General features: G+C 72.4%; 52 protein-coding genes (2 of these 52 only partly in view). 21 read left to right on the top strand and 31 right to left on the bottom strand.

All coding sequences use genetic code 11. The features are described 5' to 3' along the window. From ACFYMU_RS04775 to ACFYMU_RS04750, 6 genes are all read left to right on the top strand, one after another. Positions 1–1,408, top strand: partial view of a sugar ABC transporter ATP-binding protein gene (locus tag ACFYMU_RS04775; RefSeq protein WP_388367779.1) — the 3' portion only. 155 nt of this gene lie to the left of the window's left edge; only the last 1,408 of its 1,563 coding nucleotides appear in the window; the start codon falls outside the window, past its left edge; its stop codon occupies positions 1,406–1,408. Between the two features lie 10 nt (positions 1,409–1,418). Then, entirely contained in the window at positions 1,419–2,480 is a 1,062-nt protein-coding gene (locus ACFYMU_RS04770; RefSeq protein ID WP_388367776.1) for an ABC transporter permease, read from the top strand. Positions 2,481–2,940: 460 nt separating this feature from the next. Then, the gene (locus ACFYMU_RS04765; protein WP_388367774.1) at positions 2,941–3,381 is read left to right on the top strand and encodes a response regulator; all 441 of its coding nucleotides are present in this window, start codon (positions 2,941–2,943) and stop codon (positions 3,379–3,381) included. Further along, entirely contained in the window at positions 3,378–4,256 is an 879-nt protein-coding gene (locus ACFYMU_RS04760; protein ID WP_388367771.1) for an SMP-30/gluconolactonase/LRE family protein, read from the top strand. The genes ACFYMU_RS04765 and ACFYMU_RS04760 overlap by 4 nt, the downstream gene beginning before the upstream one ends. A 72-nt stretch (positions 4,257–4,328) precedes the next feature. Beyond that, the gene (gene hisD, locus ACFYMU_RS04755) at positions 4,329–5,651 is read left to right on the top strand and encodes a histidinol dehydrogenase (RefSeq protein ID WP_388367768.1); all 1,323 of its coding nucleotides are present in this window, start codon (positions 4,329–4,331) and stop codon (positions 5,649–5,651) included. Next, a complete protein-coding gene (locus ACFYMU_RS04750) occupies positions 5,648–6,418 on the top strand; it encodes an SDR family NAD(P)-dependent oxidoreductase (protein ID WP_388367765.1) in 771 nt (256 codons plus the stop codon). The genes hisD and ACFYMU_RS04750 overlap by 4 nt, the downstream gene beginning before the upstream one ends. 72 nt (positions 6,419–6,490) lie before the next feature. Here ACFYMU_RS04750 and ACFYMU_RS04745 read toward each other — a convergent pair whose 3' ends face one another. Further along, positions 6,491–7,162, bottom strand: coding sequence for a response regulator (locus ACFYMU_RS04745; RefSeq protein WP_388367763.1), 672 nt, complete (start codon positions 7,160–7,162; stop codon positions 6,491–6,493). Next, positions 7,159–8,685: a histidine kinase gene (locus ACFYMU_RS04740; protein ID WP_388367761.1), complete on the bottom strand. Its 1,527-nt coding sequence runs from the start codon at positions 8,683–8,685 to the stop codon at positions 7,159–7,161. The genes ACFYMU_RS04745 and ACFYMU_RS04740 overlap by 4 nt, the downstream gene beginning before the upstream one ends. A 220-nt stretch (positions 8,686–8,905) precedes the next feature. On the opposite strand from ACFYMU_RS04740, the gene ACFYMU_RS04735 reads away from it, so the two are divergent. From ACFYMU_RS04735 to ACFYMU_RS04725, 3 genes are read left to right on the top strand one after another with little or no spacing between them, the layout of a single operon-like run. After that, positions 8,906–9,754, top strand: a complete 849-nt coding sequence (locus ACFYMU_RS04735; RefSeq protein ID WP_388367758.1) for a fumarylacetoacetate hydrolase family protein — start codon at positions 8,906–8,908, stop codon at positions 9,752–9,754. Next, positions 9,754–11,466, top strand: a complete 1,713-nt coding sequence (locus ACFYMU_RS04730; protein ID WP_388367756.1) for a bifunctional 3-(3-hydroxy-phenyl)propionate/3-hydroxycinnamic acid hydroxylase — start codon at positions 9,754–9,756, stop codon at positions 11,464–11,466. Before ACFYMU_RS04735 ends, ACFYMU_RS04730 begins: the two co-directional genes overlap by 1 nt. Positions 11,467–11,518: 52 nt before the next feature. Beyond that, entirely contained in the window at positions 11,519–12,481 is a 963-nt protein-coding gene (locus ACFYMU_RS04725; protein WP_388367753.1) for a VOC family protein, read from the top strand. 146 nt (positions 12,482–12,627) lie between these two features. Here the strand turns inward: ACFYMU_RS04725 and ACFYMU_RS04720 are convergent, their stop codons facing one another. The 3 genes from ACFYMU_RS04720 to ACFYMU_RS04710 form a co-directional block, all read right to left on the bottom strand. Then, the gene (locus ACFYMU_RS04720) at positions 12,628–13,527 is read right to left on the bottom strand and encodes an SDR family oxidoreductase (protein WP_388367751.1); all 900 of its coding nucleotides are present in this window, start codon (positions 13,525–13,527) and stop codon (positions 12,628–12,630) included. A gap of 83 nt (positions 13,528–13,610) precedes the next feature. After that, positions 13,611–14,348 carry an SDR family oxidoreductase gene (locus tag ACFYMU_RS04715; RefSeq protein ID WP_388367750.1) on the bottom strand — a complete coding sequence of 246 codons (738 nt, stop codon included), beginning with the start codon at positions 14,346–14,348 and terminating at the stop codon, positions 13,611–13,613. A gap of 52 nt (positions 14,349–14,400) precedes the next feature. Continuing rightward, positions 14,401–15,099, bottom strand: a complete 699-nt coding sequence (locus ACFYMU_RS04710) for a TetR/AcrR family transcriptional regulator (RefSeq protein WP_388367747.1) — start codon at positions 15,097–15,099, stop codon at positions 14,401–14,403. A 203-nt stretch (positions 15,100–15,302) separates the two neighbouring features. Here ACFYMU_RS04710 and ACFYMU_RS04705 point away from each other — a divergent pair, with 203 nt between their 5' ends. Next, positions 15,303–16,301 carry a hypothetical protein gene (locus ACFYMU_RS04705; RefSeq protein WP_388367744.1) on the top strand — a complete coding sequence of 333 codons (999 nt, stop codon included), beginning with the start codon at positions 15,303–15,305 and terminating at the stop codon, positions 16,299–16,301. Between the two features lie 54 nt (positions 16,302–16,355). Here ACFYMU_RS04705 and ACFYMU_RS04700 read toward each other — a convergent pair whose 3' ends face one another. After that, positions 16,356–16,934, bottom strand: a complete 579-nt coding sequence (locus tag ACFYMU_RS04700) for a hypothetical protein (RefSeq protein ID WP_388367743.1) — start codon at positions 16,932–16,934, stop codon at positions 16,356–16,358. A gap of 265 nt (positions 16,935–17,199) precedes the next feature. Between ACFYMU_RS04700 and ACFYMU_RS04695 the strand changes: the two genes are divergently transcribed. Genes ACFYMU_RS04695 through ACFYMU_RS04685 form a run of 3 tightly spaced genes read left to right on the top strand, consistent with a single transcriptional unit; the run spans position 17,200 to position 20,750 of the window. Then, on the top strand, positions 17,200–19,611 hold the full coding sequence (locus tag ACFYMU_RS04695) for a nitric-oxide reductase large subunit (protein WP_388367740.1): 2,412 nt from the start codon (positions 17,200–17,202) through the stop codon (positions 19,609–19,611). Further along, a complete protein-coding gene (locus ACFYMU_RS04690) occupies positions 19,608–19,991 on the top strand; it encodes a hypothetical protein (RefSeq protein ID WP_388367738.1) in 384 nt (127 codons plus the stop codon). Before ACFYMU_RS04695 ends, ACFYMU_RS04690 begins: the two co-directional genes overlap by 4 nt. Positions 19,992–20,036: 45 nt before the next feature. Further along, entirely contained in the window at positions 20,037–20,750 is a 714-nt protein-coding gene (locus ACFYMU_RS04685) for a helix-turn-helix transcriptional regulator (protein ID WP_388367735.1), read from the top strand. A 2-nt stretch (positions 20,751–20,752) separates the two neighbouring features. Here ACFYMU_RS04685 and ACFYMU_RS04680 read toward each other — a convergent pair whose 3' ends face one another. From ACFYMU_RS04680 to ACFYMU_RS04585, 20 genes are all read right to left on the bottom strand, one after another. Beyond that, positions 20,753–21,073, bottom strand: coding sequence for a putative quinol monooxygenase (locus tag ACFYMU_RS04680; protein WP_388367733.1), 321 nt, complete (start codon positions 21,071–21,073; stop codon positions 20,753–20,755). Beyond that, positions 21,070–22,023 (bottom strand): sugar kinase, encoded by a 954-nt coding sequence (locus ACFYMU_RS04675; RefSeq protein ID WP_388367730.1) that lies wholly within the window; start codon positions 22,021–22,023, stop codon positions 21,070–21,072. The genes ACFYMU_RS04680 and ACFYMU_RS04675 overlap by 4 nt, the downstream gene beginning before the upstream one ends. Further along, a complete protein-coding gene (locus ACFYMU_RS04670) occupies positions 22,020–22,688 on the bottom strand; it encodes a bifunctional 4-hydroxy-2-oxoglutarate aldolase/2-dehydro-3-deoxy-phosphogluconate aldolase (protein ID WP_388367729.1) in 669 nt (222 codons plus the stop codon). The genes ACFYMU_RS04675 and ACFYMU_RS04670 overlap by 4 nt, the downstream gene beginning before the upstream one ends. After that, positions 22,685–24,250 (bottom strand): GMC oxidoreductase, encoded by a 1,566-nt coding sequence (locus ACFYMU_RS04665; protein WP_388367727.1) that lies wholly within the window; start codon positions 24,248–24,250, stop codon positions 22,685–22,687. Before ACFYMU_RS04665 ends, ACFYMU_RS04670 begins: the two co-directional genes overlap by 4 nt. After that, complete coding sequence (locus ACFYMU_RS04660; RefSeq protein WP_388367725.1) at positions 24,247–25,161, bottom strand: carbohydrate ABC transporter permease; 915 nt, start codon at positions 25,159–25,161, stop codon at positions 24,247–24,249. Before ACFYMU_RS04660 ends, ACFYMU_RS04665 begins: the two co-directional genes overlap by 4 nt. 1 nt (position 25,162) lies before the next feature. Further along, positions 25,163–26,221, bottom strand: a complete 1,059-nt coding sequence (locus tag ACFYMU_RS04655; protein ID WP_388367723.1) for a carbohydrate ABC transporter permease — start codon at positions 26,219–26,221, stop codon at positions 25,163–25,165. Between the two features lie 100 nt (positions 26,222–26,321). Then, positions 26,322–27,584 (bottom strand): ABC transporter substrate-binding protein, encoded by a 1,263-nt coding sequence (locus tag ACFYMU_RS04650; RefSeq protein WP_388367721.1) that lies wholly within the window; start codon positions 27,582–27,584, stop codon positions 26,322–26,324. A 221-nt stretch (positions 27,585–27,805) separates the two neighbouring features. After that, positions 27,806–28,975 carry a glycoside hydrolase family 88 protein gene (locus ACFYMU_RS04645; protein ID WP_388367718.1) on the bottom strand — a complete coding sequence of 390 codons (1,170 nt, stop codon included), beginning with the start codon at positions 28,973–28,975 and terminating at the stop codon, positions 27,806–27,808. Continuing rightward, positions 28,972–30,477: an aldehyde dehydrogenase family protein gene (locus ACFYMU_RS04640; RefSeq protein WP_388367715.1), complete on the bottom strand. Its 1,506-nt coding sequence runs from the start codon at positions 30,475–30,477 to the stop codon at positions 28,972–28,974. The genes ACFYMU_RS04645 and ACFYMU_RS04640 overlap by 4 nt, the downstream gene beginning before the upstream one ends. A gap of 19 nt (positions 30,478–30,496) precedes the next feature. Then, the gene (locus ACFYMU_RS04635) at positions 30,497–31,294 is read right to left on the bottom strand and encodes an enoyl-CoA hydratase/isomerase family protein (RefSeq protein WP_388367712.1); all 798 of its coding nucleotides are present in this window, start codon (positions 31,292–31,294) and stop codon (positions 30,497–30,499) included. Continuing rightward, positions 31,287–32,882: an acyl CoA:acetate/3-ketoacid CoA transferase gene (locus tag ACFYMU_RS04630; RefSeq protein WP_388367709.1), complete on the bottom strand. Its 1,596-nt coding sequence runs from the start codon at positions 32,880–32,882 to the stop codon at positions 31,287–31,289. Before ACFYMU_RS04630 ends, ACFYMU_RS04635 begins: the two co-directional genes overlap by 8 nt. Further along, positions 32,879–33,937, bottom strand: a complete 1,059-nt coding sequence (locus tag ACFYMU_RS04625) for a Gfo/Idh/MocA family protein (protein WP_388367706.1) — start codon at positions 33,935–33,937, stop codon at positions 32,879–32,881. The genes ACFYMU_RS04630 and ACFYMU_RS04625 overlap by 4 nt, the downstream gene beginning before the upstream one ends. Further along, positions 33,934–34,977: a LacI family DNA-binding transcriptional regulator gene (locus tag ACFYMU_RS04620; protein ID WP_388367703.1), complete on the bottom strand. Its 1,044-nt coding sequence runs from the start codon at positions 34,975–34,977 to the stop codon at positions 33,934–33,936. Before ACFYMU_RS04620 ends, ACFYMU_RS04625 begins: the two co-directional genes overlap by 4 nt. Positions 34,978–35,016: 39 nt before the next feature. Beyond that, a complete protein-coding gene (locus ACFYMU_RS04615) occupies positions 35,017–36,603 on the bottom strand; it encodes a GMC family oxidoreductase (RefSeq protein WP_388367700.1) in 1,587 nt (528 codons plus the stop codon). A 430-nt stretch (positions 36,604–37,033) separates the two neighbouring features. Continuing rightward, positions 37,034–37,267, bottom strand: a complete 234-nt coding sequence (locus ACFYMU_RS04610; protein ID WP_388367687.1) for a hypothetical protein — start codon at positions 37,265–37,267, stop codon at positions 37,034–37,036. Between the two features lie 368 nt (positions 37,268–37,635). Further along, positions 37,636–38,793 carry a serine/threonine-protein kinase gene (locus tag ACFYMU_RS04605; protein WP_388367684.1) on the bottom strand — a complete coding sequence of 386 codons (1,158 nt, stop codon included), beginning with the start codon at positions 38,791–38,793 and terminating at the stop codon, positions 37,636–37,638. Between the two features lie 336 nt (positions 38,794–39,129). Next, positions 39,130–40,350: a VWA-like domain-containing protein gene (locus ACFYMU_RS04600; protein WP_388367681.1), complete on the bottom strand. Its 1,221-nt coding sequence runs from the start codon at positions 40,348–40,350 to the stop codon at positions 39,130–39,132. A gap of 9 nt (positions 40,351–40,359) precedes the next feature. Next, the gene (locus ACFYMU_RS04595; protein WP_388367678.1) at positions 40,360–41,589 is read right to left on the bottom strand and encodes an AAA family ATPase; all 1,230 of its coding nucleotides are present in this window, start codon (positions 41,587–41,589) and stop codon (positions 40,360–40,362) included. Beyond that, positions 41,586–43,274, bottom strand: a complete 1,689-nt coding sequence (locus tag ACFYMU_RS04590; protein ID WP_388367675.1) for an ankyrin repeat domain-containing protein — start codon at positions 43,272–43,274, stop codon at positions 41,586–41,588. The genes ACFYMU_RS04595 and ACFYMU_RS04590 overlap by 4 nt, the downstream gene beginning before the upstream one ends. Then, a complete protein-coding gene (locus ACFYMU_RS04585) occupies positions 43,271–44,404 on the bottom strand; it encodes a gala protein (RefSeq protein WP_388367672.1) in 1,134 nt (377 codons plus the stop codon). The genes ACFYMU_RS04590 and ACFYMU_RS04585 overlap by 4 nt, the downstream gene beginning before the upstream one ends. Before the next feature lie 319 nt (positions 44,405–44,723). On the opposite strand from ACFYMU_RS04585, the gene ACFYMU_RS04580 reads away from it, so the two are divergent. Then, a complete protein-coding gene (locus tag ACFYMU_RS04580; protein WP_388367670.1) occupies positions 44,724–45,374 on the top strand; it encodes a class I SAM-dependent methyltransferase in 651 nt (216 codons plus the stop codon). A gap of 79 nt (positions 45,375–45,453) precedes the next feature. On the opposite strand, the gene ACFYMU_RS04575 is transcribed toward ACFYMU_RS04580, so the two are convergent. Then, a complete protein-coding gene (locus tag ACFYMU_RS04575; RefSeq protein ID WP_388368002.1) occupies positions 45,454–46,785 on the bottom strand; it encodes a glycoside hydrolase family 3 N-terminal domain-containing protein in 1,332 nt (443 codons plus the stop codon). Positions 46,786–47,281: 496 nt separating this feature from the next. Here ACFYMU_RS04575 and ACFYMU_RS04570 point away from each other — a divergent pair, with 496 nt between their 5' ends. Genes ACFYMU_RS04570 through ACFYMU_RS04560 form a run of 3 tightly spaced genes read left to right on the top strand, consistent with a single transcriptional unit; the run spans position 47,282 to position 50,748 of the window. Continuing rightward, complete coding sequence (locus tag ACFYMU_RS04570) at positions 47,282–47,887, top strand: hypothetical protein (protein ID WP_388367668.1); 606 nt, start codon at positions 47,282–47,284, stop codon at positions 47,885–47,887. 54 nt (positions 47,888–47,941) lie between these two features. After that, positions 47,942–48,859 (top strand): hypothetical protein, encoded by a 918-nt coding sequence (locus tag ACFYMU_RS04565; RefSeq protein WP_388367666.1) that lies wholly within the window; start codon positions 47,942–47,944, stop codon positions 48,857–48,859. Then, positions 48,856–50,748: a hypothetical protein gene (locus tag ACFYMU_RS04560; protein ID WP_388367663.1), complete on the top strand. Its 1,893-nt coding sequence runs from the start codon at positions 48,856–48,858 to the stop codon at positions 50,746–50,748. Before ACFYMU_RS04565 ends, ACFYMU_RS04560 begins: the two co-directional genes overlap by 4 nt. A gap of 57 nt (positions 50,749–50,805) precedes the next feature. Here ACFYMU_RS04560 and ACFYMU_RS04555 read toward each other — a convergent pair whose 3' ends face one another. Beyond that, complete coding sequence (locus tag ACFYMU_RS04555) at positions 50,806–51,075, bottom strand: hypothetical protein (protein ID WP_388367660.1); 270 nt, start codon at positions 51,073–51,075, stop codon at positions 50,806–50,808. 220 nt (positions 51,076–51,295) lie between these two features. Between ACFYMU_RS04555 and ACFYMU_RS04550 the strand changes: the two genes are divergently transcribed. Then, positions 51,296–52,036, top strand: a complete 741-nt coding sequence (locus ACFYMU_RS04550; protein WP_388367657.1) for an SDR family NAD(P)-dependent oxidoreductase — start codon at positions 51,296–51,298, stop codon at positions 52,034–52,036. Positions 52,037–52,350: 314 nt separating this feature from the next. Here ACFYMU_RS04550 and ACFYMU_RS04545 read toward each other — a convergent pair whose 3' ends face one another. Continuing rightward, a complete protein-coding gene (locus tag ACFYMU_RS04545; protein ID WP_388367654.1) occupies positions 52,351–52,905 on the bottom strand; it encodes a hypothetical protein in 555 nt (184 codons plus the stop codon). Between the two features lie 375 nt (positions 52,906–53,280). Here ACFYMU_RS04545 and ACFYMU_RS04540 point away from each other — a divergent pair, with 375 nt between their 5' ends. The 3 genes from ACFYMU_RS04540 to ACFYMU_RS04530 are packed head-to-tail and all read left to right on the top strand — an operon-like array spanning position 53,281 to position 55,783. Further along, positions 53,281–54,411: an ABC transporter ATP-binding protein gene (locus tag ACFYMU_RS04540; RefSeq protein WP_388367651.1), complete on the top strand. Its 1,131-nt coding sequence runs from the start codon at positions 53,281–53,283 to the stop codon at positions 54,409–54,411. After that, the gene (locus tag ACFYMU_RS04535; RefSeq protein ID WP_388367648.1) at positions 54,408–55,118 is read left to right on the top strand and encodes an ABC transporter permease; all 711 of its coding nucleotides are present in this window, start codon (positions 54,408–54,410) and stop codon (positions 55,116–55,118) included. The genes ACFYMU_RS04540 and ACFYMU_RS04535 overlap by 4 nt, the downstream gene beginning before the upstream one ends. Next, a complete protein-coding gene (locus tag ACFYMU_RS04530; RefSeq protein ID WP_388367646.1) occupies positions 55,115–55,783 on the top strand; it encodes an ABC transporter permease in 669 nt (222 codons plus the stop codon). The genes ACFYMU_RS04535 and ACFYMU_RS04530 overlap by 4 nt, the downstream gene beginning before the upstream one ends. A gap of 36 nt (positions 55,784–55,819) precedes the next feature. Here ACFYMU_RS04530 and ACFYMU_RS04525 read toward each other — a convergent pair whose 3' ends face one another. Together ACFYMU_RS04525 and ACFYMU_RS04520 are read right to left on the bottom strand one after the other, a co-directional pair. After that, entirely contained in the window at positions 55,820–56,419 is a 600-nt protein-coding gene (locus tag ACFYMU_RS04525) for an ATP/GTP-binding protein (RefSeq protein ID WP_388367644.1), read from the bottom strand. Next, positions 56,406–56,679 carry the 3' portion of a DUF742 domain-containing protein gene (locus ACFYMU_RS04520; RefSeq protein ID WP_388367641.1) on the bottom strand. It continues 176 nt past the right edge of the window, so only the last 274 of its 450 coding nucleotides appear in the window; the start codon falls outside the window, past its right edge — the gene reads right to left on this strand; the stop codon is at positions 56,406–56,408. Before ACFYMU_RS04520 ends, ACFYMU_RS04525 begins: the two co-directional genes overlap by 14 nt.

Here is a 56,679-nt window from a genome sequence, read left to right as displayed (position 1 = left end):
GAACGCCGGTGAGGTCGTGTCGGTCGTCGGGCAGAACGGTTCGGGAAAGTCCACGCTGGTCAAGATCCTGGCGGGCATTCATGTGCCCGACCCGGGCGCCGAGATCGAGCACCGGGACATACGGTTCATCCACCAGGACCTCGGCCTGGTGCCCGGTCTGTCGACGATCGAGAACCTCGACATCGCCCGTCCGCTCGGGCGGCGGGGCCTTCGGCCGGTCAAGGCGCGCGAGGAGCGCCGGGCCGCGGAACGGATGATCCGGCGGTTCGGCGGCGATTTCGACGTCACGGAGCCCATCACCCGGATCACGGCTGCCGAGCGGACCATCGTGGCCATCGCTCGCGCGATGAGCGACTGGTCACCGACGGGCAACGTACTGGTGCTCGACGAACCGACCGCGGCACTCGGCGCGGCCGAGGCCGATCTGCTCTTCGACGCGGTGCGCCGGGTGGCCGCCGAAGGCGCGGGAGTCGTCTTCATCTCCCACCGCCTCGACGAGGTTCTCGGGCTGTCCGACCGCGTCGTCGCCCTCCGGGACGGCAGGCTCGTGGCCGACGTCCCGGCGGACGAGGTCGACCACGACCGGCTGGTGGCCCTGATCGCGGGAAGCGAACTGGCCGAGTTCCGCAGGGAACACGCCGCCCGGCGGGGCCCCGGCACGCTGCGGGCGCGCGGCCTGGTCACCGACGTTCTGCAGGGCGTGGATCTCGATGTCCACGAGGGCGAGATCGTCGGAGTCTGCGGACTGCTCGGCTCAGGTCGCGAGCATCTGGCGGCCGCCCTCTTCGGTGCCATCGACCGTCACGCCGGTTCGGTGACCGTGGCCGGACGCCCTTTGAAGGCCGCCGACCCCGCCGGCGGTATCCGGCAGGGACTGGCCTACGTCCCCGCCGACCGGTTGCGGCACGGAGCCGTCATGACGATGACGGCGAGGGAGAATCTGACCCTTCCGTGGCTGCGTCCGCTGCGCGGCGTGTTCGGACACCTGGACCGGGCCGCCGAACGTGAGGAGACCCGGGTCTGGACGGACCGTGTCGCGCTGCGTCCGCCCCAGCCGGACCGGCCGCTGCGCCTGTTCTCCGGGGGCAACCAGCAGAAGATCGTGATGGCCAGATGGCTGCGCATGGCGCCGGCGGTCCTGCTCCTGGACGAGCCCACCCAGGGCGTCGACATCGCCGCCAAGGCCGCGATCCACGAGCTGATCGCCGAAGCCCGCGCAGCGGGCACGGGCGTCCTCGTCTCCTCCACGGACACGGGGGAGATCCTCGATCTCTGCGACCGGGTCCTCATCTTCCGCGACGGCAGGGTGAGTGCCGAACTCGGTCGCCACGAACTCAGCGAGGCCCGCCTGATCAGCGAATGTCTCGGGCTGTCCATGACGTCCGCGTCCAGCGACCCACTTGATTGAGATGAGCCACATGACCGTGATCGACCACACCGAGACGCGCACCGAGAACCCGTCACCCGTGCACGGGGGCCCGGCCCGCACACTCCGTCATGCCCTGTCCTTCCGCAGCATCAGCGCCCTCTGGATCTTCGTCGCGCTGTTCCTCCTCTTCTCCCTGTGGGTGCCGAACACCTTCCTCGACGGGGACACCTGGAAGGCGATGCTGGACGACCAGGCCATCACGGCACTGACCGCGATCAGTCTGGTCGTCCCCCTGTCGGCCGGCGTCTTCAACCTGGCCATCGGGTCCCAGGTCGCGGTGGGTTCGACGCTGTCGGCATGGCTGCTGTCCCAGCACCTGCCGATCCCCGCCACCGTCACGCTCACACTGGCAGCGGGCGCCGCCATCGGGCTGGCGGCCGGACTGCTGATCGTGCGCGCCCGGATCGACTCGTTCATCGCGACCCTGGGCGTGTCCTCGGTGCTGCTGGCGCTCACGAGCTGGATCTCCGACGGCCAGCAGATCCTCGACCTCGGGGCCCCCTACCAGGAACTCGCCACCGGCCAGTTGTTCGGCATCACCTACCCCGTCTACTTCCTGGTGCTGGTGGCACTGGCCGTCTGGTACGTCCTGGAGCGCACTCCCGCGGGCCGCCGGGTCTACGCCACCGGGGGCAACCTCGACGCCGCGCGGCTGGCCGGCGTGCGCACCTCCACCACGATCGTGCTGTCGCTGATCGCGTGCGGTGTGATCGCCTCCGCCGCGGGCACTCTGGTCTCCTCCCGGCTGGCCACGGGGGACCCGAGCATCGGGCCCGGGTATCTGCTGCCCGCGTTCGCCGCGGCGTTCCTCGGATCGACGCAGTTCAGCGGCGGCCGCTACAACGTGTGGGGCACCGCCATCGCCGTCTACGTCCTGGCGACCGGGGTCAAGGGACTGCAACTGGCCGGGGCGCCCGTGTGGATTCCGGACCTCTTCAACGGTCTGGCGCTGCTGCTCGCCGTGGGGTTGGCGGTGCGGCGGGACACCGCGGGCCGTACCTCGGCGATCGCCCGGCTCCTGCGGCGCCGCAGGCCGCCACAGGAGGCATGACATCACCCACGGCCGCCGCCCCCGCCCTGCGCGGGGGCGGCGGCCGTGCGGCCGGGGCAGGAAGGGCCGAAGGGCACCGCCTCGTCGTACCGCCGTGAAACCGCATCGCGGACGGCGTACGGGGCAGGTCCGAGGCTCCGGATCGAGTCGAGTCCGCACTGCGGTGCGGGCTCTTTCTCATGGTGCCGCGGCAGGCGGAACATGGCGACGGCCGCGGTCGGCGCCGGGGCCGGGGGCACGCCACCGGCCCCGGCGCGCCGACGGCCGGCAGCGGGCGGCCACCTCCGCGGCGACGGCCGCCGGTCCGGTCGTACCCGCACGACAAATGTCCGGTCGGCAGTGTCCGCAACAGCCGGACCGCTTGCCGTCAGTAAGACGATCTCCCCGAGCACGCGCCGGACTTGACTGGAGCCGCCTCCCGCAGGAGGCACCGACGTGAAGAGTCCAGGGGGCAACAACCGTGGGAACCAGACGGATCTCCGACCGCAGTGTGACCACGCTGCTGGTCGTCGACGACGTCCGTGTGCGTGAGGCGATGAAGGAGCTGTTGTCCGCGGCAGCCGGTTTCCGGCTGGTCGCGGCGGTCGCCGACCCCGGCGAGGCCGTGGAGCAGGCCGTCCGTCACGCACCGGACATCGCCATTGTGGATCTGTGGTCCACCCCCGACGAGGTGTCGAGAGGATTGAATGTGGTCACGGCCCTGTGCCACCACCAGGTCGCGGTGCTGGCACTGACACCGAGGGAGCGGGTCGGCGTACTCGCCCTGAAGGCGGGAGCCGCCGCCTTCGTCGACAAGGGGCGTGGACCCGACGAGGTCCTGGAGGCGGCCCGCAGCGTCGCCGGTGCCCGCGGCGGCGTCCTGACCTCCCCGCACCGCGAGATCCAGGCGGACGCGGAGTGAGCGGCGCCCGGCCGGCGGCCGGCCCGGCGCCGCTCCGGCTCAGCGAACGGATCGTCTACCCCGAATCGCCCCGGTGGAGGGACGGCGAGCTGTGGTTCTCCGACGTGCACGACTACGCGGTCAAGCGCGTGACCGCCGACGGCTTCGTGCACACGGTCGTCCGCGTGCCCAGCCGTCCCGCCGGTCTGGGCTTCCTGCCCGACGGACGCCTGCTGATCGCCGGTGCCCTCGACCGGTGTCTGTGGACGTGGGACGGCGACACGCTCGCGCTGGTCGCGGACCTGAGCGACATGACCCGCGGTCTCCTCAACGACATGGTCGTCGACGGCGCCGGCCGGGCGTTCGTCGGTGACACCGGTTTCAACCTCATGGCCGGTGAACAGCCACGGCCGGGTCAGGTGATCCTCGCCGTGGAGGACCCCGGGACGCGCGCCTTCCGCGCCCGGGTCGTGACCCGCGACGTGGTCTTCCCCAACGGCGCGGCGGTCTCCCCCGACGGCCGCGCGTACTGGGTCGCCGAGACCGCCGCCCACCGTGTCTCCCGCTTCCGCGTCACCGCCGACGGCGATCTCGTGGCACGGCGCACCGTCGCCGAACTGCCCGACATGCCCGACGGCCTCTGTCTCGACGAGACCGGTGCCCTGTGGGTGGCCCTGCTGCGGCGGGGCGAATTCCGCCGGGTCGGCGCCGACGGGACGACGACGGACATCGTGTCCGCAGACGGCCGGCTCGCCGTGGCCTGCACGCTCGGCGGGCACGACCGGCGCACGCTCTACCTCTGCTCGGCCGCCACCACCATGGCCGACCTCGCCCGCGGCGTGAGCAGCGGGTTGATCCACACCATGACGGCGGCTTCCGGCGCCGGCTGGCCCTGACCGCTTCCCGGTGCCCCGCACGGTGCGTCCCACGCACACACCACCACCCGCACACACCGACAAGGAGTTTCCATGCCTCAGATCATCAAGGGCGCGACCTCGCCCGGCGGCGCCCGAGCCACCGACGACCGGGTGAGAGAGACCGTCGCGGGAGTCATCAGTGACATCCGCGCCCGGGGGGACGAGGCGGTGCGCGCCTACTCGGAGAAGTTCGACAACTGGTCTCCCGCCTCGTTCCGGCTCACCGCGGACGAGATCCACCGCATCATGTCCGGCGTGCCCGACACGACCCTGGACGACATCCGTACCGTGCAGAGCAACGTGCGTGAGTTCGCCAGGGCCCAGCGCGAGTCGATCGGCGACTTCGAGCTGGAGACCATGCCGGGAGTCTTCCTCGGACAGCGCAACATCCCCGTCAGCGCGGCCGGTGCCTACGTGCCGGGCGGACGGTATCCGCTGGTGGCCTCCGCGCACATGACCATCGTGACCGCCAAGGTCGCCGGGGTGGAGCGCACGGTGGCCTGTACTCCGCCCATCAAGGGTGAGATCCCCGCCGCCACCGTCGCCGCCATGTCCCTGGCGGGTGCCGACGAGATCTACCTGCTCGGCGGCGTGCAGGCGGTGGCCGCGATGGCGGTCGGCACCGAGACCATCGGCCGGGTGGACCTGCTGGCCGGACCGGGCAACGCCTACGTGGCCGAGGCCAAGCGCCAGCTCTTCGGCGAGGTGGGCATCGACCTGTTCGCCGGCCCCACGGAGATCCTCGTGATCGCCGACGAGCACGCCGACCCCTTCGTGGCCGCGGTGGACCTGCTGTCCCAGGCGGAGCACGGACCGGATTCGCCCGCCGTGCTCGTCACGACGTCCGAGCAGGTGGCGCGGCGGACGCTGGCACACATCGACGCGCTGCTGCCCACGATGTCCACCCAGGACTACGCCGGCCCCGCGTGGCGGGACCACGGACAGGTCATCGTGGTCGGCGACCTGGACGAGGCGTACGCCGTCGCCGACGGTTTCGCCAGCGAGCACGTGCAGGTCCTCACCCGGCATCCGCGAGAGGCACTGGAGCGGATGAGCCAGTACGGGGCGCTCTTCCTGGGCGAGGGCACCTGCGTCTCGTACGGGGACAAGGTCATCGGCACCAATCACACCCTGCCCACCCGTGGTGCGGCCCGCTACACCGGCGGCCTGTGGGTGGGCAAGTACCTCAAGACGGTCACCTATCAGGAGGTCGTGAACACCGGCTCGAGCGCCGAACTGGGCGAGCTGTGCGGGCGCGCTGCGCGCGTGGAGTTCTTCGAGGGACACGCACGCTCCGGTGACGTCCGGGCGGCGAAGTACGCGGGCGCCGATCTGCCGTGGGCCCCCGACGCGTACCGGGCCGGATCGGCATGAGGGTGCTCGAGGGCCGCACGGCCCTGGTGACGGGAGCCGGCAACGGTCTGGGGCGGGCCATCTCGCTCGCCCTGGCCGGTGCCGGGGCACGGGTCGTCCTCACGGGCCGGACCCGGGACAAGCTGGACCGGGTGGCGGAGGAGATCGGCCGGCGCGGCGGCGCGGCACGCACGGCGCCGTGCGACACCTCCGATCCGGTCTCCGTGGAACGGCTGCGCGGGGAACTGGACGACGAGGCGATCTGCACACTGGTCAACAACGCCGGTGTGGCAGGGCCGGTGGCTTCGCTGGTCGACATCGACCCCAAGGACTGGGACGACGTCTTCGCCGTCAACGTGCGGGGGGTCTTCCTGGTCTGCCGGGCGTTCCTGCCGGCCATGATGGCCGCCGGACGCGGCGACGTGATCAACATCGCCTCGGTGACGGGCAAGCGTCCACTGGCCCGCCGCACGCCCTACGCCGCCTCGAAGACGGCCCTGCTCGGGCTGACCGCGACCCTGGCCTTCGAGGTCGGTCCGCACGGTGTGTCCGTGAACAGCCTCTCGCCGGGACCGGTCCGGGGGCCGCGCATGGAACGCAACTTCCGTCTGGAGGGCGAGCGGACGGGTACGGGTGCCGCCGCCGCGGAGGAGGCCTTCGTGTCGCGTTCCGCGCTGGGCCGGATGGTCGAGGAGGACGAAGTGGCCTCGGCGGTGGTGGCCATGCTCCAGATGCCCGGGATGACGGGCGCCGACGTGGACCTCTCGGCGGGGATGATCGCCCGCTGAGAGGCAGGGACGGCGGACCGCACGTCGGCTCCGTGAGCTGGTGGCCGTGCCCCCGGGGGCACGGCCACCAGCTCACGGAGCCGACGTCATTCCCTGGCGGATCGCCCAGAGCGCCGCCTGGGTCCTGGACGTCACTCCGATCTTCAGCAGGATGCTGCTGACATGCGTACGGGCCGTACGCTCGCTGATGGTCAGGGCGTCGGCGATGTCCCGGTTGCTGTAGCCGTCCGCGACCAGTGCCAGCACCTCCCGCTCACGCTGGCTCAGGGACGACAGCCCTTCGGACACCCCGGTCAGCGCGCGGGTGATCTTTCGTGCCACGGCCGTGTCCAGGTGGGTCTCGCCGGCTGTCGCGGCCCGGATGGCGGTCGCCACCTCGTCGGCCTCGGCGTCCTTGAGCAGGTAGCCGGATGCCCCGGCGGCCAGCGCCGCGCGGACCCGCTCCGTCTCACTGAAGCTCGTCATGGCCACCACCTCGACGCCGGGGTGGAGCTTCTTGATCGCCTGGATGCCGGACACTCCGTCGAGTCTGGGCATCACCAGATCCATCAGCACCACGTTCGGCATGCCGCCGCGCACCGTCGCCGTGGCGAGGAAGTCGAGGGCGGCCTGGGCGTCGCCGGCCTCGCCGACGACCTCCATGTCGGACTGGAGGGACAGAAAGGCCTTCATCCCCTGACGCACGACCGAGTGGTCGTCCACGACCAGTACCCGGATCGGCTCCGGTCCCGCTTGTGCACTCATCGCGCCGTTCCTTCTCTCGTCCCGTCGTCGGGGTGATGCAGTACTCCGGGTATCGCGGCCCGCACGGTGGTCGGCCGCCCGGGGGCGGAGACCACCGTGAACGTGCCGCCCAGCCGGGTGATCCGCTCGGACATGGAGACCAGCCCGAGGTGGCCCGGGTGCGGTGTGTCCGGGTCGAAGCCCCGGCCGTCGTCGCGGACCTCGATCAGCAGGTCGCGTCCGTCGGCGCCCTCGCACCGGATGCGGACCTCCAGCTGCTGCGCGTCTGCGTGCTTCACGGCGTTGATCATCGCCTCGCTGACCATGCGGTACAGGTCGGTCTCCTGTTCCGGGAGCAGCGGCAGGGGGTGCTGAGGGCTCTCCACGACGACGGGCAGATGGTGCCGTGCCTCGACCGCCGCGGCGTGCCGCCTGACGGCGGAGACGAGTCCCTCCTCGTGGAGGGCTTCGGGCCGGAGCTGGAAGATCAGCGCCCGCATCTCGGCCAGCGCGCCCTGAACCAGGTCGCGCAGTTCCGCGAGGCCGGCCGTCACCTCCGGCATCGGGGGTGAGGCCTGTTCGGCCAGCATCTCCACCGCGCGGCTGCGCAGCGTCATGGAGAACAGCGCCTGGCTCACCGAGTCGTGCAGGTCACGGGCCAGGCGGTGCCGTTCGTCCAGGGCGGCCTTCGCCTCGAGCTGCACCAGCATCCGCGCGTTGTCGACGGCCACGGCGGCCTGGTCGGCGATGGCCGACAGGAACTCCAGGTCGGAGTCGGAGGGCTGGTAGCCCTTGAGGTAGAAGCCGTTGAACACCCCGACGATCGTGCCGCGCACGATGAGCGGCAGCACGGCGATGGTGTGCCAGCTCTGCTGCCGGCTGATCTCGTGCAGCGGTGCGAAACGCTCGTCGCTCAGGGTGCGCTCCCGCCACCCCTCCGCCATGACGGGCTTGCCGGTCTCGAAGACCTCCGCGGACAGCAGGGGAGCCCCCAGGTCCCGGCACGCCTTGAGACGGTCCACGTAGTCCGGCGTGCCCGGGTAGTCACCGCACGTGCCCACCTGCCGCAGCTCGCCCTGGTCATCCATGATCAGAAAGGTGCACGCCTCCATGCCCGACGCCTGCCGGACGTCCCGCGCCAGCGAGTCGAGGCCGGTGGTGAGCGACTCGGCGAAGGCGATGCTCGCGGAGGTCCGGCTGAACGCCTTGAGCCGCCGCTCCTGGCGCCGGGCGTCGGTCACATCGCGGAACCGGACGATCCGAACGGGATCCGGAGGCGTCCCCACCACCGCCGGCATGTACTCGATCTCCCGGTCGCCGAGGGCCACGACGGCCGTGACGCCGGGTTCCGCATCGATCACGGGCAGGGGGAAGCCCGCGGCGGGCAGGGCGCGCAGCTCCTCGAGACCGCGGCCCAGAATGCGGCAGCCGGCCCGGTTGACGTGCTGAAAACGCTCGCCGTCCGGACCGAGCACGGCGATTCCGTCGACGGCGCTCTCCACCAGTTCGACGAGTACGCCCCACCCCATGTTCTCCAAGGACACGCACGAAGGGTGCCTCATGGACACCCCTGACGCATAGGGCAAATGTCCTGTCCGTCATTGCCCACTCGGCCGCCCGACGAGTCCGTGTCCGCGCGTGCGCCGAGCGTCGGCTGTCCGATGTGCCGGGCAGCCGCCAGGCCGGAGACTCACGTCACGCCGGTGTGACCCCCATGTCGCGCCCACCGGCACCCCCCGTGTTCCCTTTTCCGAAAGGCTTCCCATGCGGTTGGCGAATCTAGGCGGACGGCTGTCCCTCGTCCACGGTGACGGCCTGGTGGACGTCGAGCGACTGAGCGGCGGACGTTTCGGCCCCGACCCGCAGCAGGTCTTCGAGCGCTGGGACGAGCTGTCCCGCTGGGTCCCGACCGCCGGCATCGAGGCCGCCGAGGTGCTCCCGTTCCGGCCGGAGGATCTGGGGCCGCCCGTCCCGGCCCCCCGGCAGGTGTTCGCCGTCGGGCTGAACTACGACGAGCACGCCCGTGAATCCGGCTTCGCGCGCCCGGCCGCGCCCCTGGTCTTCACCAAGTACCCGTCCTCGCTCACCGGGCCGGTGAGCACCGTGGAGCTGCCCACGGACACGGTCGACTGGGAGGTGGAGCTGGTCGCCGTGATCGGGCGTGAGGCCCGGCACGTCTCCGCGGACGACGCCTGGTCCCACGTCGCCGGACTCACCGTGGGCCAGGACCTCTCCGAGCGCACTTCCCAGCACGCCGGCCCGGCTCCGCAGTTCGGCCTTGCCAAGTCCTTCCCCGGGTTCTCGCCGATCGGCCCCTTCCTGGTCACCGCGGACGAACTCGACGACCCCGAGGACCTGGCGCTGAGCTGCGAGGCCGACGGCATGGTGCTGCAGGAGGGACGCACCAGCCAGATGATCTTCCCGGTGCGGGAGCTGATCGCCTACCTCTCGTCCGTCGTGACCCTCCGTCCCGGCGACCTGATCTTCACCGGTACGCCCGCAGGGGTCGGCGCCGGCCGGACCCCACCGCTCTACCTGCGTCCGGGACAGACCCTGCACAGCCACATCGCCGGCCTGGGAGACCTCCGGCAGACCTTCACCGGAGGTGCCTGATGCCCACCGAACCGCACTCCCACGACGACGCCGGCACCTCTCCGGGGACGGACGGCGACACGATCCACGACCTTCTGGTCATCGGCGGCGGCCCGGTCGGACTGACCCTGGGTGCCACCTGGGCGATGCTCGGCCGCGACGCCGTCGTCTTCGACCGGCAACCGCATCTGTACGGCCTTCCCCGGGTCGGCCACATCGATCACGAGATCATGCGGATGCTCCAGCAGCTGGGAGCCGAGGGCCCCACCCTGGAGGACGCCTACGAGACCTCCGGCTACACCTGGATCAACGCCGAGGGCGAGACCCTGCTGGAGTTCCCCTGGGGCGAGGAGGGCATCTCCGGCTGGCACTCGGACTACATGCAGAACTCCGCCATCCTGGAACAAAGCCTGCTCGACCGGATCCTCCGGTCCCGGACCGTCACGCACATGCCGAGCTGGGAGGTCGTGGACCTGGTCCAGCACGACGACCACGTCGAGCTGACCGTGGAACGCACCCGCACGGTCCCGGGCGAGGCGCGCCCCGTCCTCACGGGTGAGCGACGCCGCTTCCGCGGCCGGTACGTCGTCGCCTGCGACGGCGCCAACAGCCGAACGCGCCGGATGCTGGGCATCGACCGCGACGATCTGGGCTTCAACGAGAAATGGCTGGTCGTCGACGCCCGCATCAAGCGTCCGTTCTCGCTGGCCTTCGACTCCGGTCAGGTCTGCGACCCCCGTCGGCCCACGACCGTGCTGCCGCTGGGCAAGGACCACCGGCGGTGGGAATGGCATCTGCGACCGGACGAGGACCCGGAGGACTTCCTCCAGCCGGGCAAGGCATGGGAACTTCTCGCCCCGTTCGGCGTCACCGAGGACGACGTGGAACCGGTCCGGCAGCTCGTCTACACCTTCGAAGCGCGCATCGCCCACCGCTGGCGCTCGGGCCGCGTCTTCCTGGCCGGTGACGCCGCTCACACCACGCCGCCCTTCATGGGGCAGGGCATGTGCTCGGGCATGCGGGACGTCCGCAACCTCGCCTGGAAACTCGACCTGGTGCTCGCCGGTACGGCCGGGGACCCGCTCCTCGACACCTACCAGGTCGAACGCCACCCCCATGTCCGGGACTGGACGGTCATCTCCCTGGAGAGCGGCAAGATCCCCTGCATCATCGACCCGGAGGAGGCCCGCAAGCGGGACGAGATGTTCCGCGCCGGCTTCCGCCCGCCCATGCCGGACTTCCCGCAACTGGTCACCGGCATCCTGCACCGCGGGCCCGACGGCGGCCCGGTGGCGCCCGCCGGGGAACTCGGGCTCCAGGGACGCGTCCGCGTCGGGGACCGGACCGACCTCTTCGACCGCCTGCTGCCCACCACCGGCTTCACCGTCGTCAGCGTCACCGACGACCCGCGCACCGCGCTCGGACCCCGGCGCACCGCCGCGCTGGAACGCCTCGGCTGCCACTTCCACACGGTGCGCCCACCCGTCTCCGCCCCGGCCGGCGGCTCCGGTGCGCCGAGTCCCACCGGCGCCGACGACATCGTCGACGTCGACGGGACCTACGCGGAGTACTTCCGCACCCGCGGTATCGACGTCGTCATCAACCGGCCGGACCTCTACGTCTTCGGGGGCGGCGACATGGCTGGCCTGGCCGCGCTCGCCGACGACCTCCTCGATCAGACCGCGGCCGCGCAGGCCGCCCCCGCGGCAGTGCCGCAACGCGGACACGCCTGAGCACCGACCGACGCCACGATCTCCGCCCGACCACCACCAAGGGGAGGAACCCGTGCCACTCCACAGGATCGAGCAGCTGACTCTCGGCGTGCCCGACGTCGCCGCTGCCGCCGTCTTCTACGAGGACTTCGGCCTCAGCCGAAGCCGCACCACACCCGCCGGAAGCGCCGGACCCGGCCTCGTCCTCGGCACCACCGACGGCGGGGACCAGCTCCGCCTCGTGCACAGCGCCCGGCGCCGGCTGCTGGAGGCCACCTTCGCGGCCGACGACCCCGACGACCTGGCACGCATCACGCGCCGGCTGCGGGATCTGGACGCCGCCGTGCCGGTCACCGCGAGCGGCACCGGCACCGAGGCCGAGTGCGTGGCGGTCGAGCGCGCCACCGGCGTCCGCGTCCGTGTCGTCGTCCGCCCCCGCCTGGCGCAGCCGCCCGTACCGGCTCCGGTGTACAACGGGCCCGGGAGCACGCCCCGCATCGCCGAGCGTGCCCCCGGACTGCTGCGCCGCGACCCCGTCCGGCCGCGTCGCCTGGGCCACTTCGTCCTGGGCACGACGGACTTCGACACCACGCGCCGGTTCTTCACCGACGGTCTGGAGTTCAAGGTCAGCGACATCGTCAAGGACGTCGGAGTGTTCCTGAGGTGCTCCACCGACCACCACAACCTGCTGGTCCAGCGGGCCCCGGTGCCGTTCCTGCACCACACCAGCTGGCAGGTCGACGACGTGGACGAGATCGGCCGCGGCGCGATGAGCATGCTGGAGACGGACCCCGGCCGTCACGTGTGGGGACTCGGCCGCCACTACGCCGGAAGCAACTTCTTCTGGTACCTGAAGGACCCGGCCGGCAACTTCGCCGAGTACCACAGCGACATGGACTGCATCCCCGAAGACGCGCTGTGGACCCCGGAGGAGCTCGAGGGAGCACGCGGGCTGTACCAGTGGGGTCCTCCGCCCCCGCCCTCCTTCGTCAAGCCCGAGGACCTCGCGGACATGATGATCTCCAGCCACCCTTGAGGACACCAGGGCGCCGTCGGACCACCGGTCCGACGGCGCCCGCGGACGTCGCGGGACGACCGGTACCGGGTGCGCCACCACAGGCGCACCCGGTACCGGTCTGCTGCGTTCCCCGGCGGCGCGGACACCGTGCCGCCGGGGGCCTGTCAGTCGTTCACCGGACGCACCGCGAGCAGGTCGGCGAGGCCGACGCGGGTGAGGAAGTCGCGTCGGATCCGGTCCGCGACGTCCGAGACCGCCTCGGAGCCGTCGTCGATCGGGTCGATGGTGACCCGGTAGGGGCGCCGACCGGCGGGAAGCGCGACGATGCGGGCGATCTCGTCGGAGACGAGGGACGCCTCCGTGCCTTCGGGGGTCAGCGCGGCGAGCTTCTCCCCGACCTGGCCGACCAGACCGGCGTACCTGGTCTCGTACTCCGCTTCGACCTCGTGGTCGGACGGGCCACCGGCGTGGGCGAAGTGGTTGGTGCCGCTCGTGAACGCGCCGGGAACGACGATGGACGTCTCCACTCCCCAACGCGCCAGTTCCGCCGCGTAGCTGACCGCGAGTGAGTCCATCGCGGCCTTGGCCGCGAAGTACGGCGCCAGATAGGGCGGGGTGCCGCCCTTGACGCTGGTGCTGGACACCCAGATCACCAGGCCCCGGCCCGCGTGACGCATGCTGGGCAGCGCCGCGCGGTTGACGCGCTGGGTCGACAGCACGTTCACGTCGTACAGGTCGGCGAGCTGCTCCGGGGTGAAGGCCTCGGTGGGCCCGGCCACCATGTGGCCGGCGTTGTGGACGAGGACGTCGATCCGCCCGTGCTCGTCGAGGATCCGGTGGACGGCGGTGTCGACGGAGTCCTGCGAGGTGACGTCGAGTTCGATGGCCCGCAGGTCGACGCCGTGCTCCTTGCTGTAGTCGGAGGCGGCTTCGGCCTGCGGGGCGTTGCGGGTGGCCGTCCGGCGCATCCCCGCGTAGACGACGTGTCCGGCGTCCGCGAGGGCGCGGGCGGTGAGGGCGCCGAAGCCGCTGGACGCACCGGTGATGACGACGATGTTGCTCATGATCTCTCCTGGGGATTCTGATGACACGGCCGGGGCCGTCGCCGGGGCCGTCGGGGGGCGACCGCAGCGGCCGGGGACGTCGGTCAGGCGATGCCGCCGTTGGCGTAGAGGACCTGGCCGTTGATCCAGCGGGCCGGGCCGGCGAGGAAGGCCACGGTCTCGGCGATGTCCTGCGGTGTGCCCAGGCGTTCGAGCGGTGCCGCCTTGGACAGCTTGGTGACGGTGGATTCGTCCTTGCCCTCGAGGAAGAGGGGAGTGGCGGTGGGGCCGGGGGCGACGGTGTTGACGGTGATGTCCCTGCCGCGCAGTTCCCGGGCGAGGACCATCGTCATGGCCTCGACCGCCCCCTTGCTCGCCGCATAGGCGCCGTAGGCCGGGAACTGCAGGCGGGTGACGGACGTGGAGAAGTTGACGACCGCACCCCCGCCGCGTACGCGCCGGGCCGCCTGCTGGGAGACCACGAAGGCACCGCGGATGTTGGTGCGGTGCATGCGGTCGAGGTCGTCGAGGTCCAGCGTGGCGATGGGCGAGAGAACCATGGTTCCGGCGGTGTTGACGACGACGTCGACACCGTCGAACCGCTGCTCCACCGCGTCGAAGGCGGCGGACATCGCGTGCTCGTCGGCGATGTCACCGCTCACCGTCATGGCCGTGCCGCCGGCCGCGGTGATGGCGGCGACCGTCTCGTCGGCCTTGGCCTTGTTGCCCCCGTAGTGCACGGCGACGGCCATGCCGTCCGATGCCAGACGTTCGGCGACCGCTCGGCCTATGCCGCCGGAGCCGCCGGTGACGAGGGCGACGCGGGTCGGGTTGTCGTTCATGGTGTGTCCTCGGGGGATCGGGGTGGGGCAGGGGGCAGGTCTCGTGTGCAGGTCAGTCGGTCCGGTCGGCTTCCGCTATCCGGGTCAGCCACTGTCCGAGGAGTGCCGACTCGGCGGTGGTGAAGGGCTGGGGAGTGAGCTCGTCCAGGGACGACAGCAGCGTGGTGGCGGCGGCCCGCCGGGTGTCGTGCGTCGCCGCGCCGGCCGGCGGGTCGAGCAGGACGGCCCGGTGGATCGCATCGCGGACCATCACGGACAGGCTCTCGTCCGGGTACAGCGTCGGACGGGTGATCAGGGCCAGGGCGACGCCGGTGTTGGCGGTCATGACCATGCGTGCGGCCGCGTCCGGCGTGACGCGCAGCCGCCCCTGCCTGGCGAGCCGCTCGAGGACCTCGCGCAGGATGCGCATGGCTTCCTCCGCGGCCTCGGGCTGTGAGCCCAGCGCAGAGGAGAACATCAGCTTGTAGGCGTTGGGGTGGGCCAGTGCGAACGCCGTGTGGCTGTCCCATCCCGCCCGCAGGTCCTGCAACGGGTCCGCGGATCTGCCTGCGGCCCTCTTGCTGCTCAGGTACTGGTCCCAGACGTGGTCGACCGTGGCCCTGAGAAGCCCGCTCTTGTCGCCGAACAGCCGGTACAGCACGGGCTGCTGGACGCCCGCGGCCTCGCTCACCGCGCGAGTGGACACGTCGCCGCCGGGGGAGCGCGCGAGCAGTTCCGCGGCCGCCGCGATTATCGTTGATCTCGTATCCATGTAATCGACGATAACACCGCACTGTTTCGGTGACAACAGATAGCTGTTATCGGCGATACCGACCCGATGTGCGCGGGCGGCGCCTCACGATCGGGGGGAGCGCCGACAGGTCGCCGGTGGGCCGAGTGAGTGGTTCCGGAAAGGGTGTGCGACACCGCACCGCATCCCGGAGCACGGGAGACGCGCGCCGCTAGCGTGCCGCCGTGGAGACCTCCCCGACCCGTCGGGTTCTCACCCTGCTGCTGGCCTGCCTCGTCTCGGTTCCCTTCCTTGCGGCCGCCACCGGGCCGGCCGTCGCCGCCGTGCCCACGTGCCGGCTCGGTGCCTATGTCGCCGACCTGTACGCGCTGGACACGCGGCGGCAGACCATCGGCGCGGACATCTGGTTCTGGAGCGTGTGCCCGCGGGCGGACATGGAGCCGATCCGTCGCTTCGAGTTCATCAACGCCTCGCAGACCCGGAGGGCCGACCGCGTCAGCGTCTGGGACGACGGGATGTACTGGACGTACGAAAAGGTCGTGGCGACCTATCGCGAGCGGTTCGTCATCCGTGACTACCCGTTCGACCGGCACACCCTGGACTTCGTCGTGGAGCACACCCAGGACGCGACGCGATTCGTCTACACGGCCGACCCGGCCAACTCCACCTACAACCCCGGCATCCGGCCGGACGGCTTCTCGATCAGCCGTTTCCGTGTTCTGGTGCGGGACCACCGCTACCGGACGACGTTCGGCGCCCCGCGCCTGCGCCCCGGGAACGGCTCGGCCTACAGCCAGTTCGTCGTGCGCATGAGCATCGAGAGGACCGACGTCAGCGGCTTCGTCCGGGAGACCTGGCCGGTCTACGTCTCCTTCCTCATCGCCCTGGCGACGTTCTTCATCTGGTTCGAGGACGCCACGGCGGTGCTCGGCGCACGTCTGGGCATGCTGGGCGCCGCGCTGTTCACCATCGTGGTGAACCTGCGGGCCGTCAACGAGTCCCTCGGCACGGGGGTCGGAATGACGCTGGTCGACCAGATCCACCTGTACACGCTGGTGTACGTACTGGTCGGGGTGGCGACGACCACCTACAGCTGGCGGATCGCCGTCCGCCCCGAGGGAGGGTTCCAGGCCCAGAGGTTCAACCACTGGGTCGCGCTCGTGGCCAGCCTGCTCTATGTGGCCGGGCTCGCGGCCGCCGTCGCATCGGCAGTGGTCGGATGACGGCGGTGCCGGCCGGCCCGTGAGGAACCGGGGCCGGTGCCGACCCGTGGGGCGTCACACCCCGAACAGCGAACCGGCCGCGGCCGAGAGTTCCGCCGCGCAGCGGATCCCGGCGTCGGGCGGCACGGACATCCGGCGCAGCGCCCCGGACACCACGTCCTCGATCAGCACCAGGCGGGCGGTGAGGTCGGCCGGGCCGACCGGGCCGCCGCGTGCGCGGCCCACCAGGTCGGTCAGCACCTCCTCGGCCCCCTTCTGCAATTCGGCCGTGCTCTGCCAGCCGCCCGCCCGCGGCCGGCCCGAGGAGGCGCCCGGGACGCCGAGCGCGTCGGAGAGACGGCGGGGCAGCGTGGCGTGCCAGTGCGCCATCGAGCCCGTCAGCTCGGCGCGCACGCCGTCGAGGAAGAGCAGCAGCACGGCCGCGCCCATGGACGTGTTGACGGCGGGCGGTTCCAGCGCGCGCCGTCGTCCGGGGAAGCGGTCGGGGGTGCCCAGATAGGAGCGCAGGACGACGGGCATGGCCTCGTCCTCGGCCGGGGGACGGTCCCGTTCGGGTGCCAACAGGGCATACACGGGTGCGATCGCCCGCGCGGCCTGCTCGGCTGCGGTCTGACAGGCGTAGTCAGTGGGCACGAGGCCGCTCCTCTCTGCTGAGACGTCGTTGTCCGCGGCGGCGTCGGTTGCCGGTGTGCACGGACGGGGGGAGCGCATGGTTCACCGTCCGGGCCGCTGCGCACCCCTTTCTGCGCCGGCTATCACGAAGCCACTTCCCGCCACAAGGCCACCCGGCCCATTTATACAAGAGGTAGTTGTTTATATTCTTCGCATCGTCAATATTGCGGACTCGCGCTGAGGCAGGGCGGCGGAGCCCACCTCTACGTCCGTTCGAGGAGAACGCATGGGAACGCCGGACATCACGGCCCAGCACACGACCGAAGGCTTCGAGGTTTCCCCGAACGGCCCCCCCGGGCGCAAGCGGGCGCGCATGATCGCTCGCGGTTGGGTGCAGGCGGCCGTCCTGGTGACGGCCGTCGGATTCCTGGTCATGGGATTCCTGGCCATGCGCACCTATCAGGCGGAGCCCCCCATCCCGGACCGGGTGGTCACCGCCACCGGTGAGCAGTTGTTCACCGGTGAAGACGTCCGGGACGGCCAGCGGGCGTTCCTCCGCAACGGCCTGATGCAGTACGGCTCGATCTTCGGCCACGGTGCCTACCTGGGCCCCGACTTCACCGCCGACTACCTGCACCGCAGTGCCACCTACGTGCAGAAGCGGTATGCGGACGGCGCCGCCGCGAGCGACGCGCATGCCCGTACCGTCGCCGACTTCCGCACCAACCGCTACGACTCCCGCACCGGCACGCTGGTGTGGTCCGAGGCGCAGGGTGAGGCGTTCCGGAAGCTGACCGCCCACTACGAGGACCTGCTGGGCCGTCCGGAGGCCAAGCAGGGGCTGCGCCCGAACGCGGTGACCGATCCGGCGACCGTCCACGACCTGACGGCGTACTTCGGCTGGTCCGCGTGGGCCGCAGCGGCCGACCGTCCGGGCCAGACCTACTCCTACACCAACAACTGGCCCGCCGAGTCCCTCGTGGACAACGGTCCCACCGGCCACACGATGACGTGGAGCGTGCTCTCCCTCGTCTTCCTGCTGGTGGGCACGGGCGGCCTGTTCGCGGCGTTCGGCCGCTGGAACTTCCTCGGCTGGCACGGCCGCGACCAGCGCATGCTGCGCTTCCATGCGCCGAAGGACGTACGGCTGACCCCCGCCCAGCGCACCACCGCCTGGTTCTTCTTCGTCATGGCCGCGCTCTTCCTCCTCCAGTCCCTGCTGGGGGCCGCCACCCAGCACTACCGCGCGGATCTGGGCAGCTTCTTCGGCATTCCGCTGGACCGCCTGCTGCCGTACAACATCACCCGCACCTGGCACACACAGCTGGCGATCTTCTGGGTGGTCACCTCGTTCCTGGCCATCGGCATCTTCCTGGCGCCGCTGATCTCCCGCGGCTGGGAGCCCGCCCGGCAGGCACTGCTGTCCCGGCTGCTCCTCGGGGCCCTCGCCGTGGTGGTCTTCGGCTCGCTGCTGGGTGAGCTGGCCGGTACCCGGGGCTGGTTCGGCGGCCTGTGGAGCTGGCTCGGCGACCAGGGCTGGGAGTACCTCGACCTAGGGCGGCTGTGGCAGGTGCTGCTGGTGGCCGGGCTGGCCGTGTGGACGCTGATCCTGTTCCGCGGGCTGCGCCGGCGGCTGGCCGCCGAGAGCGTGGCCAACATGCCCTGGATGTTCTTCCTCGCCGCCCTGGCCCTGCCCGCCTTCTATGCGGTCGGCCTGCTGGCCACGCCCGACTCCACATACACCGCCGCCGACTTCTGGCGGTTCATCGTCGTCCACCTGTGGGTCGAGGACTTCCTGGAACTGTTCACCACCGTCACCGTCGCCTACCTCTTCGTCCTGCTCGGCGTGGTCCGCGAGCGGGTGGCGCTGACCGTGATCTATCTCGACATCGTGCTGTACAGCGCGGGCGGCGTGATCGGCACCATGCACCACCTGTACTTCTCCGGCGAACCGGCCGAACACCTCGCCCTGGGCGCGATGTTCTCCGCGCTGGAGGTGGTGCCGCTGCTGTTCCTGACCGTCGAGGCGTGGAGCTTCCTGCAACTCGGCGCCCGTCGGCACAGCCCCTCCCGCACCCCGTTCCCGCACCGGTGGGCCGTGATGTTCCTGGCCGCTGTGGGCTTCTGGAACTTCCTGGGCGCCGGCGTCTTCGGCTTCCTGATCAACCTGCCGATCGTCTCCTACTACGAGATCGGCACCGGGCTGACGGCCAACCACGCGCACGCGGCCATGATGGGCGTCTACGGCATGCTGGCCGTCGGGTTCGCGATGTTCGCGCTGCGCTACCTCATCCCCGAGGACCGCTGGGACGACCGCTGGCCGCGGCTGTCCTTCTGGTCGCTCAACCTGGGCCTGGCGTGGATGAGCTTCGCCACCCTGCTGCCGGGCGGGGCGCTGCAGCTGTACAAGGTCCTCGACGCCGGGTACGCCGACGCCCGCAGCCTCGGCTATCTCCAGGGCCACGCGAACACCGTCCTGGAATGGCTCCGGCTGCCCGGTGACGTGGTGTTCCTCGTCGGCGGGGTGCTGCCCCTGCTGTGGATGACCTGGCTGGGTGTCCGCCACCGGGTCAGCGGGTCGCGCAGCCCGGACGCCCCCGGGCAGGACCTGCTCTTCACCGAGGTCGTCCCGGACGACGCGGCGCAGGACGAGGCCGCGGCCGGCACGGGGCAGCCGGCCGTCCAGGAGCAGCCGTGAGCGGCGAGGCGGTCTTCGTGGCCCTGTACGCCGTCGTCCTGCTCGTCGTGGTCGGCGTGCTGGAGTTCTACGCCCGCCAGCCGACGAGCGCATGGGCCTCGCAGGTGTTCGCCGGGTACCGGCGGGCCGTCCCGGACGCGCCCCGGCCGGCCGACCCCGGCGACTGGCCGCACTCGGAGGTGGGCCGCTTCCACCGGGTGCTGTCCCTGTTCGTCGCGGCGATCGCGGTCCTGCTGGTCTCGGCGGAGCTGGTGCGCAACCACCGGCCGCTGGAGGCGGTGGCGCTCGCCGCCGCCGGGACCCCGCACGCCCTGGTCGTGCACCGGCTCCGACGGCGCCTGCGCCGTCCCGGCCGCCGGGACGTCTCCGAACGCTCCTGACATCCGCTCCTGTATTTACGAACAAAGTCAAATAAAATAGCGTCCATGACCGAACAGCCCATGACCGATCCCAGTCCTCCGGCCCCCCTGGGAGAGAGCCGCAGCCGAGTTCTGGAGATCTTGCGGGCGGAGCAGCGGCCGATGGGCGTGCAGGACGTCGCCGCACGCACCGAGCTGCACCCCAACACCGCCCGCTTCCACCTCGACGGGCTGGTCGAGGCCGGGCTGGCCGCGCGCCGCACCGAGGAGCGCGACCAGCCCGGCCGCCCGCGCATGGTCTACCGCGCCGTCGCCGCGGACGCCACCAGCGGGCTGCGCAGCTACCGCATGCTGGCCGAGATGCTGACCGGCATCGTGGTCGCCGGAGTGCCGCAGCCCGAACAGGCCGCCGTCCGGGCGGGCGAGACCTGGGGCCGCTATCTCGCCGACCGGCCCGCCCCGCTGGAGCACATCGACGCCGCCGAGGGGGTCCGGCGGGTGGTGCAGGTCCTCGAGAACATCGGATTCGCACCCGACACCGCACCGGGCGCCGCGGACCACCCGGACCAGCAGGTCATCCGCATCCGGCACTGCCCCTTCCGGGAGATCGCCGAGCAGCACCGGGAGGTGGTCTGCTCGCTCCACCTGGGGCTGATGCGCGGCGTACTGGCGGAGGTGCACGCCCCGGTCGCCGCGGAGCGTCTCGAACCGTTCGTCGAGCCCTCCCTCTGCCTGGCCCGGCTCGCCCCCGCACCCGACGAGCGGCGGCAGCCCCGCTGACGTCACACCGGGGTCAGCACGGTCACCTCCGGAGACTCCCGCAGGAACGCGCCCCGTGCCGCGAGGAACTCCCGGACGTACGTCCGGCGCTCGTGGAACGCGAACGCCTCCGCGTCCCGGTACAGCTCGTAGAAGATCCGCTCGCCGGGCGTCGCGGTGGTGTGGACCGCGTACAGGAGGGTCCCCGGCTCGTGGGCGCGGACGAGGCCGACGGTACGGGCCACCAGGGCGTCGAAGGCGGGCTCCGCTCCGTCCCGGACGGCGAACCGCACCAGCAGGGCGTAGCCCGCCGGAGGAGGAGTGATCACCGCCGCGGAGGTCATCGCTGGACCTCCGCGCCGGCCTGGGCGAGCCGTTCGAGTTCGGCGCGTTCGGGGGCGCCCTCCCAGTCGCCGCGCACCGCGCAGGCGGCGGCCCCGCAGATCGCCGCCGTGCGCAGGCGCCGCGCCACCGGGGCGCCCGCGATGCGCTCCGCGAGGTACCCGGCCACGAAGGCGTCGCCCGCGCCGACCGGATCGATCACGGTGGTCGGTATCGCCGCGGTCTCGTACCCGGCGCCGTCCACGAGCGCGAACGCGCCGTGCGGGCCCCGTTTGACGACCACCTCCGCGGGCCCGAGCCGGGCCAGCCCGGTGGCGAGCGCGACATGGTCGCCGGAGGCGCCGAGCAGGGCCGCCTCGTCCTCGCCGGCGAACAGCACGTCGGCCTGCCGGGCGAGGGGGACGAGGCAGGACCGCGCCTCGTGCCGCGACCACAGGGTGGCGCGGTAGTTGACGTCGAGGGAGACGGGGACGCCGTTCTCCCGCGCGAGCCGGACCGCGTACTCGACGGCGTCGCGCGCCGACGCCGACAGGGCCGGGGTGATCCCGGTGACGTGCAGCACCGCCGCACCGGGGACGAGGGACTCGCCGACGTCCTCGGGCGACAGTCGCGACCCGGCGCTGCCTCGGCGGTAGTAGGTGACGCGCCGGTCGACGACGGTCCTGCGGGTCTTGAGCATCAGGCCGGTGGGGGCCCCGGCGTCCTTGCGGACGGCGCCGGTGTCGACGCCTTCCCCGCGCAGGCTCGCCAGGACCAGCCTGCCGACCTCGTCGTCGCCCACGCGGCCGATCCACGCGGCCGGGACGCCCAGCCGCGCCACCCCGATGGCGACGTTGGACTCGGCCCCGCCGGTGCCCAGTTCCAGGGTCCGCTGGTGGCGCAGGGGGCCCTCGCCGGTCGTGGTCAACAGACCCATCGTCTCGCCCAGGGTGACCAGGGGACGGTTGCTCATGTGTGTCTTCCTTCTTCGGGACGGCCGGCCCGGCCCGTGGGCGCGGGGTGCTGCGGCCCGGTGCAGGACCGGACGAGCGCCTCGGCCCGCCGGGTGATCTCGTCGAGGGGAGTGCCGCCGTCGCCGACGAGCGGGGACCCGAGCCCGACCGCGAAGGCGCCCGCCCGCAGATAGTCGGCGGCCGCGGCGACGGTGATGCCGCCGGTCGGCATCAGCCGCAGGTGCGGCAGCGGTGCCCGTACCTGCCGCAGATAGTCCGGGCCGAAAGCGGCGGCCGGGAACACCTTGACGGCCGCCGCGCCCTCCCGGGCGGCCGCCAGCATCTCCGAGGGGGTCAGGGCGCCCGTCACCACGGGGACCCCGCGCGGGGCGCAGCGGTCGACGACGCCCTCGACCCGTGCGGGGGTGACGACGAACGCGGCACCCGCCGCGCAGGCGTCCGCCGCCTGGTCGGGTTCGGTGACGCTGCCGACGCCCACGGTCAGTCCCATCTCCCGCAGGGCGGCCACGCTCTCCAGGGCACCGCGGGAGGTCATCGTCACCTCCACGCAGGTGACGCCGCCCGCCGCCAGGGCGCGCGCGACGGCGGGGAAGCCGCTCGCGTCCGCGGCGCGCAGCACCGCCACCACGCGGCGCCGGGCCAGTTCGTCCAGGGTCCCGCTCACGGCAGCACCTCTCCTTCACGGGCCACGCGGATCGCCTGCGCGGCAATGGTCAGGGCCGGGTTCATGGCGGCGGAGGAGGGCAGGAACGAGGCGTCGACCACGAACAGGTTGCGCACGTCGTGGCTGCGGCAGTACGGGTCGAGGACCGACCGGGCGGGGTCCTCGCCCGCGCGGAGCGTTCCGCACTGGTGGGAGTCGGTCTCCACGCCGAAGGTGTCCGCGGCGAGGAACCGGTATCCGGCCCGGCGCATCATCCGCCGCGCGCGGACGACCAGTTCGCGGTGCGCGCGGGTGTTGGTCGGGCTCCAGTGGACCCGCACGCGCCCCGAGGGCCCGAGGACCACCCGGTTGTCGTCGTCGGGCAGGTCCTCCGACATCACCCACCACTCCACGCTGTGCGCGGTCATGGCGCGCAGCAGGGGGCGCGGCAGCCGCGGCCGGGCGGCCTTGAGCATGGCGGCCTGCAGCTTGCCCAGCAGCTGTACGGTGCCCAGCGGGTAGGGGCCGCCCCGCCCGGGACGGTAGTAGTCGTCGACCGCGAGCGTCTTCTGGAACCAGGTCGGATTGGGGCGCCGCATGTCCACGGCCAGCAGGGCGGTGTTGTTGTGCTGCATATAGCCCCGGCCGACCAGACCGGAGGAGTTGCCCAGGCCCCGGGGGTGGGAGACGGACTGCGAGCGCAGCAGCAGCGCGGCGGACTCCACGGCCCCCGCGCCGACGACGAACGTCCCCGCGCGCAGTTCCAGCGGGGCCCCGCCGCGTTCGGCCCGGGCCGCCACCACGGTGCGCCCGGCGGGGTCGGTGTCCAGGCGCACCACGCGCGTCCCGGTCAGCAGCCGGACCCGGCCGCCTTCGAGGGCCGGCCGCACCCCGCAGGTCTCCGCGTCGCTCTTGGCCCCCACCAGGCAGGGGAAGCCGTCGCAGGTGCGGCAGCGCACGCAGGCGCCGCCCTCGCCCCGGTCGACGCCCATGGGCAGGGAGTAGGGGTGCAGGCCCTGGCGGCGCAGCCGGTCGGCCAGGTCGGCCACGTAGGGCTCGTGGTCGAGGGCGGGGAAGGGGTACGGGCCCGAGCGGCGCGGCTCGGTGGGGTCCTCGCCGGGCGAGCCGTGCACCCGGTACCACTGCTCGGCGACCGCGTAGTGCGGTTCGAGGTCGGCGTAGGAGAACGGCCAGGCGGGAGAGGTGCCCTCCCAGTGCTCCACCGCGGTGAAGTCCTCCTCGCGGAAGCGCGGCAGACAGGCTCCGTAGACCTTGGTGCTGCCGCCCACGTACTGGTGGACACCCGGGGTGAAGGCGCGGCCCGTCCCGTCCTCCCACGACGGGGCGTTCTTGTAGCGCCGCCGCTCGAAGACGTCGGAGGGCGACCAGTTCTGGGGTTCCCGGGGCAGGAATCCGCCCTGTTCGACGAGCAGGATCCGGGCTCCGGTGCCGGCCAGGGCGCGCGCGAGGGTACCCCCGCCCATGCCGGTGCCGACGATCAGCACGTCGCAGTCGACCACCGGGCCCACCTCGCCCGTGACGATCGCGGGGGAGGAGGCGGACCACAGGCCGGCGGCGCTCACTTGACCGATCCCGCCGTCAGGCCGCGGATGAAGTACTTGCCGAGCAGCAGGTAGATCAGCGCGGTCGGCACGGCCGCGATGACCGCGCCGGCCATGACGACGCTCCAGTTCACGGACTGGGTGCCGGAGAGGTTGTTCAGCGCCACGGTGACCGGCTGGCTCGCGGGGTCGGGAACGACGACGATGCCGAAGACGAAGTCGTTCCAGATGTTGGTGAACTGGAAGATCCCGGCGACCACGAACCCGGGCAGCGACAGCGGCAGCATCACCCGCCAGAAGGTCTGCAGCACGCCGGCGCCGTCGATCGAGGCCGCCTCCACGATGGCCTGCGGCACCGCCGCGTAGTAGTTGCGGAAGATGAGGGTGGCGATGGGGATGCCGTAGACGACGTGGACGAGCACGAGCCCGGGGACGGTGCCGTACAGGCCGATCCACTGGAGGAACGTCACCAGGGGGATGAGCACGGCCTGGTACGGGATGAACATGCCCAGCAGCATGATCGTGAAGACCAGGTTGGCCTTCGGGAAGCGCACCTTCGACAGGACGAACCCGTTGAGCGCGCCGACCAGCGAGGAGATGACGGTCGCGGGCACCACCATCAGCAGGCTGTTGACGAAGTTGCCGGACAGCCGCGACCACGCCTCGTGGTAGCCGTCGAGGCTGAGCGGGGACGGCAGGTGCCACATGGTGGAGACGTCGGCCTGCGCCGACGACTTCAGCCCCGCGGAGACCATGACGTACACCGGCAGCAGGAACAGCAGCGTGCCCACGGTCAGGGCCGCGACGACGGCCCACTGGCCGGGGGTGCGGGGCAGGCGGCGGCGCCGTGTCCGGCCGCCGGGCGCCCCGGGGCCGGGGCCGCCGGACGGCCCGGCGGCGACGGAGGCCGGGAGCTGGGTGCCGGCGGCCATGTCAGGATTCCTCTCGGGTGTAGGTGCGCGCGAGGTAGGGCACGACGACCGCGCACACCAGCAGCAGCATCACCACGCTCGCCGCGGCACCGGTGTTGTAGCGCAGCGCGCGGAACATCTGCTCGTAGACGAAGATGCCGGGGACGTCCGTGCTGAAACCGACTCCGCTGCCCGCCATCGCGTACACCAGGTCGAAGATCTTCAGGCTGACGTGCCCGAGGATGACCAGGGTGGTCACGGTGACGGGCCGCAGCATCGGCAGGATCACCTTGCGGTAGGTCTGCAGGGGCCCGGCGCCGTCCATCAGGGCGGCCTCCCGGACCTCGTCGGGCACGGCGGCGAGGCCGGCCAGGTACATGGCCATCGCGAACCCGCCGAGCTGCCAGGCCGCGGCGATGACGACCGGGACGAGGGCGAGCGGGATGCCCACCTGGGTGTGCAGGTAGGTCCCGCCCGGGATGACCGACTCCAGCACGCCGTTGAGCTGCCCGACGACGCGCTGGTCACTGATCCAGTCGGGCCGCAGCGGCTGGCCGGTCACGGAGGCGTAGGCGCTCGACACACCGGTCGCGTCGAGCAGCAGGTTGGCCCCGGTCTGCGGGGTGAAGATCCACCGCCAGACGACACCGGTGACGATGAACGACAGGGCGTAGGGGAAGAGGAAGACACTGCGGAAGAAGGCCCGCCCGACCACGACGTGGTGCACCAGGACGGCCAGCACCAGCCCCAGGACGACGGAGGCGAGGAGGAACAGCACGGTGAAGACGACGGTGTTGCGCAGGTCCGCCTGGAAGCGGGCGGTGGCGAACAGGTCGGCGTAGTTGCCCAGCGCCGAGTCGCGCAGGGCGGTGTCGCGGTTGAAGGGGTTCCACCGCCGGGTCAGGGAGATGAAGACCGTGAAGCCGATGAAGCCGTAGACGAAGACGGCCAGCAGGATGAAGCTCGGGGCGACGAGCGCCGGGCCGAGCCAGGTGCGGCGCAGCCGGGCCCAGCGCCCGTGGCTCGTGACGCGGCCGGTGCGGACGGGCTGCCGCGCCGGGACCGTGCTCGTGTGGGTCATGGTGGACTCTTCTGTCGCTGGGGGTGGGTTCGGTGGTCGGGTGTCCTCGGCCCGCCCTGGGCCGGGCGGGCCGAGGACACCCCGCTGCGGGAGCCGTGCGTCACTTCTCGGCGCCGTCGAGGGCCTTGACGAAGGCGTCGACGTCGTGGCTCGCGTTCAGCTGGTTGACGGCGTCGAAGAAGGACTGCTGGAAGCGCGGCGACGTGGCCTCACCGTGCACCAGCGTGCTGACCAGCGTCTCCTTGCGGAAGTCCTGGGCGGCCGCCTGCTGGTAGGCGCCCAGTGACGACACGTCGACATCGGTGCGGACGGGGGTGGAGCCCTTGGCCTTGTTGAAGGCCAGCTGGCTCTCCTTGCTGCCGACCGAGGCGATCCACTTCTTCACCAGGCCGGGGTTCTTGCCGGCGGCCGAGGCCACGAAGACGTCGCCGACGGTGACGAAGACGTGCTCCGAGCCGGGGAAGGGCACGTACCCGAAGTCCTTGCCGTCGTGCTGGCCGTTTTTGACCAGTTCGCCGTAGGCCCAGTCGCCCATCGTGTTGAAGGCGCAGCCGCCGTCGGCCATCCGCTTGACGGCCTGGTCCCAGGTCAGGGCGGAGTGGTCGTTGTTGACCCGGCCGAGCAGCCCGGTGTACTCCTTCACCGCGGCGCGGACCTGCGGGTCGGACCACTTGGTGCGGCCGCTGACCAGCCGGTCCCAGCCGTCGGCGCCGAGCCGGCCGACGAGGACGTTCTCCAGCACCTCCGCGGAGGCGAAGATGTCCTTGTCGCCCAGGCACAGCGGCGTGGTGCCCTTGGCGCGGAGCTTGTCCAGGGCGCGGTCGAACTCCTGCTGGGTGAGGTGGTCGCCGACACTGATCCCGGCGTCGGCGAGGACCTTCTTGTTGAACCACAGCACGTTGCCGCGGTGGACGCCGGTGAGGACGCCGTAGACCTTGCCGTCCCTGCTCATCGCGTCGATGAGCGGCTTCGGCATGACGGACGTCCACTTGTTCGCGGTGTACACGTCGGTGAGGTCGAGGGCCAGGCCGTTGTCGAGGAGCTCGCTCATCGCCTTGCCGGGGTGGGTCTGCCAGGTGTCCGGCGCGTTGCCGCCGACCAGCCGGGTCTGCAGGACCTGCTGGGCGTTGGAGCCGCCGCCGCCGGAGACCGCTCCGTTGCGGACGGACGCGCCGGGGTTGGCCTTCTTGAAGTTGCCGATCAGGGCGTCGAGGGCGGCGGCCTCCGATCCGGAGGTCCACCAGGAGAAGACCTCGACCTGGTCGGTCTTCTCACTGCCGGCGACCGATCCACCGCCGCAGGCGGTGGCCGTCAGGGCGGCCGCGGCGGTCAGCGCCACGGCCCACAGGGGCGTTCTTCTCATGTCGTCGAGCTCCTTGTGCGTACGGGTGGGTGCGGGTGGGGCGGGGTTCACCGGACGGCGACGCGCGGGCGTGCCACGGCAGCGGGCGGCTGGGCGTGGGGGGTTGCCCGGGGAGGAAGGGGAGGGAGGGGAGGGGAGGGAGAGGAGGGGAGCGGAGAGGGCGGGTGCCGACCGCGGCGGCGGTGGCCGGCGCGGTCGGCCGCGGCCGTGCGGGGAGACGGTCAGGCGGCCGGGCGGACGCCGGACACGGCGGTCAGGGGGCCGCCGAGGACCTTGTGGAGCGCCTCGACGAAGAAGTAGTCGCCCCACATGACGCTCTCGTCGACACCGAGCCCCTTGGACTCGTGGTAGGAGGCGCGCTTGAGCACGCCCTCCCAGGCCGGATCGTGCGAGGCCAGGAAGTCCTCCTGGCACAGCCGTTCCAGCGCGGCGAACGCATGGCCGCGGTAGCGCGCCGCGCGTTCGCCGTCCACCAGCTCGGCGAGCTGGAGCAGTCCGCTGGCCGCGATCGCGGCCGCGGAGGACTCGTACGGCAGACGGGGGTCGGGTTCGTCCCAGTCGTTCGGCGGGACGAGCCGGTCGCCCGTGTGGGAGATGTGATAGTCGGCGCAGGCGATCGCGGTGTCCAGGTAGTCGCGCTCGCCGGTGAGGGCGTGGCAGGTGCCGAACCCGTACAGCGCCCAGGTCTGGCCGCGTGCCCAGCAGGAGTCGGCGCGCCAGCCCTGCTGGGTGCTCTGGCGCAGGAACTCGCCGGTGGCCAGGTCGAACACGCCCTCGTGCGCGGTGCTGCCGTCGCCGCGCACCAGATGGCGCCGGGTGGTGCGGCAGTGCTGGTGGGCGATGTCCAGCAGGGCGTCGTCCCCGCTCTGCTGGGCGGCGTGGAAGACGATGCCGACGTTCATCATGATGTCGATGAACAGGCTGTCGGGGGCGAGGAAGGACCGCAGATAGCGTCCCGCCTGGTTGTAACGCAGTCCCATGGTGCGCCCTGCGGTCACCACGACGTCGTTCCTGGACGCGTCGCCGGTCAGGTCGTACCACCGCTTCCAGGTGGGCCAGAACACGAACCCGAGGTCGTGCACGTCACGGTCGTGCTTGCGGCCCTCCACCAGCAGCGAGTAGTGCTCGGCCCGGCGCCGCCACAACGGGTCGCCCGTGACCTCGGCGAAGATCCACATCTGGCCCCCGAGGAAGCCCTCGCACCAGTTGGTCCACGACTCCTTCTGGTGGTGCCACCGGCCGTTCTCGGTGTACAGGGGGAAGTAGTCGCCGTGCGAGGTGACCAGCCGGTCCACCTTCTCCTGGGCGACCTCGAGAGCGCGTTCGGCCGCGGCGCGCAGCGAGGCGGGCGGATTCAGCCCCCGCGCGGCGCCGGCGACGGTGTCGGTCATGGTCTGTCCGTTCCTTCCAGGGGGACCCACGGGCGGCGCCGTGGGCCGGTGTGCACCACCACGCTCTTCAGCTCGGTGAAGGCGTCGATGGCGTGCCGTCCGAGTTCGCGGCCGATGCCGCTCTCGCCGTAGCCCCCGAAGCTGATCTCGGGGAAGCCGTCCATGAAGCAGTTGACCCAGACCGTCCCGGCGCGGCTGCGGCGCGCGTACGCCAGGGCGGTGTCGACGTCCCGGGTCCACACCGCCGACGACAGTCCGTACGGGGTGGAGTTGGTGATCGCGACGGCTTCGTCGAGGGAGCCGAAGCGCAGTACGGACAGCACCGGTCCGAAGATCTCCGTCGTCGCGATCGACATGTCGGCGGTGACGTGGTCGAAGACGGTCGGGGCGTAGAACCGGCCGGCCGGGGTGTCGAGGCGGTGCCCGCCGAGCAGCAGCTCGGCACCGGCCTCGGTGCCCTCGCCGACGAGCCGTTCGATGACCCGGAGTTGCTCGTCGCTGGCGATCGCACCGACCTTGGTGGTCTCGTCGAGGGGGTCGCCCACCACCACCCGCCGGGCGTGCTCCACCACACGCCGGACGAACTCGTCGGCGATGTCGCGGTGCACCAGCAGCCTGCTGCCGGAGTTGCAGCACTCGCCCTGGTTGAACAGCACGCCGAAGACCACGGCGTCGACGGCGGCGTCGAGGTCGGCGTCGGGGAAGACGACCTGCGGGTTCTTGCCGCCCAGTTCCAGCTCGACCCGCTTGAGGGTCCGGGCCGCGGCGGTCATGACCTTCTTTCCCACCTCCGTGGAACCGGTGAAGGAGACCATGTCCACGAGCGGGTGCTCGCTCAGCCGGGCCCCGACGCCTCCCTTGCCGGTGACGACGTTGACCACACCGGCCGGCACACCGGCCTCGGTCAGCAGGTCACCGAGGACGAGGGTGGTCCCCGGCGTGAGCTGGCTCGGCTTGACCACCGCGGTGCAGCCGACGGCCAGCGCGAAGGGCAGCTTCTGGCTGACGATCAGCAGGGGGAAGTTCCAGGGGGTGATGATGCCGACGACGCCGACCGGTTCGCGCAGGGCCAGGCCCAGGTAGTCACCGCCGAGCGCGTTGTGGGAGTCGCCGTAGGCGTGCTGGGCCAGGGTTGCGGCGTAGTACCACAGCTCGGCGGTGGTGGTGACCTCCCCACGCGCCTGGCCGAGGGGCTTGCCGCTCTCCAGCGCCTCCACGCGGGCCAGTTCCTCGGCGTGTTCCTCCACGAGCGCGGCGACGCGCCGCAGGACGCGGGCGCGCTCCATGCCGGGCAGGTCCCGCCAGCGGCCGTCGTCGAACGCCTTGCGGGCGGTCTCCACGGCCAGGTCGACCTCTTCCGCGCTCGCCTCGACGTACTCGCCGACGACATGGCCGTGGGCCGGACTGGTGCGGGTGAACAGCCGCCCGCCGGGCGCGTGGACGTGCTCGCCGCCGATGAGCAGGGGATAGCGGCGCGGCGCCGTGGTGTCGGTGGTGGTCATGGCAGGTGTCTCCAGTGGTTCATCGGCCGTGGAATCGGGGAGTGCGCCGGTCGCGGAAGGCCGCCAGGCCCTCGGCGCGGTCGTCGGTGGCGGCGGACAGCGCCCCGGCGAGGGCCTCGAAGGCCTCGGCGCTGGACGGGGTGGCGTGGTTGAGCACCTGCTTGGCCAGCTGCACCGCGACGGGCCCGCGGCGGGCGATGGCGGCGGCGAGGCGTTCGGCGGTCTCCCGTACCCCGCCGGCGGGCGCGACCTCGTCGACCAGGCCCCACTGGAGGGCCGTCGTCGCGTCGACGAGATCACCCGTCAGAATGAGCCGCTTGGCCCGGGCCGGGCCGATCAGCGCGGTCAGGCGGGCCGTGCCGCCCCAGCCGGGCAGGGTGCCGATGCCGACCTCCGGCAGGCCCAGGCGCGCGGTGTCCGCGGCAACCCGCAGATCGCAGGCCAGGGCCAGTTCCAGACCGCCGCCGAAGGCACCGGCCTGGAGCACCGCGATGGTCGGCTGCCGCAGGGCCGCCAGCCGGCGGAACGCCTCGTGGCCGGTGTGCACCCAGTGCCGCCACACCGCGAGCGCGTCATGGTCGGCGAAGGCGCCGAGGTCGGCCCCGGCGCAGAAGGCGCGGTCCCCTTCCGCGGTGACCAGGACGGCGCGGACCGTGTCGTCGGCGTGGACGGCGTCCGCGCACCCGGCCAGGTCGCCGAGCATGGCCGGGGTCAGCGCGTTGAGCTTCTCGGGCCGCGCCAGGCTGATCACGGCCGTGTCGCCGTGGCGTTCCAGTCGGACGGTGCCCTCGGGCGGCGGGGGAGGAGTGTCACTCATGGCGGTCTCCTGGGGCGAGGTCGAGCGCGATCGGCTCGGGACGGAACAGCCGGGCGTCCATGAGGGCGAGCCGAGGACTGACACGGAGCGGGAAGCCCGCGCGTTCGACCACGTCCCGCCGGACGTCGACGCCGGGGGCGACCTCGGTGACCGTCAGCCCCTCGGGCAGCAGCCTCATCACGCACCGCTCGGTCACGACGGTGACGCGCCGGCCCTCGGCCCGCGCCCGGCGGCCGCTGAAGGTGACCTGCCGGACGGCCTCGACGAACTTCGGTGTCGTGCCGTCCCGGTGGATGCGCAGCGCCCCGTCCTCGATCGCGATGTCGCTGCGGCCCGCGGTGAAGCAGCCGCTGAAGACCAGGTGCCGGGCGTTGGCGGTGATGTCCGCGAAACCGCCGACGCCGGCGGTGATGTGGGAGCGACCAGGCAGCGCGGAGACGTTGACGTTGCCCTCGGCGTCGATCTCCAGGAACGACAGCATCGAGGTGTGGAACGCCCCGCTCTGCAGGAAGGTGAACTGGTCCGCGGACGGGAGGATCGCCTCGGGATTCAGTGCGCACCCGAAGGCGAAGCCGGTGAGCGGGAACCCGCCGACCGCGCCCTGCTCGATGACCCAGGTGACATCGCTGTGGCGGCCCTCCTCCAGCAGCACCCTCGGGACGAGGGCCGATATGCCGAAGCCGAGGTTGACCACGGCGCCGCGGTGCAGCTCCACGGCGGCGCGCCGCGCGATCACCTTCTCCAGCCCGAACCCGGCGGGCTCCACCTCCGTCAGCGGGCGGCGCAGCGCACCGGCCAGGGCCGGGTCGAACGGGGTCTGCGTGGTCTGCATCTGCCCGGCGTCGACGACGACGCGGTCGACGAGGATGCCGGGCACCCGCACCTGCTGCGCGGGCAGCGATCCCGCCTCCGCTATTCGCTTGACCTGCGCGATCACCAGGCCGCCGTGCGCCCGGGCGGCCAGCGCCTGGTCGAGGGCGCCCAGCGGCGAACCCTCGTCCTCCATGGTGAGGTTGCCGTTCTCGTCGGCGGTGGTGGCGCGGATGACGGCCACGTCCACGCCGATGGCCGGATAGAACAGCCACTCGCGTCCGTCGAACCGCTCCACGCGGACGAACTGCGGTGTGGCCGCGTTCATCCGGCCGCCCTCGCGGCGCGGGTCGACGAAGGTGTCCAGGCCGACGGTGGTCAGGACGCCCGGCTGGCCGGTCGCCGCGCTGCGGTGCATCTGGAACAGCACGCCCGAGGGCAGGTTGTACGCCTGCACCTCTCCGGCCTCGATCAGCTTGCGGATCAGCGGCGGCTCCAGGGAGGACGGCCCGCTCGGGTAGGAGCCGGCGAACACCCGGCGCAGCAGGCCCGGTTGGGCGAGGTGGTCGATGCCCCTGATGCCGTACATGTCGCCGGCGGCGATGGGATGCAGGGTGGTCAGCCCCCGGGGCGCGCCGGTCGCGCCGAATCGCTCGCCGATGGCGCGCAGTACGGCGTCGGGGCAGCCGAGCCCGCTGGAGGAGCTGACCGACACCACCGCGCCGTCCGGCACGAGGGCGGCGGCCTCCGCCGCGCTGATCACGGGTGTGCGGGTCACGGCGTCTCGCCCTCCAGGCTGCTGACGGGGGTCACGGGGGTCACGGGGGTCACGGGGGTCACGGGGGTACGGGTGCCGGTGCGCAGCGCGTCACGGACGGCGAGGGCGACGGCGAGGGACGCGAAACCGTCGGCGCCCGTCGCCAGCGGCGTGCCCTCGCCGTGGACGGCGTCGGCGAAGGCCCGCAGCCCGGTGACGTAGAGGTCGTCGCGGGGGCCGACGTCGACGGGCACGGTGCTGCCACCGCGGCGGAGCACGACCTCGCCGTCGGGGTCCTGGGTCATGGCGTCCGTGGCGAACAGCGAGGCGTCGGTGCCGTGCACCTCCAGCGCGGTGCCGGCGTGCGGGACGGTGAACGCGTCGTGGGCGCAGGCGAGTACGTCGTCCTCGAGGCGCAGCACCGCCATGACGGCATCCTCCACGCCGGGCACGGCCAGCCCCTGGTTCACGGCGGTCGCGGTCACGTCGAGCACCTCACGGCCGAGGACGAAACGCAGTGCGTCGGCGTCGTGGACGGTGATGTCGAAGACCACTCCGCCGCCGGCCACCGGGTTCTTCAGCCGCCAGCCGCGCAACCGCTGCGGCAGTTCGACGGCGTGGTGGACCCGTACCGCCAGCGGCCGGCCGACGTGCCCGCCCGCCACCATCTTTTGGATCGATCTAATAACGGGTGAGGCGCGCAGATGGTGGTGGGTGCCGAGCACCACACCGGCGGTACGGGCGGCGCGGACGATGTCCGCGGCGTCGTCCAGGGTCATCGCCAGCGGCTTCTCGCACAGCACGTGCCGGCCCGCCGCCGCGGCGGCGACGGCCTGCTCGTGGTGCAACTCGTTGGTGGTGCTGATGTACACGGCGTCCGCCGGTACCGACAGGGCCTCGTCGAGCGTCCGCGCCGCGACCGGCACCTGATGACGCCCGGCGAACCGCCGGCCGCGCTCCGGACTGCCGCTGAAGACGGCCACCGGTTCCTGGCCGAGCGCCCGCATCGCGGGGATCACCCGCGTGGCCGCGATGTCGCTCGCTCCGACCAGGACCCACCGCAGGGGCCTGTTCATGGGGTCTCCTTCTCGCTGTGTTCCTCGGGGCGGCAGCCGCAGGAGGCGCGCACCACGAGCTGGGGCACACTCACGTCGCTCTCCGGGGGGCCGTCCGGGCGCTCTATCCGCCTGATGAGCAACTGGGCGGCGCGTTCGCCGAGTTCACGCGGCCTGATGGCCACGGTGGTCAGTGCGGGATGCTGCAGGGCGGACTCCGTGATGTCGTCGAAGCCGGTCACGCGCACCTCCTCGCCGACGCGGATGCCGAGTTCCTCGCAGGCGAGGAGGACACCGAAGGCGACGACGTCGCTGTAGCAGACGATGGCGTCCGGGCGATCCTTGCGACGCAGCACGGTGAGGGCGGCGTCGTACCCGCCCTGCCGGGTGGCGGCGCTGGGCACCGACCTGCTCGCCGGGAGGGTGCGCCGCCGGGCGGCCAGTGCCTCCTCCACGCCGCGCTGCCGGTCGTACCGTGCCGAGGAGTGCTCGGGCCCGCCGAGGAAGGCCACCTTGCGGGCACCGTGCGCCAGCAGGTGCTCGGTGGCGGCGCGGGCGCCCACCACGTTGTCGGCGCCCACGTACGGGGCGGGGTGGCCGTCGACGTAGCGGACGACCAGCAGATGCGGCACCCGGGCGGTCACCAGGGGACGCAGGTCCTCGGCGGTGGTGTCGTGCGCCGGGGTGATCAGCAGGCCGTCCGCGCCGTACTCCTGCATCACCCGCATCAGATCGGCCTGCTTGGCGGTCGACTCGTAGTTGTGGCCGAGCAGGACGACGATGCCCGCTTCCGCGAGGGCCGCCTCGACGCCGACGGTCAGCTCGGCGAAGAACGGGTTGGAGACGTCGGTGACGAGCAGGCCCACGGTGTGCGAGCGGCGGCTGCGCAGGCTCGCGGCGCCACGGTGGTAGACGTATCCGAGCCGGTCCATCGAGGCCCGTACCCGCGCCCGGGTCGAGTCCGCGACCAGCGGACTCTCCCTCAGTACGAGTGACACGGTCGCCCGCGAGACCTTGGCGTCCGCCGCCACGTCCGCCAGGGTGACCCTATTCCTGCCCATTCCCCCGCCGCCTTTCGTCGACTCGACCGTCCATCGGCTTCATGCCTCGCCCAGGATGTGCGCGGCACCCTTCTCGCCGATCATGATGGACGGTGCCTGCGTATTGCCGCTGATCAACGTCGGCATGATGGACGCGTCCACCACCCGCAGCCCCGCCAGCCCGCGCACGCGCAGGTCCGTGTCCACCACGGCCATGTCGTCGCCCCCCATCTTGCAGCTGCCGACGGGGTGGTAGTCCGTCTTGGCCCACTGCTTGATGTAGGCGCGGATCTCGTTCTTGGTGCGCACCCCGGACCCGGGCAGGTGCTCACGCTTGATCAGCGGCGCGAAGGCGGAGGTGGCCAGCAGTTCGCGGCCCTTCTCGAAGGCGGTCATCGAGACCTCCCAGTCGTGGGGGTCGGCGAGGAAGTTGGGGTCGATGGCGGGCGGGACGAGGGGATCGGCCGAACGCAGCGTCACCTCGCCGACGCTGCGCGGGCGCAGGTTGCAGGTGTTGATGGTGACCCCGTGGCCCTTGATGCGCTGCCGGCCGTGGTCCACGACGTACGCCGGCAGGCAGTGGATCTGGATGTCGGGCGAGCGCACGTCCTCGCCGCTGCGCAGGAACGCGCCCGCCTCGGCCACGCAGGCGGTGACCGGCCCGGTGCGGAACAGCAGGTACTGCAGCCCGTGGCGCAGCGCGCGGTCGGGGCGGTCCTCCTGGTTGTAGCTGACCGGGGCCGTCTCCGCCGTGAGGTAGACGTCCATGTGGTCCTGGAAGTTCTTGCCCACGCCCGCCAGTTCGTGGACGACGGGGATGCCCAGCCGGTTCAGTTCCTCGCCCGGCCCGATGCCGGACAGCAGGAGCAGCCGGGGCGAGTTCACCGCGCCGCCGCTGAGGATCACCTCGCCCTCGGCGCGTGCGGTGTGCTCCTTCCCGCCACGCAGGTAGGTCACGCCCACGGCCCGGCCGTGCTCCACCAGCACCCGGGTGGCCGTGGCCTCCGTGACGACGGTGAGGTTGGGGCGCCGCCGCGCGGGCCGCAGGAAGGCGGTGGCGGTGCTCTCCCGCCGGGCGTTGCGCTGGGTGACGTCGTAGTAGCCGACGCCGTCCTGCTCGGCGCCGTTGAAGTCGTGGTTGTAGGGAAGGCCGATCTCCTGGCCGGCCCGCACGAACGCCTTGGTCAGGGGGTTGTGCATGAGCTGTTCCACGACGCTCATCGGCCCGGTGGTGCCGTGGAACTCGTCCGCGAAGCGCTCGTTGGCCTCGGACTTCTTGAAGTACGGCAGGACGTCCTGGTAACCCCAGCCCTTGTTGCCGAGGTCCCGCCACTCGTCGTAGTCCAGGCGGTGGCCCCGGATGTAGATCATGGCGTTGATCGAGGTGCTGCCGCCCAGCGTCCGCCCCTGCGGGTAGTACATCGGGCGGTCGTCGAGATGACGCTGGGGGACCGTCTCGAAGCGCCAGTTGACCTTCGGGCTGGTGAGCTTGGTGAAGCCGACCGGCATGTGGATCAACGGCGACCGGTCCGCCGGTCCCGCCTCCAGGAGCAGGACCCGGTGATCCGGGTCGGCGCTGAGCCGGTTCGCCACCACGCATCCGGCGGCGCCGGCGCCCACGACCACGTAGGTGAAGCGGTCGACCATGACGTTCACTCCTTCGCGACCGGTTCATTAGACCGATCTAAATTTGCGTTGGAGCGATCTAAATGCCGCGGTTCCCGACCGTCAAGGGGTGCTGCATGAAAAAGTTGGCGAATGGGGCGCCGCGCGCCGTCGGACGGCCCGGGTGCAAGGGTGGGAAGGCCTCCGGGGCGCGGGTGCCCGGGTGTGCTCTCCGGACCCTCGCAGGCGCCGAGAACAAGCAGCTGACCTGGGAGGATGTAGTGAACCGGAGCGTGGTCGGCCAGACGCCGCCGCCGTGCCCGGGCCGCTGTCCCGAGGAGTCCTGCGGTGGCGGGTGGCCCGGGAGGCGACGGCCTGCCGCAGGAGCCCCGAACGCCTCGACGCCGCTCGTGGGTGGTGGTCCGGGCAGGCGATCTTTAGAACGATCCAACTCCGAGTGGCGCACATCCCGTCAGCCGCCGTCGGCGGCCCGGCCCTTGGGGACCACGGGGATCGGCGGGCGGGCGCCCTGGCCGGCGTGCCGCCGCCGCCCCATCCGGGCAGCAGACGGCCGGTGCTGTAGCAGGGGCAGCCGCCACGGACCCGCATCGCGCGCTCGTAGCAGGTCCGGCAGTTCGGGCCGCTCGACCACTCCGCCGACGTCGAAGCCCGACGGCCGCAACGGGCGCGATCCCGGATCATCCACCGCTCGTACTCCTCTGGCGTCACCGCTCACCCCCCGGGCGCCAGCCTGACCCGTGTGGGTCGGCGGGCGGCCAGGTTGATCGCAGCTTCTTCGCCGACGGCTCGGCGGGCCGGGAGGTTCCGGGCCGAGGTGGTGATCAGAGCCGTGGGCGTGCAGTCGTGGATGCCGCAGAGGGGGGGCCGGCACCGGCAGGGAGAGCCGTTCCGGGGTTCCGGAGACCAAGCGGGTTCCGGAGACCAAGCGGTGGGACGGGGAGGAGGGCAGGGTGATGCCGCGTTCGGTCAGGTGCGGCATGGGCTCGGCGGCGGTGAACGTGCCGCGGGCGGCCAACAACTCGCGCGGGTGCCGATGACCACGGGTCGTGCGCGTCAGTCGCAGTAGTGATCCAGAACGTATGGCAGGTGCTGGGCCCATCTGTCGTACGTCACGTCGTCGGGCGCGGTCAGCGTGCAGTCGTACGGCACGTCGTCGGTGAACTCGAAGAACAGCGTGCACTGCCGACTGGCGTCCTTGAGGGCGTGGTCGATGCTCGCGATCTTGTTCCAGCGGAAGTCGAGGCTGATGTCCCCGGGTCCGAGCAGTTTGATCTCGACCCCGTGGGCATCGATGATCACGGCACGTTCGTCGTCCGCGGCGTGGAAGCGGTCGGCGTCCTCGGAGGTGGGTTCCCGGCCCTCCCCAGGGCCGTCCTCGGCGGGCGGTGCCGCGAGGGTGGGCGGTGGCACCACGAGCGTGGGCGGGTGCGAGGCGTCCATGACCCCGGTGAACGCGTCGAGCAGTTGCTCCGTGGTGGGCCGCCGTGCCGGGTCCTTCTCTAGGCAGGCCCCGACGATCCCGCGTATGCCCTCCGGAACCGATGAGAGGTCCGCTTCCGCGTGCACTGAGCGGTACATCAGCATCATCGGCGTGCCCTCGCCGAAGGCGCTGCCGCCCGCAGCCGCCACGAGGACGGCGCCGAGGGCGAACACGTCGGCGGCGCCCGTCACTTCACGGCCCTCCGCCTGCTCAGGCGCGAGATAGCCAGGGGTGCCGAAGGCATGGCCCGTCACCGTCAGCCGGGTGGACTCGACGCTCCGGGCGATGCCGAAGTCCACGACCCGGGGACCGTCCGGCGCCATGATGATGTTGCCCGGCTTCAGATCGCGGTGTACGAGCCCGCACCCGTGTACCGCCTGCAGCGCCTCCGCCAGCGCCGCGCCGAGCTGTCTCAACTCACCCTCGGCCATGGGCGCTTCGGCGGTGATCAAGTGGGCGAGCGTCGGGCCCGGCACATACGCCGTGGCCAGCCAGGGCGGCTCTCCGTCCGGATCGGCGTCCACCACCTGCGCCGTGTGGAAGCCGCCGACCCTGCGTGCCGCGTCCACCTCGACACGGAACCGGGCCCGGAAGGCCGTGTCCGCGGCCAGCTCCGGCCTTGCCACTTTCACCGCCAGCAGACGCCCGCCGCGCGACCGGGCCAGATACACCGTACCCATCCCGCCCGCACCGAGTTCCCGCACCACGGCGTAGGATCCGATCCGCTCCAACTGATCTTCCCCCGTTCGCCTTTCACATCTTCTCGTATCTGCCGTGTCCCGTCCGCACCAGCCTTCGGGAGTTCCTCTCCGTGGGGACGGCCGCGCACAGGAAACATCTACCCGGGCCCACCGCGTCAGTGAAGGTGAAGGCGGTGCGAGTGGAGCGGGCTACTCCCACCCGGACCATGAGAAGGCCCACTGCGCGGCGTACGGTGTGGGGCCGTTTGCCCGGAGGAGGGCCGGGACGGCGGGGAGGCCGGTGGGGGAGGCGGCGGAAGGCCGGTGACGGAACGCCGCGGACCGTGGCCGGCCACCGGGCCGCGGGCCACCGGGGTGATCCGGGCGTCAGTGGCCCGCGGTGGCACCGTCGGCGGGAGCGCCACCCGTACCCACGCGCACCGTCTCCACCCATGAGGGCGGCGCCGGTGCCTCCTCGCCGATCAGGGCGGCGATGAGACGGCAGGAGAGAGTCTCCGCGGGCCAGGGTGTGAAGCCGTCCGTGAGGACGATGACGATGCGGGGACGGTCCGGCATCGCGAGGGCCGCCTCGATGCCCACGCGCATGTCGGTGCCCCCGCCGCCGTCCAGCGCGACCTGCTCGGCGGCCATCACCCGGGAGACGGCGTGGACGTCGGCGTCGCAGGCGAGCACGGCGACCCGGTTGCCCCGCACCCCCACCTCGCGCAGCACCCCGGTGATCTCCCCCAGGGCCGCGGCGAGTTCCCCCTCGCCCATCGAGCCGGAGGTGTCGACGACGATCGCCACCCGCGGCAGCGGGCGGCGCAGGCTCGGCAGCACGGCCCCACGCAGCGCCGGGGTGCGCCGGGACGGGCGGCGGTAGGTGTAGTCGACGGCCCCGCCGGCCCATGCGGCCGCCTCACGGACGGCACCCGACAGCACCTGCCGCCAGTCCACGGTGGGCTCCAGGATCTCCTCCGCCCAGCGCCGCCACCCGGCCGGAAGGGTCCCGCGGGTGCGCTGGTGGGCGCGCATGGCCTCGGCGGTGTGCCGCCGCAGGGCCTCCGCCTCCACCGGTCCCAGCCGGGTGGGGCCGCCGGGTCCCCTCGCCTCCCACGGAGAGGGGTGGCAGTGGGCCCCCGACCCGCAGTCGGGCGAGCGCACCTCGGGCGGCAGGCGGGCGAGGTACGCCTCGAACAGCAGGCCCTCGGGCAGGCCGAACCGGCCGGGTTCCATCCGCCCGGCCGGAAGGGGCAGGCCGTCGGCGAGGAGATCGTCGTTGATCTCGCAGTCCTGCGCCACGTTGACGCGATGCCAGTCGCGCTGGTCGGCGGCGGGAAGCCGTTCGGCCCGGCCGTGGTGGTCGCGCAGCAGGTGCGCCACCTCGTGCACCCACACGGCCGCGAGTTCGGCCACGGGTGTCCGCTCCACGAAGCCGGGTGACACATAGCAGCGCCAGTGCCGGTCCACTCCCATCGTCGGGACACCGCTCGACGGCACCACGGTCAGCGCGTACAACGCCGAGGCGAGGTAGGGGCGTTGACTTGCCGCCCGGTACCGCGCGGCGAGCAGCTTCGTCATGTCCAGGCCGGGGCCGCCCTCCGCCATCCGGTCGCCTCAGCCGCCTTGGGGCAGGGCACCGGACAACTGGAGCAGGTCCAGGAAGCCGTCGATGCCCTGCGGCACCGGCCAGTCGGTGTCGCGCATCGCCGCCAGATCGACCGCGGCCCGGGCGGCGACATCGGGCACGCCCGCATCCACCGCCTTGCCCAGGACGGCCCAGCCGGCCTCCCAGCGCTCCCGGGTCAGGTCGTCCTGGATCGCCGCGACCACGGCGATCAGGAACGCGAGCTGCCGGTCGCCGCGGTCGGGCAGGGCGAAGGCGTCCGGATCGGCGAGCACCCGGTCCGGATCCGGCAGGTCCAGATGCTCCAGGTACGACAACAGCTCGATGCCGGCGCCGTCCCCGACGGCCCCGGTGAGCGCCGCGGCCACGGATTCCCGGCCGGCGCCGGTCGCGTACCCGGCCGCGAGCAGCGTCAGCGCCATCTCCCAGGTACGCGGGGAGGGCCACGCCCGGCCGCGGTTCTCCGCGTCGGCCGGCATGTGGTGGACCAGGCCGGGCCGCGCGGTCAGGAAGCCGGAGACGGCGCCACGCGCCCGCGCGACGGCGCCGGGGGCCTTGGCGGGGTCGACGACCGGGACGGTCATCGCCGGCCAGGTGCCGGCCATGCCGCGCGCCACGGTGCGTGGATCGTGGGTCCAGTGGAGGTGGACGAACCGGTTGGCCAGTGGCGGACTGAGGTGCCATCCGTCGGCGGCGCTCGACGGCGGGTTGGCGGCGGCCACGATCCGCACCGCTTCCGGCAGGACCAGGCTGCCCACCCTGCGCTCCAGCACCACACGCAGGAGCGCCGCCTGGACGGCGGGCGGCGCCGAGGACAGTTCGTCGAAGAAGAGCAGACCGTGCCCGGTCCGGGCCAGGCGGACCGCCCAGTCGGGCGGCGCCATGGGAACGCCGGTCGTCGCCGGATCGTCCCCGACGATGGGCAGGCCGGCGAAGTCGGAGGGTTCGTGGACGCTGGCGACGACGGTCTCCAGCCGGATCCCGAGGCCGGCGGCGAGCTGCTCCATGCCCGCCGACTTGCCGATGCCCGGCTCGCCCCACAGCAGCACCGGCTGGTTGGCGGTCACCGCGAGCGCCAGCGCCTCCAGTTGGGGGCTGGCGGACGGTTCCGTGCGCGAGCTGCGCAGCCTGCGGCGCAGGTCGTCGGCCGCGGCGAGCGGGGTGGGCAGGTCGTGACCGGCCGCGGCGTGGTCACCCCCGCTCCTGTGCGGTGCGCTCACTCCTGCCAATCCTCCCACTCCTCCTCCCACCAGTCGGCGCCGATGCCGGGATGCTCCTTCGCCACGCGTTCCCGCAGGAACTCCAGGTCGTGACGCTTGTACTTGCGGATGATCTGGTCCAGCGACAACCCCGCGTTGTCGGTCACGTCGATCCGGGCCCCGGCCGCGAGCAACGCCTCCACCAGGGCCACGGAACCGCGCTTGCCGACCGCCGTGCACAGCGGTGTGCACTCGCGGTAGTCCCTGCCCTCCAGGTCGAGACCCGCCGCCAGCAGCCGGTCGAGCAGCAGTTCGTGGTCGACCAGGGGGAGCACGTGCAGCAGGCTGCGCATGGCCCCGTCCCGGATCCGGGGATCGACCCCGGCGTCCAGGAGTTCCAGCACTCCGGGGGTGTCCCCGTGCTGGGCGCGCAGGAACAGCTCCCGCCGCTGGTCGCGCAGGGCCCTGGGCAGCCGTTCGGTGCCCGACGTCCATGCCTGCTGGACGGCGAAGCAGCCTGCCACGGCGCCGCCGAAGGCGCGCATGGCCCGCTCCCGCTGCTGCTCCTCCTCGGTGTGCGGTACGTCGAGGCGGCCGCCGCGGGAGACGACGTGGTGCCAGGAGCCGCGGCATCTGACCCGCACCGGTACGGGTGCCTCCGGTCCCGGAGGGCCGTCGGGCACCGGAAGCGACGGAAACAGCGCGGCACCGACCAGCGGGTGGAGGTGCGCCGGCGAGAGCCGGCGGGAGCGCAGCAGCTCCAGGTCCGGCAGTTCGTGCCACAGCGCCTGCGGCATGAGCGGGCTGTCGTCCTCCCCGACGGCACCGGCCCGCAGCCCGCCGGGGCCGGTCGGGTCCGTCAGTTCCAGCAGGACGGAGGTCCGCCACCCGTCGGGTATCCGGAAGCGGTTGCCCCCTCCCGCCTCCGCGAGCCGCCGGACGCCCGGCTCCAGCCGGGTCAGGGCGAGTGCGCGCGAGGCGAGAACGGTCCTCGGGTCGATCTCGCGCCAGCGGGAGGGCGGCGGCGTCAGGTCCACCTCGATGCCCGCGGCGGCGAAGGCCGCTTCGACCTCGCCCCGCTCGTGCAGCAGGGCGGCCCACTCGGCGCGCTCGGCCGGGTCGTCGCCAGGGTCCGCGCGGGGCAGCTCGGACTGCGGGCGCGGGGTGCCGTCGGTGTTGAGGAAGGGCGGCCTGACGGCGTTGCCCCCGCAGTGTTCCAGCAGTTCGGCGGTGCGGCGCGCGTCCCACAGGTGCCGTGCGGCCGTCCAGTCCTCGGTGGGCGTGCCCCCTTCCGCCGCGGGGTCCCCGAACCGCAGGCTGAGCCGCTGGGGTCCTTCCGTCATCACGGGTGTCAGGACGTAGAGGTACGGCGCCGCGCCATGGCCCTGCGGACCGTGGGCCGAGAGCAGCACGGTGACATCGGGCGCGAGCGTCGTCCGCCCGCCCAGCAGCCGCGGAAGGTGCCATCGCAGCAGGTCCGGTGCGAAGTGGCGGAGGTCGTCCGTCACGGCGGCGGCGACGTCCGTGCCGTACTGCCCGGCGATCCGGGGCAGTTCGAAGGTCACGTCCACGGCGGCCGCGGCGCAGGCGCCGGCCCAGTCACCGGCCAGCCGGCGTGCGCCCGCGCGCTCGATCATCCACCGGGGCACCGCGTAGCGGCGTATCCGCTGCCAGGCCGCCGCCTCGTCGGGGGAGAAGCGGCTCAACGGTAGGCACTCCCTATCGCGTGGAGATCGGGGTGGGGCCGGGACGTGGGCCGCATCAGCCGGTTGAAGGACCGCTTCACCTTCCGGGGCAGACCGGGGCCCAGACCGACGTATTCCAGGGGCGAGTCGTCGCCCACGGCTGCGAGGAGGGTCTTCGCCCCGCGTCCGGTCAGGCCGGTGTGGCGCAGTTCGAGCCGGCGCAGCGGGCTGCCCGCGAGTGCCGAGGCCAGCGCACCGGCTCCCGTGTCGCCCGTGGTGTTCGCGGGGGCGCCGAGGCTCCGCTCGGACGGCGCCCGGCCCAGGTCGAGCGTCTCGATCCCGCCGAGGGCGTCGGCCAGGGCCCGCGTACCGGCGGGTCCGATCCCGTTGCCGCCGAGCCCCAGGCGCACCGGCCGCGCCGGGTCGAGCGCCGACGCCAGCACGGCGGCGCCCTCGTCGCCGAGGTGGTTGGCCGGCAGGTACAGCTCGCGGACGCCGGCGTCCCGGATGAGGGCGGCGAGCAGCGGCGCGCTTTGGGCGGTCAGCCCGTTGCCGCCGAGGAAGAGGCGTTCCACGGGCCGGGCCCGCTCGGTGAGGGTGGCGAGCAGCGCGCTCAGGCCGTCCGCGGTGATCCCCGTGTTGACCAGGTCGAGGGTGCGCAGGGTGGTGTTGCGGCGCAGCATGGCGGCGAGCGCGCGGACGCCGTCGTCGCGGACCGGGTTGCGCTTGAGCCACAGGGCGCGGACGGTGTCGTCCCCCGCCAGCCGTTCGGCGAGCACCCCCGCGCCCTCGGCGCTGATGCGGTTGCAGCCCAGGTAGAGCGTGCGCAGGCCGTGTCCTTCGGTGAGGGCGTCGGCCACCGTGCGGGCTCCTTCGTCCCCGATGGAGTCGGTGCCGAGCAGGATGTGAACGGCGTGCGGCGAGGCCGCGGCCACCGGCATCAGCCGGGCCGCCCCGCCCGGTCCGAGGCCCTGCTTGCACAGGTCGACCCGCCCGTCCGCGCGCAGGGTGCCGACGGGAAAGGAGAGGTCGGACCGGACCGGATCCGGCGAGGCGAGCCGGTCCAGCATCGGGTCGAGGAGCACCGGATCCGCGAGGGGGATGTCCGGGTGCTCGATCGCGGGGCAGCGTACGGGCGTCTGCTGTGTCATCACCACTCCACGGTCCCCGGCCGGCCCCCGCCCACCGGCGGGGACGGGGTCGTCCTCCGCCCGCGGCGGGACGAACCGGCACCGATCGACGTTCCTCCATGGCCAAGGGTGGCAAGGCCGGTCGGATTCGAACCGACGTCCTCCAGCTTGACGCGTGGGCGCGACGACCTCTGCGCTACGGCCTTGCCAGGCGTGATCATAGCGAAAAACCGTCGCACGCACGTTCGTTCGGCCCTGTCCGCGCCGGGGAAGTCCCGGGCATCGCGCAAGACGGTGATTCTCCCGGCTCGTCGCAGCGCCACGAACTACGGTCGCGACCATGGTCGAACACGATGCCTTCGGTGCCACCCGCGAGGCCTACGACGCCGCCGCCCCCCTGTACGCGCAGATGTTCCGCGGCGAACTGCGGGACAGGCCACTGGACCGGGCGATGCTGAGCGTCTTCGCCGAGGCGGTCGGCGAGAGCGGCAACGGTCGGGTCGCGGACCTGGGATGCGGCCCTGGCCATGTCACGGCCCATCTCGCGGAGTCGGGGCTGGCGGCGTTCGGCGTCGACGCCTCCCCGGCGATGATCGGGCTGGCTCGAGGGGCTTATCCGGGTCTGCGGTTCGACGTGGGCTCGATGGCCGCGCTGGGCATCGCTGACGGAGTGCTGGGCGGCGTGCTCTCACGGTGGTCCGTCATCCACACTCCGCCGCAGGAACTCCCGGTCGTCCTGGGGGAGTTCCATCGCGTGCTGGCCCCTGGCGGCCACCTTCTGATCGGCTTTTCGGCCAGCGACGATCCGTCCCACCCGACGCAGGTCTTCGATCACGCGGTCGCGCCGGCCTATCGGTGGTGGCCCGATCACCTCGCCGTGATGCTGCGCACGTCCGGGTTGGCCGAGGTGGCCCGGATGGTTCGCGAGCCCCGGCCCACCGACCGGCGGCAGTTCCGGGAGATCCATCTGCTCGCCCGCAAAGCCGGGTAGGGGCTGCCGGCGGGCCGTCGGAGCCCGCGCGCCGCCGTCAGGGGTGCGGCGCGCGGGCGGCTCGGTCGCCGTGCGCGGTTCAGCCCGATCGGTGCGGGTCCGCTCCACGGGCGGGAAAGGGCAGGCCGTGGCCGGCCGGGAAGAGCGGGTCGCCGGTGTCGTTCGGCACGTCCTCGCAAGACGCCTCCACCGAACGCATCGAGGAGGGCATCTCCACCGGCAGGCGGCCACCGGGTGCCGCCTCGCCGAAGAGCAGGCCCAGCAACGCCTCGTCGGTGATCCCGAACTCGGCGACGGTCGCCGCCGCGACCGCCGCGATCTCGGGGATGACGGCGGGCCGGTCGAGGTGGACGACCACCACGGACGGGACCTCGCGCAACTCGCCCACCAGCCGTGCGCCCTGTTCGGCGGGAAGGTCGAGCCGCCCCTGGTGGAAGGCGCCTTCGTAGTCGATCCCGCTGTGCCGTTCCTCGAACGGCGCCGGCAGCCTGACCACGGCGACATCGGCCTCCGCACGGCCGGCCACCACCGTGCCGTAGGGCGCGGCGGCGGCCGGGGCGATCCCGGTCAGGTGCAGCCGCGTCCCTCGGGCCAGCGGGAGCACCGGGTGCGCGGGGTCGCCGTTGTCGAGGAGGACCGTCGCACGCTGCTGCGCCCGGACGCCCGCTGCGGCGAAGTCCGCGCGCCCGACGGTTCGTTCGGCCTCGTCCGGATCGACGTAGGGGTCGTCGAACAGGCCGAGCAGGAACTTCTGGCGCAGGATGCGACGGGCGGAGGCGTCGACGCGCTCCTGCGCCACCCGGCCGGATTCGACGAGTTCCACCACGAGTTCCGGGCAGAACTCCCCGCCCAGCTGGTCGACCCCCGCCTCCAGGATCCGGTGCACGCGGTCGACGCGGCCCAGCTCCTCCACACCCCAGCAGCGGGCCGGCCAGCGGGTTCCGCCCACCCGTACGTCGGTCACGAGACCCCAGTCGGAGCAGACCACGCCCTCGTAGCCGTACCGTTCCCGCAGCCAGCCGGTGATCACCTCGCGGTTGAACCCGAAGCCCACCTCCTCGACGCCGAGTCCGAGCGGGATCGCGTAGTACGGCATCACCGCCGCGGTGCCGGCCGCGAAGGCGGCCTCGAAGGGCACCAGGTGCCGGGCGGCGTTGCCGCCCGGGTAGACCTGTTCCCTGCCGTACGGGAAGTGCGCGTCCTCGCCGCGCAGTTGGGGGCCGGCGCCGGGGAAGTGCTTGGTCATGCACGCCACGCTGCGCGGCCCCAGCCGTGCGCCCTGCGTGCCCCGGACACACGCGGCGACCAGCTCGGCGGCGAGGTCCGGGTCCGCCCCGAAGGTGCCCACGCCGATCTCTCTCCTGGTCCGCCGCCCGGGCCCGGAGTGCGGCCGGCCGCCCGGTGCCGCCACGACCCGGGCGGAGGTCCGTTCGCGCACGCGCCGGGCCGCCCCGGGCGACTGGGGATGGCCGCCCGGCGCGGGCCGGACCAGCCGTGACAGCGGCTCGCATGCGAGGGCGACCCGGGGCACAGAACGGTAACGAAGCCGTGATCATGCGTAGTGGTGCGATCGCGGACCGTAACATCCTCTGTCCCGGGGCTTCACCACAGAATTCCCGGTGTGGGGGGAAACCATGCCATTCCTGATGGGGGCGGACACGCCTGTCCGGGCTGTGCGAGGGGTTCTGGGGACCGTTGTCGGCGCCGTGCTGCTCGGTGTGCCGGTGACCGGCTGTTCAAGTGGAGGGGCGTCCGGATCCGGTGCGTCGGCCGCTCCCTCCGTGTCCGCGGCCGTGTCCAGCAGCGCTCCGCGGTCGCCCTCCGCCGTCGCGTCCCCCTCCGTGCCCCCGGGGCCCGGCGCGGCCGGGACCAGCGGCCCGCCTTCGCCCTCGTCCACCGGGGACGCGGTGGCGAGTGAGACGGCCGGCGCTTCGGCGCTGTGGGGGAAGGAGTACAGCGGGACGGCGGAGATATCCGCCGACGTCTACGACTACTGCGGCACCGGTGGGTCCCGGCGGCTCGCGGAGTCCAAGTCGTACTCCATGAGCGCCACGCTGGACCTGAGCCGACCCCGCGAGGGTGGGGGCGAGACCGAGGACAATCCGTTCTCCCTGCTGTTCGCGGCGGGGCAGCCCGCCGAGGTGGGTGCGGTGTCCTTCTGGTCGTCCGCCGTCAGCACCGGTTCGAGCCAGGACCTCGCGGGGAACCCGCGCGACCCCAACCTGCTGCTCACCTACTGGCACCTCGAATGGGACGACGGCGCACTGAGCGGACGGCTCACCGACCCCCACACCGAGCAGGGGGTCGCCCTCAACCTGCTCAACTGGCCGAGCCTGATCGTCCCTTGCCGCACCGACCTCGGCACGCTGCCGGGCGGCTACCCGCACGCCCTGGCGGCGGGCACGACGCTCAAGGGCGAGGTCGACGGCGGCGGCGCCTCCCTGACGGCACAAGGCGGTAGCGGTGACGGCCAGGTGGAGTTCCGCCTCGACTTCAAGGGGTCGCCGTCGTGACCCGTGGGACGAGCCTCGCACGGCACGCGAGCGGGCCCGAGGGGGAGGTGCGCCATGGCCGATGAGGAGCTCGCCCGGTGGGGCGTGCGGATCGCGCAGTGGGCGGCACCCCACGAGACGGCCCTCGCCGCCCGGATCACCCGTGCCTACGCCGCCGGAGGAAAGGCGCGCCGGGACCTGTTCCGGACCGGAGGACTCGCGCCCGGCGGGTCCGGTGGAGCGATCGGCACCATGCTTCCCGAACTGCTGGACGCACTGGCGTACGCCGCCGACGCGCTGAAGGCGGCCCTGGGCAGCCAGCAGTTCGCCAACGCCGTTTCCGTGGCCGCGCTGCTGACCGGCCTGCGGGCGCAGCGCTCCGGCCGGGACCGGCCGCAGCCCCCAGCCGGTGGCCGGGCGCCGCTGCCGGACCGGAGTGAAGGCGACGGCGGCCGCCCGGCCGCCGACCGGGCCGACGGAGAGGGGACCCGAAGCGGCGCTGCCGCGAGCGCGACACCTCCGCAGCTCACCGCCGAGGCCGTACGGGCCGCGCTGCAGATGTGTGAACGGTTGCGCTCCCGGGGCGTCGACACGGCCACGGCCGAGGAACTCGCCGCCCGGCTGACCGCCCGGCTGCTCACCGCCCAGGATCACAGTGATGCCGCGGCCTTCCTCGACGCCTTGGTGGCGGGCGAGCCGCCCCCGCCGGCCGGCAGGGCATCCCGACGTCGGCGGACGCCGCTGCGGCGTCTGGCCGACGCGACGGCAGGCTTGCTGCGCCGGCGCCCGGCGCCCGGCTCCGGCATCGGCTCTGGCTCCGGCATCGGCTCTGGCTCCGGCATCGGCTCTGGCTCCGGCATCGGCTCCGGCTCCGGCATCGGCTCCGGCTCTGGCTCCGGCTCTGGCATCGGCTCCGGTACCGGAGCCGGTTCCGGCACCGGCGGCTCGCCGGGATCCTCTGCCGCGGCGCGGGACGAGACGGACGGTGCATGAGAACGGCCGGCGCCCCCACGGTGGGCTCTGCGCCCGGCGCCCGGCCCCCGCGGCGGCTGTGGGGGCCGCCGCCCTGGCTGTGGCTGACCTTGGGGCTTCTCGTGACGCAGACCCCGGCGCTGGCCTACTGGCTGACCTGGACGGTGGCCGAGGGCCGGACCTGGGACGGCCGCACCCTGGACATGCCGACGACCCTGGCGCTGACCCTCGTGCAGGTGCTGCCCCTGCTCTTCCTGCTGGCGGGGGCGCTCTCCCTGGTCGCGCCCCGGCGGCGCGGACGGTACGTCGAGAGGCGGTACGGGCTGCTGGCCCCGGACCACCCCGACACGACCTCACCCACGACGCCCGACGGCGCGGACCACGACGAGGACGGCGCGTCGGACGGCTGCGACGGGATGCGGCGGTTCCTGGCAGAGCGGGCGCCGCGGACCGAACTGCGCATCAGCATCCGCAGGGACCTGGTCGCCCGTGTCTATCCGGGCCTTCGGCGCAGCCCGCGGATCGGCGTCTTCAGCCCGCTGCTCCGTCTGTGGGACGAGGACCGGGATGCGGCCGAGGCGATCCTGCTGCACGAACTCGGCCACCTCCGGTACGGCGAGCAGCATGTCGCCGGGCTCGGCAGCCCGTTCACGGCCCTCGTCAGAGCCTGGCCGTACCTGGTCGCCGTGTTCGGTCTGCTGCCCGCGGTGCTGCTGTTCGTCTCAGGGGTCCCCGCCCCCTTCATGCACGCCCAGATCGTCCTGGTGCTCCTGAGCGTGCCCAAGATCCTGCTGATCATGGTCGGCGCCCTGTGGTCGGCGGAACTGGCCGCGGACCGGTACGCGGCGCAGACGGCCGGGTGGCGAACACAGCTGCGGGCCCTGAACGCCCTGCAGGAACACGCCCCCGGCGGCCTTGCCCGGCTGTACCACCCGCCCGTCCGGATGCGCCTGTGGTTCGCCGCCCGGACCGAGCAGCGGGTGGCACAGGCGCTGCTCCTGCTCCTGTGGCCCCTCGCGGTGTGCGCCGAGAACGCGCTGGACCTGCTGGGAGCGCTCCTGGGCTACCACCTGCTCGGTGCCTCCGGCCCCGTCGACGCCACCCGGACCGCCTTGTCCCTCGCCCGCGGGCAACTCACCTCGGGGCCACAGTGGTGGGCCATACTGGCCGCTCTCGCCGTCTGGCCCCTGGCTGCCGACGTCTGGCAGCGGCTGCGGGGCCGCCACGACACGGCCGGCACCTTCTCGCCCACCGCCTACGTGACCTCCGCCCTGCTCCTCCTGCCGGCCCTTGCCCTGGCCCTGGGGTTCCTTCCGGCGGCCGGTACGGCCGGCGACCCCTCCCGGGCCGAATCCCCGACCCCCGGTGGCAGCACCACCGCAGCCGGTGCCCCGCCCACCCCCTGCCCCACCCGGTCGCGGCCCGCTGCTCCGGCCCGCCCCGCAGAACTGCCGGGCTTCGACGCCCTGCCGACGGGGGGCTCCACGAGCACGGCTGCGCCCTCCGGCGGCCGCGTGCGAGCGTTCCGCACCGTTCGGGTCCTCACCGCGGAACGTCTCTCAGGGGCCGACGCCCAGGTCCAGGACACGGCGGACCGCCTCCGCCATGCCCGCTGGACCCTGCACGCCGACGGGACCCTCAGCGCCGGCGACCCCGCCCTTCCGGTCCTGCACACCACCGCGGTGAGGGGCGACACACGTCTGCTGTACGGCGAGCAGACCCGGACGACGGATGTCAGCGCCACCACGACCTGGCTGGCGGCCCGTCTGCGCACGCGTGCGGGTCACCCCGCGCGACTCGAACTGGTCCGCGCCACCACCGGTGTCACGCATGCCGTCGTCGCCTGCCGGGAGTTCGACTCCACCGTCACCGCCGCGATCCGGCTGGACCTGCAACTCGAGGAGGGGTGAGCCGCCGGTCGGCCCGCCGATCGGCCCGGCGGTCGCCCCGCTCCCGTCCGGCGGCCCTCACCGGCACCGCACCCTGCCCGGCGCGTGGGACCGCCAGTCGTCGCGCCGCCGGGTGCGGGCCTCCGTGTGCAGGCCGGCGGCACGGGCGGCGCGGAACGCGGCCGTCGCCCGCCGTTCGGACTCCGCGGTGACGGCGTTCCCGGTCAGCGCGCGGGCGAGCAGGGGTGCCGTGGCGCCCTGGATCTCGCCACCGGCCCCGCGCGCACGGCCGCGGGGGTACACGAGCCCCGGACCGAACCTTCTGCCCCGGCTTGGTCTGTTCCCCATGCCTGTATCCGTCCTTGCGCACCGGTAGTTCGGTTTGTCGTCGTTTCGGGTGGAGTTCTTCTCCATGTCGACTGCCCCAGCGTGCGGCGGCGACCTTCTGTCACACCGAGGGGCACGACAGTGTGGTTGCGTGATCAGGACGGCGTGGCCCTCCTGGAGATCGAACGCCAGGTCGGATTCCCGCCGGTTTCCGGTGCCGGTGCCGGCCATGCTCAAGGACATGAACCGACTTGAAGGAAAAGTGGCCCTGATCACGGGCGGCAGCCGGGGCATCGGTGCCGCTGTGGCGTCACGGCTGGCCGAAGAAGGCGCCGACGTCGTCCTGACCTATGAGAACAGCGCGGAACGCGCCACCGAGGTGGTGGAGCAGATCAAGGCCGGAGGACGCCGGGCACGGGCCGTCCAGGCCGACAGCGCCGTCCCCGAGGCACTCATCGCCGCGGTGGACGAGGCCGCCGCGATGTTCGGCAGACTCGACATCCTGGTCAACAACGCCGGCGTCTTCCTCATCGGCCCACTCGAGGACCTGGGGCCGGCAGAGATCGACCGCACCCTGGCGGTCAACGTCCGGGCGCCGTTCGCAGCGTCCCGGGCCGCAGCGCGTCACATGGGCCAGGGCGGCCGCATCATCAGCATCGGCAGCAATGTCGCCGAGCGTGCGGTCTTCCCCGGACTGGCGCTGTACTCGATGAGCAAGACGGCTCTGGTCGGGATGACGAAGGGCCTGGCCCGAGAACTCGGTCCGCGCGGAGTCACCGTCAACCTGGTGCATCCCGGCCCCACCGACACGGACACCAACCCCGCTGACGGGCCGAACGCCGAGGTGATCGCCGGCTTCACGGCTGTGGGCCGCTATGCGGAAGCGGCCGAGATCGCGGCCACCGTCGCCCACCTGGCAAGTGCGGACGGCTCGTACATCACCGGAGCCTCGATCCATGTCGACGGCGGCTTCACCGCCTGACACGCGGGCTCGACTTCGCAACCACGCCGAGGCCCGACCGGCAGGGCCGAGGCCCGACCGGCATGAGCGATCCGCTGCCTCCCGGCCGGGATGAACACGGGCGGTGCGGGAGTTGGGCATGGCGACAGGTCGGGTGATCGCCGTGTCACCACCGCACCGCCACCGAAAGGCAACCCCATGCCCTTGCTGCGCCTCGGCGTCTCCCTTCAACCGCGCTGGCCGCTCGACGACGGAGCCTGCGTGCGGCAGTCTTCTGTCACACAGAGGGGGGCACGACCGGGCTTGAGCGGCCCATCAGCCCGGGCGCCCATGCCTCAGACGGGCCGGAGTCTCCAATCACCTGCCGGTTCGGAATGAACCCACAGGTAGCCGGGTCCGCTCAGGCGGACGGTTCCTCTTGTGGATCCTGTCTTGTCAAAGTCCAGTGGTTCGCCGGTTCCGAACGCGTGATGTCTGAAATCCAGGTACCTCGTGCTGCGGCTCAGGCACTCGTACCGCAGTTCCAGATGCCCGCCCTCCCAGGTGTACAGCCGGGTGCCGCGGCCGATGGCAGTGGTCGGCAGGGCAGGGAGATCGTCAGCCCGCATCCTGTCGAGCTGCCAGCGAGCCACGCCGTTCTCCCCCACCTTGCGCACTTCCAGGTGCGTGTAGCGGCCGGGCAGTACGAACGGATGCCACGAAGTCCCCCACGTGTGGAAGAGGGCAGCGTGCGACGACTGCTCCTGCGGGGTGTCGATCCGGGGTTCCGCGCTGAAGGTGGTGAGCGGTCCCCGCGACCTCAGCCGCAGCAACGCCGGCTTCCCCTGTGGACGATGAACGGCAACAGTGCGCCTTCTCCAGCCACCCACCGGAAACGTCTGCGGTGTCATGCCACGCCCCTTTCGAAGGACCGTACTCGGCATCCTCGCATGGCCGGGCCCGTCACAATGACCGGTGGCCGTTCGGTCGGGCCTCCGCCTCCCACCCGGCCCGAGGACCGCCGCCAGGGCTCGCCACCCGGTCGACCGAGCGGGCGCGGTACCGGAACACCACCGGTCGCGGGAGTGCCGCCGGACACGGGGGAGGACCCGCGTCCCGCGTACGGCCTGCCGGGCGTTCCCCTGTCGTTCGTCCATGCCGTGGCGCCTGGTGTCCGCGCCGCCCAGCGCCCAGCGCCCAGCGTCTAGACTCTGCCCCCAAACGGCCCGTGCGACAACGGCCGGGATCATGCCGCCTCTTGCCACACCCGAAGGGTATTCGGCACTTTGATACGGATAGATTCAGTCACCAAGCGGTACCCGGACGGCACGGTGGCGGTCGACCGGCTGTCGTTGGAGATACCGGACCGCTCGATCACCGTCCTCGTCGGCCCCTCGGGCTGCGGCAAGACGACGACCCTCCGCATGATCAACAGGATGGTCGAGCCGAGCGAGGGGACCATCACCCTGGACGGCGTCGACATCGGTCGGCAGCCCGTCAACTCCCTGCGGCGGTCCATGGGTTACGTCATCCAGAACGCCGGCCTCTTCCAGCACCGGACCGTCGTCGACAACATCGCGACCGTGCCCCGGCTGCTCGGCTGGAGCAAGGACCGGGCCCGGACCCGCGCCCGGGAGCTGATGGAACGCGTCGGGCTCGACGCGTCGTTCGCCAAGCGGTACCCGTACCAGCTCTCCGGCGGACAGCAGCAGCGCGTCGGTGTGGCGCGCGCGCTCGCCGCGGACCCGCCCGTGCTGCTGATGGACGAGCCCTTCTCCGCCGTCGACCCGGTCGTGCGCAAAGGCCTCCAGGAAGAACTGCTGCGCATCCAGGGTGAGTTGGGCAAGACCATCGTCTTCGTCACCCATGACATCGACGAGGCGATCCGGCTCGGCACGAAGGTCGCCGTGATGCGGACCGGCGGCAGGCTCGCCCAGTTCGCGCCGCCCGCCGAGCTGTTGTCGTCGCCGGCCGACGCGTTCGTGGAGGACTTCCTCGGCGCGGACCGCGGCATCCGCCGGCTGTCGTTCTTCACCTCCGAGAGCCTGCGGCTGCTGACGACGCCGATCGTCGCCGTCGACTCCACCGCCGAGCAGATCGCCTCCCGCATCACGCCCGAGGCGCCGTATCTGCTCGTCATCGACCTCGACGGCAGGCCGCTCGGCTGGAGCGAGCCCGGGAACCTGGTCGCCGGGAGCATCGAGGCGGAGCGGCTGCTGCCGCACGGGCGGCCGTTCGAACACGGCAAGGACTCGCTGCGCGCCGCGCTCGACGGCTCCGTGCTCTCGCCCACCGGCTGGTCGGTGGCCGTGGACGGGACCGGCCGGGTGGTCGGCGTCGTCTCGCAGCAGACCATCGGCGAGGCGATCCGCAGCGCCCACGCCGCGGGGATCCCGGACGAGAAGGTCGCGGGATGAGCGGGTTCTTCGACATCCCGAGCGACCTCCAGCACACCTGGCTCGGCCTGATCGGGCTGCATCTGCGGGAGGCCCTGCTGCCGGTCCTGGCCGGCCTCGCCGTGGCCCTGCCGCTCGCCCAGCTGTGCGTGCGCTTCCGTTGGCTGTACCCGCCCGTGCTGGGGGTGACGACGGTCCTGTACGCCGTCCCGTCGCTGGCGTTCTTCGTCGTCCTGATCGACTACACCGGCCAGAGCGAGCTCACCGTGATGATCCCGCTGGCCGTCTACAGCCTGGTGGTGCTCGTCCCGGCGATCGTGGAGGGCGTGCGCTCGGTGCCGCAGGAGACGCTGGCCGCGGCCACCGCCATGGGCCTCGGGCCGGTACGCCGCTATCTGCAGGTGCAGTTGCCGATCGCCGTGCCCGCCATCGTCGCGGGCCTGCGGGTGGCCACCGTGTCCAGCATCAGCCTCGTCAGCGTCGGCACCCTCATCGGCAACCAGGGTGCGCTCGGCAATCTGCTCGCCGACGCGATGTTCTACCACCGGCCCGTGCTGGCGGTGAACTCCGTGGTCACCACGGCCGCCCTGGCGATGCTGGTGGACGCCGCGCTGGTGCTCGTACGGTTCCTGCTGACGCCCTGGATGCCGCGCGGCGCGGGCGGCGGGCCGAGGCCGGCCGGACGGCCAGGCACGCCCGTTTCCACTCTGGAGGACACCGTCCGGTGAACGTACTGCACTTCGTCCACGCGTTCTTCGGCGACGGCGCCCACTGGCACGGCTACGACGGCATCCCGCGCCGTCTGCTCGAACACGTCCAGTACTCGCTGGCGGCGCTCGGCATCGCCGCCGCCATCGGGCTGCCGGTCGGCCTGGTCACCGGTCACACCGGGCGCGGCGGCACCGTCCTCGCCCTCATCGCCACCGCCGCCCGGGCGCTGCCCAGCTTCGGTCTGCTCGTGCTGATGTTCGTGCTGCTCGGGCTGGGACTGCTGCCCGTGATGATTCCGCTGGTCGTCCTGGCCGTCCCGCCGATCCTGGTGACCACGTACGAAGCGGTGCGCTCGGTCGACCCGGCGCCGGTGGACGCCGCGCGGGGCATGGGAATGACGGAACCGGTGATCCTCTTCCGGGTGGAGGTGCCCGTCGCGCTGCCGCTGATCATGAGCGGTCTGCTCTCGGCGGCCATCCAGATCGTCTCGACGGCCACCATCGCCGCGTACGTCAGCCTCGGCGGTCTCGGGCGGTACATCGTGGACGGCCTCTACCAGCGCAACTACGAGAAGGTCGTGGGCGGCGCCACGCTGGTGGCCGTGCTGGCGCTGGCGACGCTCGCGGTGTTCTGGGTGGTGACGCGGGCCGTCGTGTCCCCGGGGGTGCGCCGGAGAGCCTGAGGGAGCGGGGGGACCGGGGTCCGGCCCCCCCCCGCCTCAACGCTGCGTGCGGGCCAGCGCCAGCTCCAGGACGACCAGCAGCGCGTCGCGGACCGAACCGCGCTCCCGTGCGTCGAAGACGACCACCGGGACGTGCTCGGAGACGTCCAGCGCCCAGCGGACCTGGTCCACGTCGTACTCCACCGTGCCGTCGAAGGCGTTGAGGGCGACCGCGAACGGGATCTCCCGGTGCTCGAAGTAGTCCACGGCCGCGTAGCAGTCGTCGAGGCGGCGCGTGTCGACGATGACGAGCCCGCCGACGGCGCCCTCCACGATGTCGTCCCACATGAAGCCGAACCGTTCCTGGCCGGGCGTGCCGAACAGGTACAGCTTCAGGGTCGGGTCGATCGTGATGCAGCCGAAGTCCATCGCGACCGTGGTCGTGGTCTTGCGCGGGGTGTGCGTGAGGTCGTCCACGCCCGCGGCGACCTCGGTGATGGCCGCCTCGGTGGTCAGCGGCTCGATCTCGGAGATCGAGCCGACGGCGGTGGTCTTGCCCACGCCGAAGCCGCCCGCGATCACCATCTTGACCGGCAGCGGCGGCCGTTCGGCGGTCTGCGCCACCGCGCCGCGGGTGACGGGCTCAATCGGTGTCACGGAGTACCCCCCGGGAGTCGGGGATGGCACGAAGGCCATCGATAACCCTGCGCAGGACGGATGCGTCGTGCGTGACGTCGGTGTGCGGCACGTGCACCGTCAGCTGCCCCGTGGCGCGCAGATCCTCGGCGAGGATCCGCACCACGTTGAGATGGAGCCGCAACCGGGCCGCGATCTCCGCGATGGACTGCGGCTGCCGGCACGCGGCGACGATGTCGTGCTGCTCGAACGAGAGCCGTTCGAGGGTCTGGAGACCCAGG

The sequence above is a fragment of the Streptomyces sp. NPDC007264 genome, assembly GCF_042869095.1.
Taxonomy (GTDB): Bacteria; Actinomycetota; Actinomycetes; order Streptomycetales; family Streptomycetaceae; genus Streptomyces.
Note: the sequence above shows the minus strand (reverse complement) of the source record. Positions and strands in the feature narration are given on the sequence as shown.

Coding starts and splice junctions, on each gene's coding strand:
- ACFYMU_RS04770 (WP_388367776.1), top strand. CDS start 1,419: ATGACCGTGATCGACCACACCGAGACGCGCACCGAGAACCCGTCACCC.
- hisD (WP_388367768.1), top strand. CDS start 4,329: ATGCCTCAGATCATCAAGGGCGCGACCTCGCCCGGCGGCGCCCGAGCC.
- ACFYMU_RS04750 (WP_388367765.1), top strand. CDS start 5,648: ATGAGGGTGCTCGAGGGCCGCACGGCCCTGGTGACGGGAGCCGGCAAC.
- ACFYMU_RS04745 (WP_388367763.1), bottom strand. CDS start 7,162: ATGAGTGCACAAGCGGGACCGGAGCCGATCCGGGTACTGGTCGTGGAC.
- ACFYMU_RS04735 (WP_388367758.1), top strand. CDS start 8,906: ATGCGGTTGGCGAATCTAGGCGGACGGCTGTCCCTCGTCCACGGTGAC.
- ACFYMU_RS04730 (WP_388367756.1), top strand. CDS start 9,754: ATGCCCACCGAACCGCACTCCCACGACGACGCCGGCACCTCTCCGGGG.
- ACFYMU_RS04720 (WP_388367751.1), bottom strand. CDS start 13,527: ATGAGCAACATCGTCGTCATCACCGGTGCGTCCAGCGGCTTCGGCGCC.
- ACFYMU_RS04715 (WP_388367750.1), bottom strand. CDS start 14,348: ATGAACGACAACCCGACCCGCGTCGCCCTCGTCACCGGCGGCTCCGGC.
- ACFYMU_RS04710 (WP_388367747.1), bottom strand. CDS start 15,099: ATGGATACGAGATCAACGATAATCGCGGCGGCCGCGGAACTGCTCGCG.
- ACFYMU_RS04695 (WP_388367740.1), top strand. CDS start 17,200: ATGGGAACGCCGGACATCACGGCCCAGCACACGACCGAAGGCTTCGAG.
- ACFYMU_RS04685 (WP_388367735.1), top strand. CDS start 20,037: ATGACCGAACAGCCCATGACCGATCCCAGTCCTCCGGCCCCCCTGGGA.
- ACFYMU_RS04680 (WP_388367733.1), bottom strand. CDS start 21,073: ATGACCTCCGCGGCGGTGATCACTCCTCCTCCGGCGGGCTACGCCCTG.
- ACFYMU_RS04675 (WP_388367730.1), bottom strand. CDS start 22,023: ATGAGCAACCGTCCCCTGGTCACCCTGGGCGAGACGATGGGTCTGTTG.
- ACFYMU_RS04660 (WP_388367725.1), bottom strand. CDS start 25,161: ATGGCCGCCGGCACCCAGCTCCCGGCCTCCGTCGCCGCCGGGCCGTCC.
- ACFYMU_RS04655 (WP_388367723.1), bottom strand. CDS start 26,221: ATGACCCACACGAGCACGGTCCCGGCGCGGCAGCCCGTCCGCACCGGC.
- ACFYMU_RS04650 (WP_388367721.1), bottom strand. CDS start 27,584: ATGAGAAGAACGCCCCTGTGGGCCGTGGCGCTGACCGCCGCGGCCGCC.
- ACFYMU_RS04645 (WP_388367718.1), bottom strand. CDS start 28,975: ATGACCGACACCGTCGCCGGCGCCGCGCGGGGGCTGAATCCGCCCGCC.
- ACFYMU_RS04640 (WP_388367715.1), bottom strand. CDS start 30,477: ATGACCACCACCGACACCACGGCGCCGCGCCGCTATCCCCTGCTCATC.
- ACFYMU_RS04635 (WP_388367712.1), bottom strand. CDS start 31,294: ATGAGTGACACTCCTCCCCCGCCGCCCGAGGGCACCGTCCGACTGGAA.
- ACFYMU_RS04625 (WP_388367706.1), bottom strand. CDS start 33,937: ATGAACAGGCCCCTGCGGTGGGTCCTGGTCGGAGCGAGCGACATCGCG.
- ACFYMU_RS04620 (WP_388367703.1), bottom strand. CDS start 34,977: ATGGGCAGGAATAGGGTCACCCTGGCGGACGTGGCGGCGGACGCCAAG.
- ACFYMU_RS04615 (WP_388367700.1), bottom strand. CDS start 36,603: ATGGTCGACCGCTTCACCTACGTGGTCGTGGGCGCCGGCGCCGCCGGA.
- ACFYMU_RS04600 (WP_388367681.1), bottom strand. CDS start 40,350: ATGGCGGAGGGCGGCCCCGGCCTGGACATGACGAAGCTGCTCGCCGCG.
- ACFYMU_RS04585 (WP_388367672.1), bottom strand. CDS start 44,404: ATGACACAGCAGACGCCCGTACGCTGCCCCGCGATCGAGCACCCGGAC.
- ACFYMU_RS04580 (WP_388367670.1), top strand. CDS start 44,724: ATGGTCGAACACGATGCCTTCGGTGCCACCCGCGAGGCCTACGACGCC.
- ACFYMU_RS04565 (WP_388367666.1), top strand. CDS start 47,942: ATGGCCGATGAGGAGCTCGCCCGGTGGGGCGTGCGGATCGCGCAGTGG.
- ACFYMU_RS04560 (WP_388367663.1), top strand. CDS start 48,856: ATGAGAACGGCCGGCGCCCCCACGGTGGGCTCTGCGCCCGGCGCCCGG.
- ACFYMU_RS04555 (WP_388367660.1), bottom strand. CDS start 51,075: ATGGGGAACAGACCAAGCCGGGGCAGAAGGTTCGGTCCGGGGCTCGTG.
- ACFYMU_RS04550 (WP_388367657.1), top strand. CDS start 51,296: ATGAACCGACTTGAAGGAAAAGTGGCCCTGATCACGGGCGGCAGCCGG.
- ACFYMU_RS04545 (WP_388367654.1), bottom strand. CDS start 52,905: ATGACACCGCAGACGTTTCCGGTGGGTGGCTGGAGAAGGCGCACTGTT.
- ACFYMU_RS04535 (WP_388367648.1), top strand. CDS start 54,408: ATGAGCGGGTTCTTCGACATCCCGAGCGACCTCCAGCACACCTGGCTC.